Genomic DNA, 57671 nt, shown 5'->3' with positions numbered 1-57671 from the left:
GGCATTAATCTGGAGATTGAAACCCTGTCGGATAACGTACAGCCGAACACGGCTCTTCAGCATAAAGAGGTTGACGCGAACTTCTTCCAGCACGTTCCGTATATGAACGACTTCAACGCAACCAACAAGGCTAACCTGGTACCGGTTAAAGCGATCTACAATGCGGTATACGGCGGCTACTCGAAAAAGTATAAAAAAATCGAGGATCTGCCGGATGGAGCTACCATCGCGATTGCCAACGATCCGTCCAATATCGGACGCTCGCTTGTCATGATGGAGAACAACGGCCTGCTTAAGCTAAAAGAGGGAGTAGGGATTAAAGCCACGCAGGCGGATATCGTAGACAATCCGCATAAGTATAAATTCAAAGAAGTGGACCTGCTTATGCTGGCCCGCATCATCGATGACGTAGACATGGTGCTCATGACGCCGGCTTACGCAAAGCCGCTTGGTCTGACGCCTAAGAAGGACGCTTTGATCAAAGAAGGCAGCGAATCCGACTTCGTGATTACTTTGGTCGCACGCGAGGACAACGTAAACTCCCCGGCGATTCAAAAGCTGGCAGAGCGGATGACGGGCCCTGAAGTAAAGAAATTCCTCGAAGACAATTACAGCGATATCGCGCTTCCGGCGTTTTAATAGATACAAAAAGCAGCCCATGCGGGCTGCTTTTTTGTATATTGCCAATTACATTGCACTATTTACAGCATAAAAACGCTATTTAGCTTAATAGCCAACCTTATCCTGCACATTATGCAGGATAAGGAGGCAAAAACGATCTATGAAAGCTCAATTTAGCGAAAAATCCTGCACTTCGTGCAACATAAAGTTCCGTAACGGCTCATTTACGCGGAATATGCTGCACTTCGTGCAAGGTAGCAATTAGTCTTCCCGTTATGCCGATGCCGGAAGGGGCATATACCCACCCGGCTTTTTACGACTTCTTTCGGCCTGACCTCAAACGGCTTGAGACTCAACAGAATTGCGGGGATGGTAAGTTGGAGCTTTCCCCCTATGTCTAGTTATACTCGTTTCAAAAACTCCACGATGGTCAGCAGCCCTTTGTCGAAGTTCTCGAGGTTGAAATGCTCGTTGGGAGCATGAAGATTCTCGTCCGGCAGGCCAAAGCCCATCATGATAACGGGTGCCGACAGCTGGCGGGAGAAGGTCTCGACGATCGGGATCGAACCGCCGTCCTTGGTGAACAACGCGCGTGTGCCGTATACCGCTTCGTATGCGTCCGCTGCCGTTTGCAGAAGCGGGATCGACGGATCCATATCGAAGGCGCGCGCTTTTTCGCCCGGCTTCACGGTTAACTTCACGCCCTGCTGCACGTTCGAGTGAAGATGCGCGATGATCGCATCCAGAATGCGCTGCGGGTCCTGCTGGCCAACTAGGCGGCAGGTGATTTTCGCATGCGCCTCCTTCGGAATAACCGTCTTGGTGCCTTCGCCTTGGAAGCCGCCCCATACGCCGTTCAGCTCGAGCGTTGGACGGGCGCCGGTGCGCTCTACAAACGTATAGCCTTCTTCTCCGTACAAGCTGCCGAGTCCAAGCGTTTTCTTCAGCTGCTCTTCGTTGAATTTCTGTTTCTCGAACTCTTCGTGCATGGCTGCCGTCAGCTCGGGAACGCCTTCGTAGAAGCCTTCCACCGTAATGCGGCCTTGCTTGTCATGCAGAGATGCCAGCAATTCAACCATCGCATGGAGCGCATTTGGAACGCCGCCGCCGTATGTACCCGAGTGCAGGTCCGTGTTCGACGCGTTAATGGTCAACTCGAGCGAGCAAAGTCCGCGCAGACCCGTCGAGATGGCAGGTTTGCCTTTTTCAATAAGGGAAGTATCCGAGATCAGCACGGCATCGGTTGCGAGCAGCTCCTGCTTCTCGTTCAAGAAAGTCAGCAGGCTAGGGCTTGAAATCTCTTCTTCGCCTTCGATGCAGAACTTCACGTTAACCGGGAGCTGCTGTTCTTGTTTCAGCAAGGCCTCAACAGCTTTGATATGCAAGAATACCTGCCCTTTATCGTCCGTTGCCCCGCGCGCATACAGCTTGCTGTCACGTTCGGTTGGTTCAAACGGAGGCGTCTCCCACAAATGAAGCGGATCGACCGGCTGCACGTCATAATGGCCATAGACAAGGACCGTTGGTTTGCCCGGCGAATGAAGATGATCGGCATATACGATCGGATGTCCGGCCGTCTGATGAATCTTTACGTTCTCAAGGCCAGCTGCCTCAAGCTTGCCTGCCACCCATTCGGCCGCTTTAACCATGTCCTGCTTATGCTCAGACAGCGCCGAAATGCTTGGAATTCTCAAAAACTCTTTAAGCTCCTCCAGCTGCTGCTCTCTACGTTCCGAAAAATACGATTCATAACTCATTGTTTATGTACCTCCCAAAAAGAATGATCACACGAACAACCAGGATTAGACTGCTCGTGATGATTCTTACTTCGTAAGCTTATGCTCCATAACCGCTTTAGGCTAAAAAAGCCTAATCCAAGTATACGCTTCCGGGCAGTCAAAAAAAAGGCAGCCCCGCCCAAGGGGCAGAAGCTGCAGTCAAACGTTATTTATGAAGCATGTGGAAGACTTGCTCCACGTCTTTATCGCCGCGGCCGGACAGATTGATAATGATGATTTCGTCCTTGCTCATCGTTGGAGCGAGCTTTTTCGCGTGGGCAACCGCATGCGCGCTTTCAAGCGCAGGGATAATGCCCTCCGTACGGGACAGCTCCTGGAACGCTGCCAGAACTTCTTCGTTGCTTACGGTAACGTATTCCGCTCGGCCGCTGACTTTCAGATGGCTGTGCTCCGGCCCGATACCCGGATAATCGAGACCTGCGGCGATGGAGTACGTTTTTCTAGGATTGCCTTCCTCATCGAGCAGCACGAGGCATTTGAAGCCGTGGATGATGCTAGGCACGCCTTCGGTCAAGGTTGGCGCTTGATCAGGTTCAACGCCGATCAGGCGTACGGAAGGCTCGTCGATGTAGTGGGCGAAGGCGCCAATCGCATTGCTGCCGCCTCCTGCGCAGGCGATAACGGCATCCGGAAGACGGCCTTCCTTGGCCAGAATCTGACGCTTCGATTCTTCGCTGATGATCGATTGGAAGTGCTTGACCATCGTTGGGAACGGATGCGGGCCTACGGCCGAACCGAGGAGGTAGAACGTGTTTTTATAGTTGGCAACCAGATCGTTCAGCGCTTCGTCAACAGCATCCTTCAGGCGGCCTTGACCTTTGTCTACCGGCACAACGGTAGCGCCAAGCAGCTCCATCCGGAATACGTTCAGCGCCTGACGGCGCGTATCCTCTGCGCCCATATAGATGACGCAGTCCATATTAAACATAGCGCAGGCAGTTGCCGTTGCAACGCCGTGCTGGCCGGCGCCGGTCTCGGCAATGACGCGTTTGGCGCCCATCCGTTTGGCGAGCAGAATCTGGCCAACCACGTTATTGATTTTGTGAGCGCCGGTATGGTTCAAGTCCTCGCGCTTCAGATAGATTTTCGCGCCGCCCCAGGCGTTCGTCAGGTGCTCGGCGTAAGTCAGCGGATTTTCGCGGCCGACGTATTCCTTCAGATAATAATCCAATTCTTCCTTAAATTCCGGATCATCCTTGAACTTGTTGAATTGCGCGCTTAAGTAATCCAATACTTCCTTCAGCTCAGGCGGGACAAAGCTGCCGCCGAATTCTCCAAAATATCCTTCAGCTACTTGTTCTTGACTCATCTTCTGAAAGCGCCTCCAATACTAGAGTTAATCTACTTATTCAAACCTTATCGTAGCATATAATAGGTCAAATTTCTTGTTAAAAATAGGAAGGCGGAAGATTGGGATATTCCATTTTCGTTCACATTTATTTACAATTAGACGTTGCGCTTTAGAGTAATTATTATTACTATATAAAGTAAGGAGGTGCTAAAAAATGGAGGAAGAGCTACAGCTTAACGTTCCGCTATTGCGCCGTCGCGTACCCAATCTTACCTCCGCGGCACGGACAGCCGGTCTTCGGGCAGCAACCGTCTCCAATCTCTGTACGGGGAAAATACCCGTCGGCCGCGCGGAGGTCCGCACTTTGGTTGCTTTAGCCGCATTGGCAGGTTGCAGTCTTGATGAACTCATTATTCGAGGGAGCGGGATGAGGATGATCGAAACCGGAATTAAAGCGCTGGATTTGCTCGCACCTGTCGTGCGGGGCGGAACGGTTGGTTTTGTGGCCAGACCCAATATGGGGCAGCTTGTGTTGTTGGCCGAATTTATGCACCGGATGAACAAACGGGGTTATACGACGATTTTTTGGGATCCGGGTACCGAAGCTCCGGGCATTAGCCATGTCAAAGATCAATCCGAATACGTACTTGCAACAAGGGATGACATATACAAACAGATCGTTAAGCTTCGCGAAGAGAAGGATATTTTGCTGGGCGTTGACCGCAGCACCGTATTAAGCGGAGAGCTTTTCTCGCTCAAGGAAAGCTTGAAGGAAGCTGGTGCCAGACCAATCACGGTTGCGTTGGTCGATATGGCTTACGCGGTTGCGGACGATTCGGCTGCCGAAGCTTACGGGCCGCTCGATACGTTATGGCGATTCGATTCGGATTTGATCAGCCGCGGCATTTATCCGGCTATCGATCCTATTACTTCCACCTCGACGATCTCGGAAGGCAATTACTTGGATGCGGCGCATCTTGCGCTGCAGCAACGCGCCCGCAAGCTGCTTCGCCGTTATAGAGAGCTGCGATTGATTGTCACCACGCACGGGCTGGATAAAATAACGGATTCCGATTCGCAGCTGTATAGACGGGGAGAGAGATTGGAGTCTTATCTGGCTCAGCCGTTTTACGTCTCGGAGCCTTATACGAATAAGGCCGGCGAATGGCTGTCCCTGTATGAAACGTTGGAGGACGTGAAGCGGATCCTGGACGGCGAGCTGGATGAGACTGAAGTCTCCGAGCTGTTTTTCAAAGGGAAGCTTGTGGTTAGAACCTAGCATGTTAAAAAGACTGAACCCTAGGGTTAGCCTTTCTCCTTGTTATTATGCCGTCTGTTTATAGAACTGGTTAAACATTCTGTAGTAGATTACCGCGGACAACACGGCAAGCACGGTTAGAAGGGCAAACGTTCCGTCATAACCAATCCATTCGCTCAGCGGAATGGAGATCGGAGCCAGCGTTCGCCCAATCGTAAACCGCAGGCTGGAAGCCGCGAAATATTGCCCGCGCATATGCTCCGGCGCCAGCCGGGATACAAACGTCTGGTGCGGTCCGGCCGTCATCAGCTCCGCAAGCGTAAATACAACAATTGCCGCGGTCAAGCCCCAGAACGTGGACATTTGACCAAACATCGCAATTCCGGCCGCGTACAGCAGCGCGCTTCCGATGAATACAAAGCGGTCGCGAAATTGCAGCATCCATTTGGTTACGGCAACCGTAAACAAGGCGACAAACAATCCGTTCTCCGATACGATGAGTCCAAAAAGCTTCTCGCCGGACAATTGGAAGCTCCAATTCCCGTAAGCGAGTATCGTAGTCGAGTCAATCGTCTCTTTCAGAAAGACGGGGAAGAGCAAATCTAGCTGCATAAAGGTCTGGGCTAACAGAACACCGGCTATGATGAACAGCAGGAATACGCGGTCCGAGGCAATAACCTTATAATCCCGAAGCTGTGCCGCGACAGCTTTGTGCCACGGCTCGCTGCCGCTGCGCTTCTCTTTGAGCATGTCCGCCGAAAGCGTCTCTCTTGTAAAAGAGGCAAGCAATACGGCAACAAGCAGGCAGACTGCACACGCTGCAAACAGGATGATGGAAGGCGAATCCAGAAAGAAGGTTGCGCCGATCAACGGGCCGATGACAACAGCCATATTAACCGCCGTGTAAAAGACGGCGAAGACACCGGAACGGTGCTCCTCCGGTACAACATCCGCTACCATGGCCTGGCTGGCAGGCCAATACAAGGTGCCGCATAAGCTGGCGAGGCCGAAGCCGATAAACCCGGTAGCGGGGGCATCCAGCCAAGGAGTTGCGCTAAAGGCGAATATGCCGTAACCAACGGCTTGTCCGCTGGCTGCGAACACCATAACCTTTTTCCGCCCAAGCCGGTCCGCGAAATAACCTCCGAATAAGTTAACGAGTACGGATAAAGCCTGCGACAGGATGAGCAGGATACCGGTCCAGCTTTTGCCAAAGGATTGTGCGAAATAGATCGACAAATACGGGTAGAACACCCAAAAGATAACGTTAAAGCAGGTCTCTCCTAATAGCCGGATTTTTAAATTCCGGTCCCAATCTCTAATTCTCATGTTGTCCTGATCCTTCTAGTTGTGATAGTCAATCCTCCCATCATACTGTTCCTCTTATGCCGGAGCAAGTGGTGCAAAAAGGAATCGTTGCGGGCCCATAAAACGGGGACTATAATTGTATGAAAATAACATTTTGAAATAGGGGAGAGATGAGCCGATGAGTCAATCCGGTATAAATCCAATCCTGCTGACAATACCCGAAAGCTTTGAGAGCGCTCGGCTCCTTATTCGTGCTCCTTTATTTGGAGACGGTGCGGCCGTTAACGAGGCAGTAGTGGAAAGCATTGAGGAGCTGCGTCCATGGATGCCTTGGGCGAAACAAATTCCTACGATAGAAGAGTCTGAGATTGGGATCAGAAAGTCCCGGCTCGAATTTCTGGAACGGACGGATTTGCGGCTGCTTCTTATTCATAAAGAGAGTGGTCAATTAGTTGGCAGCAGCGGGCTTCACCGGATGGATTGGCAGGCACGGAATTTTGAGACCGGCTACTGGGTAAGGACATCTTGCGCTGGGCAGGGTTACATATCGGAAGCGGTAGAGGCGATTACGGAGTTCGCTATCCACCAATTAGAGGCTAACCGGATCGAGATCCGCTGTGATTCGCGCAACACGAAGAGTGCTAGAGTAGCCGAGCGGTCCGGGTTTACGCTTGAAGGAATTTTGCGCAGCGAAAAACGCGCCAACGACGGTTCGCTGCGGGATACGATGGTTTTCTCGAAGGTTCGGGGCGTGGAATATGGAGTACGAACATAGAGGGATGAAGATGACAGACAATCATAATAAGATTATCTATTTATTAGAGGAGCTACGGGCACGAGTTGAGTCTCCTTTAACAGATTTATTTTGGAGCTCTTACAATTCTGTTTCAGAAATCTTAGAAGAAATAGATAGTTATGTTATTCGATTATCGGCTATGGATATTGATGTAATGAAAGACATACAATTTTTTATCGCTCCAACAGGCTCCATGCAAGAGATCTCAATAAGTAATGGTTGGTCGGATGAATTTATTGTGATAACCGAAAAATTGGATCAATTAATTCAGATTAACAATCAGGGTGCAACAGATACATAAAAGAGCAAGAAGGCAGCGGCCCCAGACTTGTAGTTCAAGTCCGGGATCCGCTGCCTTTTTCATTTTATCATTTTGCCGGAGGAATGCTTTGAGGGTTGTTAAACACGTTTTGCGGGTCGTATTTGGCTTTTACTCTGCGCAGTCTCGCGAAGTTCTTGCCGTAATAGACGGGACCGGAGCATTTAATGCCTTGGTCCGGCACGTTGATATAGGACCCTACAATAAACGGTTGCAGCTTCTTCCTGGTGTTGCGAGCCAGGGCAATATTTTTAGCCGCATGCGACGGTTTCACCCATGAGCTGTTCCATTCCACGTAATATTGCGGATCGCGCCAATAGAAGGCGGTAGCCCTAGGCGCAATTTTTCTTATGGCTCCTCCCCAGTTGAGGAAATAGAAGCCGGCCGGAGTTCCGCCTTCGGCCTTTTCCAGGAACTCGCGCATATATTTAAACGCCTTATCCGGGAATGGACGTCTGCCGAAACCGCTGGAGAACTGGTTGCTGAATTTCTGTGGAAGGATGGGATCCGGTGCCAGCAGAAACTTGGTTGCTTGTAGCCAAGGAAGAGACTGGATGTCCCTCTTGGTCGTTGTTCCGACGCTTAAGATAGGCTGCAGGAATTTAAGGGCTTTCTTTTTGCAGCCCAGGTAGACACCCAGCATACTGACATTTCCGCCTTTTTTCGGACCGATGGATAATTCGCTGCCCAGCTTGGTGCTGGTGAAAGGCGCCCATCGCTGCCAAGCTTTGACGACTTCCTCGAACTGCTCCCACGGCCAAGTGATACTGAATACGGTCGCCCGAACCGGAGCGCGTCTCACTTTAAATTTGTATTTCGTATATACGCCAAAGTTACCGCCGCCGCCGCCCCGTGAAGCCCAGAGCAGATCGGAGTTGCGTTTCTTGCTTGCGCGAATGATTCTGCCTTTGGCATCAACCATTTCCAGAGCTAGCAGATTGTCGCTGATAAGCCCGGTCGTCCGTTGCAGCGGACCAATTCCTCCTCCGGGGGTGATGCCTCCGATGCCGACGGAAGGGCTATCGCCAAATGGCGCCATGTAACCCTGCCGCGCAAGCGTATCTACGATTCTTCCTACGCGGTTACCGGTCTCGACAACGGCGGTATTGCTTTTTTTATTCAACGTAATCTTCTTCAGTTCGCTTGTATCGATGACAAGTCCGCCGTTAACCTGAGACAGGTTAGTTTCCAACGCATGCCTGCCGCTTCTCGGGCGGATCGGCACCTTATGCTCCCGTGCCCATTTGATGGCGTTTGCTACATCACGCGTTTTTTTCGCAAAAACAAATACTTTCGGAAACCGGTCCGTATGAGGGTCCCAGTTCTTTCGAGCGGTCTCGTAACCGGGATCACCTTTGAAAATAACTCGCCCCGTAAGCTGTGTCTTGGCTTTCACGTATCCATCTCCCTATGAATGAATGGCTATACTTCGCATCTTAGTCATTTTTTTAGGCAGGTACGCTATAGCGTATGAGGACGGATTACAGCGGGTATAGGCTAACGCATATGGTAGAAGATTAAAAATTGTTTATTCGATAAATTACCCGGGAAATTGACACGGCTGTCCTTAGGGATGGCTATTTTTGTTGAAGCGTCAGGAAATTAGTTCCATACAATCATGCCTTTTCAAAGAAAAATATGGTAACATAGCTGGATAAACTTTGAAAGGATAGGAGTAGTATGACTTTTCGCACACGTATTCTCTCTGCAGCAGGCGGACTGTTTTTTGCGACGGTTTTGGCAGCTTCCTTTGCAAGTGCATGGAGCTTCTATGATTCGGCATTTAAAATGATCGCTGCGTTTATTGCGGCGGCAGTAGTAACCCTGCTTGTTATTCATTGGGCAATTACCGGTCTTAGCCGGAAAGCTTTCCTGATGGTGTTTCTCTTCCTTGGCTTGCTTTGCCGAGTGATCTGGGTCCTGTGGAATCCGGCGCTGCCGGAATCGGATTTTCTATTTATGTATAATGCGGCACAAGCGGCGGCTTCTGGGGACTTTGCTTTTAGTGATTCAGCTTACCATATCAGCTTTCCTTATCAGCTTGGGTTTACGATGTATGAGGCCGGAGTCATTAAGCTTTTTGGCGATCACTTCATTATTTTTAAGCTCTTGAATGTCTTGTTTAGCATAGGAACCGCTATTGTCCTTTATCTTTCCACTTCGAAAGTATTTCATGAAAGCTGCGGAAGAATCGCGGCTTTGGTGTACCTCTTCTATATTCCGAATATCCTGATGTGTTCGGTGCTGACGAACCAGCATATATCGGTGTTTTTATTTATAGGGGGTTGCTTTCTGTTTCTTAAAGGCAGGGAGCGGGTTATCTATTGGGTGCTTGCCGGATTAGCGATTGGCTTAGGGCATCTCATGCGTCCCATTGGAAGCGTCTATTTGGCTGGTGTTGTATTATTTGTTCTTCTAATCTTTTGGCAGCAATGGCGCGGCCCTATCAAAAGACAAGCGGTGAGTACGGCAGGCAAGCTTGGAGCCTTGATAGCCGTGTATTATTTGGTGCAGCTACTAGCCAGCATTTCGCTGACTTCGTCTCATGTTACCGAACATTCGTTATTTGGCGGAGAAAAATATTGGAAATTTATGGTGGGGCTTAACGCGCAGACAAACGGAAGCTGGAATAAGGAGGATGCTGACTATACGAACCAGTATTCTTTTGGCGAGGAGCGTCACCAGGCGGAGCTTGTAATCATAAAAGAACGTCTCCAAAATAAAAGCGAGCTTATCGCCTTATTTGGAAGAAAGCTTGTTTATATGTGGGGTTCGTCGGATTCTTCGCCTTATTGGAGCCTGCGGGGATTAGACAAATGGGAACTGGAGACCAGCCTTCACCAGTGGGAGAGGCCACTGTATGTGCTCATGAGCGCATTTGGCTTTGTAAGTATGGTTGCTTTATGGCGAACGGGTAAAGGGCATGACGCATTCTTCTATTTAATTCTTTTGCTGCTATATATCGGAGCGCATTTGCTGGTAGAAATTCAATCCCGGTATCGGCTAGACTTTATCCCTATACTGATTCTTTTGCAGAGCCATGGAGCCTATCAGGTGTATAAATGGTTTCAAGGAAAACAATCAGCGACGATGGACAAGCGTTGGGAGAGAGAACTTGGAGCTTAGAAATCATCTTAGTTCGGTTGTTTTATTGCGAATAAAGATTCCCTTCTACCTGAATTTACGGTAAAGTGTCAGTTAGAATCATGCAGGGGGATGAATAACATGGAGTATAACCGCGCGATCCAACCATAAATCAGGTGGTTGTACGTGGCAGCCACCAATTGATGAGATAAAGGTGGACATTTATTTATGGCAAATAAACAATACGAAATCATTAAGCGTCTTCCGACGGTGCAGGAACATAAAGCTTTATGGGAAGCTGTAGGTTGGGGGAGCATTCATATAGAAATGTCCGGACAATCTATTGCAGGCTCGCTTTATGGCGTGGTAGTCGAGCATGAAGGCGAGGTTGTCGGAATGGGACGGGTCGTTGGCGATGGGGCCATGTACTTTTACATCCAGGACGTAGCGATCGCGCCGGAGCACCAGAAAAAGGGTCTAGGAAAGCTTATCGTAGAACAACTGCTGGACTATATCAAAGAACGCCGCCATGAGAACGGGCTGGCTTTTGTCGGGCTGTTTGCCTCTCATGGCAATGATACATTTTACGAGCAGTTTGGGTTCAAGGATCATTCCCCGGGGATGACGGGGATGTTTACCGTGTTTGAATAGATAGTAGCGGGAAAAAGATGACTCTATTTGGGTCATCTTTTTTTTGGGGGATTTGTTTTCAATTAATATGACTGGTGCCCGTCTTTTTGTATAATATACCCATATAGGATGTCCTTCATTTGATAGCTCCTGGAGGGAAGCGGTCTGTTGAATACTAAAGCGATGAAGCGAATAAAGTACAAGTTTCTTTTCAGAAGAGCAGTAGAAGGAGAACTCTTTTATCTAGTCTTTATGTTAGCTGCCTATTTGTTGTTTCATAGAGAGTTCGACTACTACGACTGTTTTGCAGGAGCGGTAATGGGGATCATTTTTGGACAGATGAATTGGAAAGATAAACAGAAACGAGTTCATGCCGAGGTTGTCAGGTCAAACTTAGGAAATGTTCAATGTCCTTGCTGCGGTTACTTTACGATCTGCAGCGATGATGAAGTTTTAGCAGATATTTGTGAAGTTTGTTATTGGCAATATGATCTTATAGCGCACGAAAAGCCTCATATAAGCATTGGGGCAAACAAGCTGTCACTAAATGAAGCTATTAAAAATTATAAAAAGCATGGCGTTTGCAAAGTAATATTTAAGCACTTAGTTAGAGAGCCGATCGCAGAAGAATTGCCCGAGAATAATGTGGTGAGTGAATGAATGACGAGTATTATTGTAAGTTATTAAATCAGACAGTTGAATTAGGGATATGCATGGACATTAATTTTGAGAGAGAAAAATTGTTCATGGCGGATACTCTAATCAAATTAAACATTCAGAGGGATAAGGCAAATGCGGTATGTCCAACTTGTTCCTATTGTCTAATTGGGGAAGCTTTAACAAGGCCAAGGAAGGATTAAGAGATGGATACAGTAATTGTTTTCGCTTTTGTGCAAGATCGGCATAATTTAAGTGTAACAACTATCCTGATTTTGATTACAATCATATCGTTGCAGCCCTTAATATGGAGTACTCTGATAAGGTTGTCGGGTATTATAAACTCTTCTTTAACTTTGATGGCACAGTGGATGATGATATGTTTGTTATTTATTGATGGATTGAAAAACCGGTCGTCCCCTGGACGACCGGTTTCCTTTTACCCTACAACGCCTTCCCGCTTGCGGAAGAACGACTTCAGGGCGTTATACACTTCGCCTTTCTCGCGAATGACGTAGTACATGAAGTGCTGCATATTAATATGCTTATACGCGGACATTAGCGTACTCGAGCGGTTGTACTGGTTTACTTCGCCGTAGCCGAACAGGTTGGAGCGCTTGAGCAGCTCGCCGATCAGCTTGACGCAGCGCTCGTTGTCGCTCGTCAGGTTGTCGCCGTCGGAGAAGTGGAACGGGTAGATGTTGTACACGCTTGGCGAGAACCGGCTGTCGATAATCTCGAGCGCCTTGATATAGGCTGACGAGCAGATCGTACCGCCGCTTTCGCCGCGGGTGAAGAACTCTTCTTCGGTTACTTCCTTCGCTTCGGTGTGATGGGCAATGAATACGATTTCGACTTTCTCGTATTGATGCCGCAGGAAGCGGGTCATCCAGAAGAAGAACGAACGGGCTACGTATTTCTCGAAGGAGCCCATGGAGCCCGATGTATCCATCATGGCAAGGATAACCGCATTGGATTGCGGACGCACAATCTCTTCCCATGTCTTGTAGCGAAGATCATCCGGCGAGATGCCGTGAATGCCCGGCGTGCCGGAGGTAGCGTTGCGCCGCAGGTTTTCCATAATCGTCCGCTTCTTGTCGATGTTCGACATGATGCCTTTTTTCCGGATATCGTTAAATCGGATTTCCTTCGTCTCGAGCTGATCCTTATCCTTCTGGCGAAGGAACGGCAGCTCTAATTCCTCGAACAGCATGCTCTCCAGCTCAGCCAAGCTGATCTCTGCCTCGATAACATCCTCGCCGGGCTGATCGCCAGCGCCTTCGCCCTTGCCGGGACCTTTGGCCGCTTGCGGATCGACGCCTAGCACGTCGCCGACCTGGCTGTCGCCGTCTCCTTGACCTACATGTTTATTTTTATTGTAGTTATACACAAATCGGAATTCGTCAAGGCTCCGAATCGGCACTTTGATTACTTGCTTGCCGTCAGACATGACAATGCTTTCTTCAGACACGAGGTCGGGCAAATTTTGCTTAATGGCATCCCGGACCTTCTGCTGGTGCCTGGCTTGATCCTGGTAGCCTTTACGATGCAGCGACCAATCCTCCTGAGATACAACAAACAGTCTATCTTCTGCTGAACCCATTTCGGAGCACCTCCTTGCACAGTTTTTTTGGGTTTGTTATTCAATATATTCAAGTCCTCCCCGGATATGTGAAGCAAAAGTTGCCCGATTCTAGCAAACTTCCAAATAATCCGCCAAAATGTAACAAGGACAGCCCATTCAGAAAGGTGAGAAATGGGCTCGCTTTATCGGTTATAATGTACTTTACATATGTAAGTGCAGAACCATGCTTACGAAGTAAGAATTGACGCCAAAAGCATGCGGCAATTCTTTTGAGGAGGTACACCATGTCAAACTACTGCAGGCTGTTGATCGTGGATGACGAAGCTTTGATCCGGCAAGGGATCAAGCATTATATGAACTGGGAGCAGGAAGGCTTTCAGATCGTGGGCGAGGCTTCGAATGGGAAAGAAGCGCTTGAGATGATCGCGGAGCTGCAGCCTCATATCGTGCTGACGGATCTTGTCATGCCGATTATGGACGGCGAAGAGCTGACCCGGCAGATCAAGGTCAAATACCCTGATATTGAAGTTATTGTCCTTAGCAGCTTCGGAGATTTCGATTACGTACGCTCCACCTTTCAAAGCGGCGTACGCGACTATATATTAAAGCCCAAGCTCGACACAGGCCACATGCTGAACGTGCTGAAAGCCGTTGCCGATAAAATTCCGTCCCTGCAAGGGGAAGAGCCATCCGCGAATCAAGGTCCAACCATCGACACGGTGCTGGAGAAGCTGTTATCCGGTTACGAGATGGATGCCAAGCAGGTTGAAGCGGAGCTTGGCGACCATTTTCCGCATAGCGCCTTCTGCCTTCTGGGCGTGGACTTCCGAGGAATGAATGTAACGAAGGAGCAGGTGAATGCTATCCGGCAAACGATGGAAGGCGAGCTGGATAAACAGGCAGTCCATGCCGACCAGCTGGTCTACCACGTGCTAAAAGCCGAAGCGCCTATGATTCTGCTGCTCCTTAATCTGGATTATACGATGCTAAGCCTGCTTCCTTATTGGGGAAGAACGATGGCGAGCTCGATCAATCAGCTGAAGCTGGATGTGGCGGTTGTGGTAAGTGAGCCTTTCTCGGTGATTACCGAGCTGGAGCAGTCCTATAAGGCTAGTCTGCTGAAAATGATGGATTACGCCTTTTATTTCCCGGACAAGCATCTATTATTGTTCCATGAGTTCCCGGAAGCAGGGCAGGCGGCAGAGCCGTTTAACTTGAACAGCTTTACGGAATCCTTCAAGCGCGAGCGCTTTGATACGGCATTTGATTATTTGCTGGATCATCTCGAAGTGTTCAAAACAAACTATACGACGGATGTTTTTGAGTTCAAGTCGTTTCTGAGCAATGTTATTTTTAACATTACCGTGCTGCTCGGCAATATGAACTACAGCACGCAGCAGCTGGAGACGAAGAAATATTACTACTTCAAAGCTATTGAAGAGTCGCGGAACGCCAATGCGGCGGCAGAGCTGCTGACGGCGTTTATCGGGGAAGCGAAGCTGTGCATTGCCGAGAAAGCCGAGCAGTCCGGCAATGCCAACATGAAGCGGCTGCTTGATTATATTCACGAGCATTATGCCGAATCGCTCAATTTGACGGAGATGGCGAAGCATTTTCATTTTAACCCGTCTTATCTGTCGAGCTATTTCTCTACCCACCATAACGAGGGCTTTGTCGATTATTTGCATAGGGTGAGACTGGAGAAAGCGTCGGAGCTGCTGCGGGCAGGGGAAGCTTCGATCTCGGAGATCAGCGGGATGGTCGGCTATTCGGATCACAGCTATTTCTGCAAGGTGTTCAAGAAGCATACCGGACTGTCGCCAAGCCGCTACCGGCAACAAAACCTGAGATGAGTGAGTGATAGCTTTGAGTAAAATACTCGACCGATTCAAATATAACGGCCTCTTCGTGAAAATGTTCATCATTATGGTCGTGAGCATTGTGGCCGTATCGATTACGGCGACCTGGACAACGATGAACGTATCCAGCCGCGTATTTATGGAAACCTTCAGTATTACCAATTCGAAAATTATCACGCAGATCCGAAACGGTATGGATTCGTTTAATTATTCCATTGTGCTGACGGCGAACAAAATCTCGCAGAGCGGTACGATCAAGCAGTTTCTGACCGAAGGCAGCGGCGAATCGAACGTCATGGTGGGCAGTTATTTTCAGATGGGGCAGCAGATGAACAAGATTAAATCCAGCGTGGACGCCTATGAGGTAGGCATTACGGTAACAGGGGTGAACGGCCGTCGTTATTCGACGGACCGTTCCTATTGGCCGGTACCGGACGATGCTCTTGCGAACCATCCCATTACGAAGCGCTCGCTTGCGGAGCCTCGCAGGCTGATGTATTCCTATGACGACGCCGAAACCTCCGGTACGCCGGGCATCGAACCTACGATTGTAGCCTCCAAGGCTTTGGTCGATCGCAGCGGAACCGTCTATGGAATGGTTTATTTTGCCGTTCGCGAGCCTTATTTCGCCCGGTTTTATGACAGCAATACAAGTCTAGGAAATGATGTGGCGGTCATCGACAGCCGGGGAACGATTGTATCCTCCAACCGCAATGACTGGATCGGGCAGCGTTCGCCGGATCTTCTTCAGTATGCGAAAGAGATCGACGAGAAGAACCTGGATTACAAGAATGCCGACATTATGGGGAAAGACCATCTTCTTTTATCGGAGTATATTGCCGGACTAGACCTCTACATGGTGAACGTTATTGATAAGAAGCAGGTCCTGGGACAATTGACGGATACAAGGCAGATCACGCTTATCGTTATGGCGATTGTGGCCGCTGCGGTTATTATCGTGTTCCTCATTTCAAGACGGCTGACCAAATCGCTGACCCGGCTCGTGAAGCAGATTTCAACCATCTCGAAGTACGAATTCGACCGCCACGTGAAGGTGGACGGCAGCTATGAGACTCGCCAGCTTGGCCTTGCCTTTAATGCCATGATCGACGAGCTGAATGAATACGTAGACAAGCTGGTGGAGACGCAGAAGCAGCAGCGCAATGCGGAGCTGGAAGCGCTGCAGCAGCAGATCAATCCACATTTTCTATATAATACGCTCGCCTCGGTAAAGTTTATGGTCCAGCAGGGCAACAAGGAAAAAGCGGCCGAGACGATTAATGCTCTTATCTCGCTTCTGCAGAATGCCATCGGCAACGTCAGCGAGATGATTACGGTACAGCAAGAGCTCGACAATATGAAAAATTACGTCTTTATCAATCAGGTTCGTTACGGCGAGCGGATCCGCGTCAGTTACTTTATCGGTCCGGATTGCATGGATTACCGGATTCCGAAGCTGATGATTCAGCCCTTTATCGAGAACGCCTTTTTCCATGCTTTTAATGATAAATCCGAAGGCTACATCTACATTATGGTGGCGCAGGAAGGCTCCGCCCTGGTCTGCGAAGTGGTGGACAACGGCGACGGCATGAATATTAACGGAGGAATCCCGAGCCAGCAGAACAGACGCCAGCTGTTCAGCGGAATTGGCGTGCGCAATGTAAATGACCGGATCAAATTGTTGTTCGGCGAGGAATACGGAGTTACCATAACTAGCCAGATCGGGGAAGGGACCCGGGTAAAAATTCGCATTCCGCTGCTCCAATCCAATAATGATCCAAATTTCTAAAGATTGTCCTAGTACGAATAGACCACTTTCAAGCAACTCATAATAAAATGACAATTCGTTGTAAAGATCGTTCTAACGAGCGCCATGATGGGAATGCTATCATGGATTCGTAAGCCGGAAAACGCTTACAACACATATACAGATGCGGAGGTCTTGAAAGTGAAGAAATTAGTCACTGTACTTGCTCTTAGCGCGGTTGCATTGTCGGCTTGTTCGTCCAACTCGGACAACAACAAAAACACTGCGAATACGGGTGCGGAAAACGGCGGCAAAGCTGCAAGCAAAATTACGGTTTGGGCATGGGATCCTAACTTTAACATCAAAGCGATGAACCTTGCGAAAGACGCTTATGCGGCAACAAACAAGGATTTGACCGTTGATATTGTAGAAAACGCTCAGAACGATATCGTTCAAAAGCTGAATACGGGCATGAGCTCCGGCACGACGAAAGGTCTGCCTAACATTGTACTTATCGAGGACTATCGCGCGCAAAGCTTCCTGCAAGCTTACCCGGACATGTTCTACGACTTGAGCAGCGTGATCAACCCTAAAGACTTTGCTGATTACAAGCTTGGACCTACAAGCGTTGACGGCAAATACTACGGCGTTCCGTTTGACTCCGGCGTTGCTGGTCTTTATGTAAGAACGGATTACCTCGAGAAAGCCGGCTACACCATTAATGATCTTCAAGACATTACTTGGGACCAGTACATCGATATCGGTAAAAAAGTGAAAGAAGCAACAGGCAAGGACTGGATCTCCCTTGATCCGAACGATCTCGGTATCATCCGCATGATGATTCAATCCGCTGGTTCGTGGTACCTGAACGAAGACGGCAAAACGCCTAACATTGCGAACAACGAAGCAATGAAAGAAGCGTTCGAAGTATACAAAAAAATGATGGATGCCAACATCGTGAAAATCCACTCCGACTGGAGCCAATTCGTAGCGAACTACAACAACGGTGACGCTGCATCGGTACCAACGGGCAACTGGTTCACGCCTTCCATCACGGCGGAAGCTTCGCAGTCCGGCAAATGGGCGATTGCTCCAATGCCTAAGCTTGCGAAAACGCCTAACTCCGTACACGCAACTAACCTTGGCGGCAGCTCGTGGTACGTTCTGAACGTGCCAGGCAAAGAGCAAGCAGCTGAATTCTTGAAAGCAACTCTTGGCTCGAACGTTGACCTTTACCAAAAACTCGTAACTGACGTTGGCGCAATCGGTACTTACAAACCGGCTACAGCCGGCGAAGCTTACACAGCTCCTAACGAATTCTTCGGCGGTCAAAAAATCGTACAGGACTTCGCGAAATGGACGAACGAAATTCCAAGCGTGAACTACGGTATGCACACTTACGCAATCGAGGACATTCTGGTTGTGGAAATGCAGAACTACCTGAACGGCAAGAAGATTGACGATGTATTGAAGGACGCGCAAGCACAAGCAGACTCGTCTGTAAAATAAAGAGAGAAATTGACCTTGGAACATGGTCCTCCGCGTTCCGCCGCCATCTCTTAAGGGCGTGCCCCGCGGGGCATGCTCCAAGGTCTTTATTATGAATGCTCAAGATAGGAAGGAGCTGGCTGCCGCTGTGAGTAAAGCAAAAGCAATGAATATTAAGGCGAAAACGAATGCGATCGGCTGGTCGTTTATAGCGATAGCGGTCATTATGATTTGCGCCTTTTATTTCTACCCGATGATTAAGGCACTGATGTTATCGTTCCAGACCGGAACCGGCACGAACCTGCATTATGTTGGTGGAGACAACTATGCAAGGCTGTTTAAAGACCAGACTTTTATTACCGCACTGAAGAACACGTTTATATTTCTGATTATCCAAGTACCGATCATGATCGTGCTTGCCATGTTTATCTCGGTATTGCTTAATGATAGCAAGCTGAAGCTTAAAGGATTTTTCCGTACGGCGATCTTCTTGCCGGCTGTAACATCGCTTGTTGCTTATTCCGTTATTTTCAAATACCTGTTCGGTAATGACGGCTTGATTAACTCTTTGCTGACTAATCTTCATTTGATCAGCGCTCCCATTCAATGGATCACTGACCCGTTCTGGGCTAAAATTACGATTATTATCGCCATCACATGGCGTTGGACCGGATATAACATGATTTTCTATCTGTCTGCCCTGCAAAATATCGATAACTCGATTTATGAAGCGGCACGGATTGACGGTGCTTCGGCCTTCCGTCAATTCAGCCAGATTACGGTACCGCTGCTTAAGCCGATCATTTTGTTCACATCGATCACATCAACGATTGGTACCCTGCAGTTGTTCGATGAAGTTATGAACATTACGAAGGGCGGACCTGGCAACTCGACCATGACGCTGTCGCAGTATATTTACAACCTTTCGTTCAAATATACGCCTGACTTCGGTTATGCCGCGACTGTCTCGTACGGCGTTGTTATTCTTATTGTAATCTTCTCGATTCTTCAGTTTAAACTGGCAGGTGATAAAAATGGCTAAACGGATTTTCACCTATGTATTCCTTAGCATTGCGGCCATTGTATCGATCTTTCCATTCATATGGATGATCATAAGCGCAACGAACAAATCGGTTGACGTAACGAAGGGTACTTTGATGCCCGGCTCAAGTCTGGGTGCGAACTGGCACAAAATTTTGGATCAGGTTGATCTTGGGCAAGCCATGCTTAACTCGGCAAAAATCTCGATCTCGACAACGATCCTGGCCCTTCTTATTGCTTCTCTGGCCGGTTACGGCTTTGAAATTTTCCGCAGCAAAGCGAAGGACGTTGTTTTTAACATCCTGCTGCTGTCGATGATGATTCCGTTTGCTGCTCTGATGGTTCCGCTGTACCGTATGTTTGGTACAATTACGCAAAATATCCCGGCAATCGGGATCAATACGATGACGGCTGTCGTGCTGCCAACGGTAACGACCGCGTTCTTAATTTTCTTTTTCCGTCAAAGTACGAAGATGTTCCCGAAGGAAATGCTTGAAGCAGGTCGAATAGATGGATTAAACGAACTTGGCGTTTTCTTCCGCATTTACGTTCCAACCATGAAAACGACTTATGCGGCGGCTGCCATCATTACGTTTATGTCTAGCTGGAATAACTACTTGTGGCCGCTCGTTGTGCTGCAATCCCCGGAGAAACGGACGATTCCGCTCCTGATCTCGAATCTGGGCTCCAGCTACTCGCCGGACTACGGCGTGAACATGCTTGTTATTCTGATTGCGACGCTGCCAACAGCCATTGTCTTCTTCCTGATGCAAAAGCATTTTGTAGCGGGAATGACGGGATCGGTCAAATAGGCTCGCAAGTAATGAATCATCACAATGGCCCGTATAACGGGCTATTGTGGTGATCATTCATTAGCGTACGCTTTCGAAGTATGAATCATCACGATAACCCGTGTAACGGGCTATGTGGTGATAATTCATTTTAGGGAGGATTTTAGAAGAATGAAAGCAACAAGGGCAGACATCAATTGGCTCAGCGATCCGACCGTTTACCGCGTAAACCGTCTGGACGCGCACTCCGATCATCGGTATTACCGTTCGATGGAGGAAGCGGAGGGCAAAGCGCCAATGGCGATGCGCCAGGATTTGAACGGCGGTTGGAAATTCAGCTACGCCGTAAATGCGGCCAGCCGAATTGAAAACTTCTATAAACAAGACTTTGATTGCAGCGGTTGGGATGATATTCAAGTGCCGGGGCATATCCAGATGCAGGGCTACGGTCAGCTGCAATATGTAAATACGATGTACCCTTGGGACGGTCTGGACGCTGTTCGTCCTCCGGCTATCCCGGTAGTCAGCAATCCGGTAGGCAGCTACGTGAAGCATTTCCGCAAGCCGGAATCCATGAACGGACCTGTCTATATTTCGTTCCAAGGCGTCGAATCGGCTTTCTATGTATGGCTGAACGGCGAGTTTGTCGGCTATGCGGAAGACAGCTTTACGCCTTCGGAGTTTGATCTGACTCCGTTTATCAAGGAAGGCGATAATAAGCTTGCGGTGGAAGTGTACCAACGCAGCTCGGGCGCTTGGCTCGAGGATCAGGACTTCTGGCGTTTCTCGGGTATTTTCCGCGACGTATATCTGTATACGGTTCCGGAGATCCATGTTAGAGATATGTTTATCCATGCGGACCTCGACGACAGCTACAAGCAAGGTACGCTGAAGGTTGATCTGGAATTATTGGAGCAAGCCGGCAATGTGGGTGCTTCGGTGAAGCTTGAGCTGAAGGATGCGGAAGGCGTTGTTGCAGCTGCGGGCGAGGGTGCTTTTGCCGACGGCAAGCTGTCGGTAACGGTTGATGCGGGCGAAGTAAGGCTGTGGAGCGCGGAATCTCCGTATTTGTACAGCGTATGCTTGTCCGTCTTGAATGCACAGGGTCAGCTGGTTGAAGCCATTGTGCAAAAAGCCGGCTTCCGCCGCTTCGAAATGATCGATAAAGTGATGCACATCAACGGCAAACGTATCGTATTCAAAGGCGTTAACCGCCATGAATTCAACGTACGCCGCGGCCGCGCCATTACGGCTGAAGACATGATCTGGGATATTACCACGATCAAAGCGAATAACATGAACGCCGTTCGTACCTCGCATTATCCGAACCAGACGTTGTGGTACGAGCTGTGCGACGAATACGGCATTTATCTGATCGATGAGATGAATCTTGAATCCCACGGCTCGTGGCAGAAGATGGGCGCAGTCGAGCCGTCCTGGAACGTGCCGGGCAATCTGCCGGAATGGCAAGGCTCCGTGCTGGATCGTGCCGAGTCGATGCTCGAGCGCGACAAGAACCATCCTTCGATTCTAATCTGGTCTTGCGGTAACGAATCGTATGCGGGCGAAGTTATTCTCAACGCAACGAAGTACTTCCATGCGAAGGATCCAAGCCGTCTTGTCCATTACGAAGGCGTATTCCACAACCGGAAATACGACGCGACAAGCGATATGGAAAGCCGGATGTACGCCAAGCCTGCGGACATTATCGAATATCTGGAGTCCAATCCGTCCAAGCCGTACATCAGCTGCGAATACATGCATGCAATGGGCAACTCGGTTGGCGGCATGCATAAATACACGGAGCTTGAGCAAAAGTACCCAATGTACCAAGGCGGCTTCATTTGGGACTACATGGATCAATCCATTATGACCAAGGACCGTTATGGCAAAGAGTTCTTCGCTTACGGCGGCGACTTTAACGATCGTCCGACGGACTACAGCTTCTGCGGCAACGGCATCGTATTCGCAGACCGCAAGGTAACGCCGAAAATGCAGGAAGTGAAGTTCCTGTACCAGAACGTAAAGCTGGTTCCTTCGCGTACGGGCGTTAAAGTGATTAACGAGAACCTGTTCGTGAATACAAGCGAGTGGGATTTGACGGTCCGCGTATACCGCGATGGCGTGGAAGTGTTCGGCTGGAACGGTGAAAGGTCCGTTGAACCGGGAAGCGAAGACGTTGTGCCGCTTTCGCTGCCGGCGGAAGCAACAAAGATTGCCGGTGAATATGCGGTTCATGCCGCGCTTGTGCTCAAGCGGGATGAGCTCTGGGCAGAAGCCGGTCATGAAGTAGCCTTTGGCGAGTACGTATTCGAGGTTGCTGCCGAGGAAGCCGTACCAACAGGCTCGATTCGCGTTGTAGAAGGCGACGTGAACATCGGCGTGATGGGCGATGGCTTCACAATCCAGTTCTCCAAAGGCGTTGGCTCGCTGGCTTCCATCCGTTACGGCAGCCGCGAATTTATCGCAGCACCGCCGGTGCCGCAGTTCTGGCGCGCGCAGACGGATAACGATAAAGGTTACGCGCATGGCTATGATGCCGGTCTGTGGTATGCGGCAAGCTTGGCCCGCAAATGCCTGAAGGTTGAGCTGGACGTTGCCGCGTCGGGCGACCGCGCAACGGTTGCGTTCGAATACGGCTTCAGCATTAGCGCCGACCTGCGCGTACGCACGACTTATACGGTATTTGCTGACGGAAGCATTGAGGTGAAGACCGATTACAAAGGTGCGGCCGGGCTTCCGAATGTGCCGATTGTTGGCCTGACGTTCAAGCTGTCTGCGGACTATGATCAGACCGAGTGGTATGCCATGGGGCCGGAAGAGAATTATATCGACCGTGCTTTTGGCGCGCGTCTTGGTACATTCAGCCGTGCGGTGAAGGACCTTCCAACTCCGTATCTGGTACCGCAAGAGACGGGTAACCGTACCGGCGTACGCCAAGTGCGCATCACCGACAGCCAAGGCTTTGGCCTGCAGTTGAATGCTGCAGCATCGGCGCCGGTGGAATGCAACGTGTCGCCTTGGACGGCGTTCGAGCTTGAAAATGCCGCTCATTGGTATGAGCTGCCGCAGCCGCATTACACGGTTGTAACGGTTGCCGGCCGCCAAATGGGCGTAGGCGGCGACGACAGCTGGGGCGCTCCGGTTCATCCGGAATACCAAATCCCGGCGGATCAGGAGCTGAGCTTCACGTTTACGATTTCGGCGGTTGATCGCTCTACGAAATAGAAGGTTGCAGGATAGAGGTTGTCCCTTTGGGACAGCCTCTATTTTTTTGCAGGGCTGTATGTTTAATTGAAAGGCTGAAACTAGTCTATCAAGCCCAGAATGGTGCGTTCACGCCTGAGAGGCTGAGATCAGCCTAACAACTTGTGTAACCGCTCCTGTCCCCAGAGTGCAATCGAGACCATATCGAGACCATGCCAACCAACCTTTTCCCAGCCCGCCACCCTGTACGAAATGCAGTATAATGAGGCTCTACAGCCCAGTAATTTGTTTTACGTTGCACGTTATGCAGGATATTGCGGTGAATGAGCAGCGGAACGGACCGATGAGGCCCGATTTACTGCAATCTGTGCAATGTATTCCCCGAGGGAGAGCGTTTTACGTCCCTTATCCTGCACAATGTGCAACGTAGCGCCAACACTAACCCGACCCTTACATCGACTAACCGCCAACCAACCGCCTCTATACATAACGTCAAACGTTCACGCTATTTTGTAAAACAGTTTGTATAATGTAATCCAAATTACGTGTTATATAATATTACATAACAACACAAGCGGCGCGTAAAAGGATGACATAAACAATCTTCATCAAGAGCGAGGGGGTTGAGGGTTTGTCACAAGAGAGTCAGAAGGAAATTGAAATACGGATTGACGATGTGTCGATGATATTCGGACGGAAGGGCAGAGAGGTGACGGCGCTCTCGCAGGTCAGCTTTGATATCCATCGCAGCGAATTCGTCTCCCTGCTAGGGCCTTCGGGCTGCGGCAAATCTACATTGCTCCGGCTAATCGCGGATCTGCTGCAGCCGACAAGCGGACGGATTACGATCGGCGAAGAGGAGCCCCGCGAAGTCCGATTGAAGAGAAAGTTCGGGATTGTTTTTCAAAGCCCTACCTTATTCGAATGGCGCACGGTGAAGGATAATATCGAGCTGCCGATGGAAGTGCTTGGCCTTAAAAAGTCTGAATATTCAGCCATATCAAGCCGTCTGATCGACATGGTTGGCTTAGCAAAATTCAAGGATCACTATCCTTGGCAGCTAAGCGGCGGCATGCAGCAACGAGTGGCCATTGCCAGAGCATTGGCGCTTGATCCGCCGATTCTGTTGATGGATGAACCTTTCTCCGCATTGGATGAGTTTACGAAAGAGAAGCTTCAGCTTGACCTGCTCGACATCCAGAAGCAGACCAACAAAACGATCGTATTTGTTACTCACAGCATTCCGGAAGCGGTATTCCTGTCCGATCGGGTTATCGTCATGTCAGCGCATCCCGGGCGAGTCCATGCGATTCTGGACATCGAACGGGAGGAGGGCAGCTACGAGTTTATCCGTAATTCCGGACGTTTCCATGAGATGACGGCCAGAGTGAGAGCTTGCCTTTACAAGGAGCGTGATCCTCTTGATAAGCGGATGGCTTAGAAAAAGCGGCCAAGGAGGTATTCTCGCCATATGGGTGGCGGGAGCTCTGGCGCTATGGGAGGCAGCGGCTTGGTACATAGCCGATATTGCACATGTACTGGCACCGGCCTCCAAGCTCCCGTATCTTCATCTTGTCCTTCAAGCCCTTATCAAGCATTGGTCCACGATAGCCGAGCAAGGCGCGATCACCTTCGGGAACTCGATACTGGGATTTCTGATTGGAACGGCGGTAGGGGCTGCTCTTGCTATTATCATGAGCTTGTCCAGAACCATCGAGCTAACCTTATCTCCTTATATGATTGCTTCGCAGATGGTTCCAATCATTGGGCTTGCCCCAATCCTGTACGGCATTATCCATGATCCTGCGATGTCGAGGGTGCTGATGGCGGGATATGTAACCTTTTTTCCGGTAGCCATCCATATGCTGCGCGGCCTTCAGAGCATCAAGCCTGAGCAGGAGGAGCTGATGCGCTCGTACGCAGCCTCCGGATGGACGACGTACACCAAGCTGCGGCTGATGGCATCGCTTCCCGGTCTTTTTGCCGGACTTAAGCTGTCCGCCCCTCTCGCGATTACCGCTTCTATTATCGTTGAGCTGATGGGAGCGCCAAACGGCATCGGCGTATTAATGCTCAGCTCTCTCTACTACGGCAGCTCGCAAGTGTATATGTTCTGGTCCACGATCCTAATCAGCGTTGCCATCGGGTTGATCTGGTTTCTGCTGGTCACGCTGGCTGAACGGTTACTGACCCCGTGGCAGCCGGAATTCCGTCAGCAAGGGGGAGGGGAAGAATGATGACCGCCGTTAATACGGAGCAGTCCCCTGCGCCGACCCCGCAACCAAGAGCAGCTGCAGACCAATCAGCTGGACTGAACGCCAGGATTAATAGCTCAACTCCAAATTCCTTACGAAAACAATCCCGAAGCACGATATGGCTGCCAATCGGATTCGGCCTCCTCTTTTTGGTCATCTGGCAGCTTAAAGGGTTCCATAAGCTGTTCCGCCTGGAGCTTTATCAATTGCCGATTCCATCGGCAATCGTCAGAGCCATTCATTCCAATGGCGATCTTCTCTGGAACTACTCCCTCTATACCGGCGCGGAAATGATCGGGGGCTGCCTGATTGGCTCGGCTATTGGCCTTCTCGCTGCTATTGCGGCGTCCTTTATTCCGCAAGCAGGCAAAGGAGCCATCACTTTAGTAGCTGCTTTAAACGCCGTCCCAATCGTTGCGCTCGCGCCTGTTATGAACAACTGGTTTGGCGACGGTGTCGCCTCCAAGATGGCGATTGTCGCGATCATGACGATGGCTACGATGGCGGTTAGCGCCTATAAGGGACTGCGCTCAGTTGAGCCCGCCTATCTGGAGCTGATGCATGCTTACGCGGCAGGAAGGTTAACAATCTTTTTCAAGCTGAGGCTCAGACTTGCCCTGCCGGCTATTTTTACGGCACTTAAGATTAACATGGCAACCGGCATTATAGGAGCGATAGTTGGCGAGTTTTTTATCTCCTCCAGAGGGTTGGGGTTTCTGCTATCCGATCAGATCAAGCTGGGCAATATGCCTATCGCCTGGTCCTGCATTGTGATCGCTGCCGTGCTTGGCATCGCGCTCTATTACCTCATTCAGCTAATCGAGAGAATCGCGATTCCATGGCATGCCGCCAGGCGCAAACCGCAATAACTTCTTACGCATCAGGGGATGTCTTCATCTTTTAAATAGATAGCGATAGGGAGAGGATGGGGTAGATGAAAAGGAGAAACCGGGTCATGAAGGCCGTAACCTCGCTGACGATGGCAATGGCGCTGCTTATGGTCGCCGCCTGCGGCAATAACAGTCCATCGGAATCCTCGGCGAACGAAGGCAAGTCAAGCGAACCTCTGAAGAAGGTGAAAATTCAACTGAAATGGGTGCCTCAAGCCCAGTTCGCGGGGATTTTTGTCGCCAAGGAAAAAGGCTTCTACGAGCAGGAAGGGCTGGATGTCGAAATTGTGCCCGGCGGGCCGGATGTCGTTATCGAGCAGCAGGTGGTGAACGGCGCGGCGGATATCGGCGTAACAAGCTTCGACAGCTTGTTGGTGAACCGGGACAACGGATTGCCGCTTGTCTCTGTGGCGCAGATTTTGCAAAAGAGCTCGTACAGGTTTGTTGCCGACAAGGCTTCCGGTATTGATGCGCCAGCGAAGATGAAAGGCAAGAAGGTAGGCATGTGGACGGGAAGCCAGCAGTTCCAGGTGCTTGCTTTTATGGAGAAGAACGGCCTTGATCCGCAGAAGGATGTCGAGCTGGTGAAGCAGGGCTTTACGATGGACCAGTTTTTCAACAAGCAGCTGGATGTAGCGATTTCTACCATCTATAACGAGTACCATGTCGTGCTGGAGAGCGGCGTGAAGCCGGAGGATCTGTATGTATACGACTTTGAGGATGCGGGTGTCGGGATGCTCGAGGATACGCTGGTGGTAAAGGAGGATTGGCTGAAAAATAACCGGGATACCGCGGTCAAGGCCATCCGCGCCACGATGAAGGGCTGGAACTACGCCATTGCCAATCAGGGAGAGGCGGTCGATATCGTCATGAAGGCTGTCACGGAGGGCAGCACAACGAAGGAGCATCAGTCCACCATGCTGATGGAGATGGCGAAGCTTGTGAAGCCGGAAGGGTTCACGGATGCTCAGGTCGGCTCGTTCGTTGATGATGCCGTACAGCGGACGGTAGATATTTCCCTCAAATACGGATTAATCAAGGCGGCGCCGGATTTAAGCAAAGCCATAGACAAGACGATTCTGGCGGACGCGGAAAAAAGCTAGAGAGATGGGGGGGGAAGCTTAAGGTCCCTAAGGGATCTTAAGCTCGAGAAAACTACGGTTGGCATCGAAGTGGCAGTGGAAGCGGCCGGGATTGGAATATGCAGGGGTAATTTCGTTCAAACGGCTGCCCTCGCCTGAGGGCGGCTCTCTGACTAGCCGTATAAATTCAAATCTCGTACATACTTATATGTCATCGGAGACAAGGCGGGAGGGATCGGGACATGAGTGTGGAGCTCAACGCTATGATTAATGCGGAACGGCTGAACCGGCATATCGAGGAGCTGGCGCAGATCGGAAGGATTGGGGAGACCGGCGTATGCCGGCTAGCTTTGTCGAAGGAAGATAGAGCGGGCGTAGAGCAAGTGAAATGCTGGATGGAAGAAGCGGGAATGAGCGCAAGAATAGATCCTTTTGGCAATCTGATAGGCGTATTCAGAGGAAAACATCCGGAGCTTCCGGTCCTTATGCTTGGCTCCCATGTCGATTCCCAGCCCTACGGCGGTCGGTATGATGGGGCTATCGGCGTTCTAGGAGCGATTGAAGCGGTCCAGACGATGGCTGAAAAAGGCTTCAGACCCGAAATGGACATTGAGGTGGTTGCCTTTTGCGATGAAGAGGGCTGCCGCTTCAACAAAGGGTTATTTGGCGTCCGCGGCATGACGGGCAAGCTCGAGGAAGGGGAGCTCGACCGGAAGGACAAGAATGGCGTAACTCGCCGGGAAGCTCTGCTGGAATTCGGCTGCAACCCGGCAGAGTTTGAAGGATATACGTTTGAGGCGGGTAGGATTGGCGCTTTCCTGGAGCTTCATATTGAACAGGGGCCGGTGCTTGAATCGCTGGATTCGCCAATTGGCATTGTAACCGGTATTTCCGGTCCGCTCTGGTGGACGGTTGAGCTGAACGGCTTTGCCGGACATGCGGGCTCGGTGCCCATGCCGATGAGGAGGGACGCGCTGGTTGGCGCGGCCAAGGTGATCGTCGCTCTTAACGACCTCGCCCGTCTGGAAGACGGGGCCTCAACAGTGGGGACGGTAGGCTCGCTGTCGGTGTTCCCGGACTCCCGCAACATCATCCCGGAGAAGGTGACGTTTACGGTTGACCTCCGGGATATCGTTCTTTCCCGCCGGAATGAGCGTGAGCAGCAGCTTCTGGAAGCCATTCAGGACATCTGCGATGAGCATGACCTGCAGTATCTGATCCGGGAGGATACGAACAGCGAGCCGCGGTATTGCGCGGAATGGATGAAGAACATCTTGCGGAAGGAAGCGTCCGGCATGGGGATGAAGCTGCCCGAGCTGATGAGCGGGCCGTTCCATGATTCGCTGACGATGTCTTACGTGACGGATTACAGCATGATTTTTGTCCGGTGCAAGGACGGCATCAGCCATAACCCCAAGGAGTATTCGTCTCCGGAGGATATCGCGCTGGGAGCGGAGCTGCTGTACCGGTCGGCGGTACGTATAGCAAGCGGAACCGAAATCGGGAGGAGAAGCGATGAGTAAAGTAACGATCGGATTAATTCAGGCATCCCATGACGTACATGGCGATGAACCGGTAGAGGCGCATAAAAAGGCAGCGATTGAGAAGCATATCCGTCTTGTACGCGAAGCCGCTGCCAAAGGCGCTAAAATTATCTCGCTGCAGGAGATCTTCTACGGACCGTATTTCTGCGCGGAGCAGGTAACTAAATGGTATGGCGCCGCGGAGGAAATTCCGAACGGGCCAACTACACGGCTGTTCCGGGAGCTCGCCCGGGAGCTAGGCGTCGTTATTATTCTTCCGATTTACGAGCGCGAGGGCATTGCGAGCTACTATAATACCGCAGCGGTCATAGATGCGGACGGTGCTTACCTCGGCAAATACCGCAAGCATCATATTCCGCATGTGGCGGCAGGCGACGGGGGCTGCGGCTTTTGGGAGAAGTATTATTTTAAGCCGGGCAATCTGGGTTATCCGGTATTCGATACGGCTTACGCGAAGGTTGGCGTATACATCTGCTATGACCGGCATTTCCCGGAAGGGGCTCGCGCGCTTGGCCTGAACGGGGCAGAGATTGTGTTTAATCCGTCTGCGACGGTAGCGGGCACTTCGGAATACCTGTGGAAGCTGGAACAGCCGGCACATGCGGTGGCGAACGGCTATTACGTGGCGGCTATCAATCGGGTCGGATATGAGACGCCTTGGAATATGGGTGAGTTCTACGGTCAGTCGTATTTGGCGGATCCGCGAGGCTCGATCGTTGCCATTGGCAGCCGGGATCAGGATGAGGTTGTGATTGGCGTGATGGACAAAGAGCTGATTCGCGAGGTGCGAAATATTTGGCAGTTTTATCGGGATCGCAGGCCGGAAACGTACGACAGCATCATAAACCTATAATAAGTGCTAAGTGGAAAGGGGGATGAACGGATGGCTGCAACGTTTATATCCGCGGAATCTTTGCGGCGCAATTTTGCCGAGGTGAAAGCCGGAATGAAGCCCAAGGAAGCGATCGAGGAGTCGAACCGCTGCCTGTACTGCTATGATGCCCCGTGTATCCAGGCTTGTCCGACAGGCATCAACATTCCGTCCTTTATCAAAAAGATCGCCTCCGGCAACATGAAAGGCTCCGCCCGCACCATTATGGAGGCGAATCCGGTAGGCGCAAGCTGTTCGCGGGTTTGCCCGACTGAGGAGCTATGCGAAGGGGCCTGCGTGCTTAATCATTCGTCCAAGCCGATTATGATCGGGGATCTGCAGCGTTATGCGACCGATTGGGCAATCCACAATGAGCAGGTTTTCTTCAAGGCAGGAAGCAGCAACGGGAAAAAAGCCGCCGTTATCGGAGGTGGTCCCGCAGGCTTGTCGGCGGCCAGGGAGCTGGCCCGGTTCGGCTTTGCGGTCACGGTGTTCGAAGCGAAGGAGCAGGCAGGCGGCCTTGATACGTATGGCATTGTCTCGTTCCGGCTGCCGCAGGAAATCTCGCTGTGGGAAGTCGAGCAGGTCCGGCAGCTTGGCGTTGAGATCCGTACGGGCGTGAAGGTTGGCATCGATATAAGCGTCGAGGAAATAAAGCAGCAGTATGATGCGATTGTCCTCGCTATCGGCATGTCCAAGGTGCCGAAGCTCGGCATCGAGGGCGAAGGTCTCCGGGGCGTCTATGACGCGATCGAGTTCGTAGAATCAACGAAATCGTCCATTCGGACGGATATTGCGGGGAAAAAGGTTGCCGTTATCGGTGCCGGCAATACCGCTATCGACGCGGCGACCTGCTCGGTTCGGCTTGGAGCGGACGAGGTGACGATAGTCTACCGGCGGACTTCCGCGGAGATGACGGCTTACGATTTCGAGTTCGACTTTGCGAAGCAGGATGGCGTTATGTTCAAATGGCTGACCGCGCCAAAGCGGATTATTGGGGATTCCGCGGGTAATGTAACGGCGCTTGAATGCACGTTGATGAAGCTGGAAGAGAGCGCTGGCCAGATCCGGCCGGTGCCGGTGGAAAGCTCGGAGTTTTTTATGGATGTGGATGCGGTTGTTCTGGCCATTGGTCAAACGCGCCATATCGGACTGGTCGAGCAGCTTGGTCTATCGCATAAACGCGGAATCGTAGCGATTGATCCGGTTACGTTCCAAACGTCCGATCCGCAGGTGTATGCGGCTGGCGATGTTATTTTTGGCGACGGGCAAGGGGAAGCGATGGTTGTATCGGCGGCGCAGCAGGGCAAGAAAGCGGCGTATGCCATCTATCGGCAGCTGGTGAAGGAGCAGGAGGAAACGGCGTAACGATCTTTGGAGGAGGGGAAAACGATGGCTGATTTGCGTATCAATCTGGCGGGCATATCCTCGCCGAATCCGTTCTGGTTAGCGTCGGCGCCGCCTACGAATACGGGCTACCAGGTGCAGCGGGCTTTCGAGGCGGGCTGGGGCGGAGCGGTATGGAAGACGCTTGGCGATCCGATTATCAATACGTCGTCAAGGTTTGCGGCCGTGCATTTTAACGGACAGCGCGTGGCGGGCTTTAACAATATCGAGCTGATTACGGACCGGCCGCTTGAAGTGAATCTGAAGGAGATTTACGAGACGAAGAAAAGGTTTCCGAATCATGCCGTTGTGGTGTCCCTCATGGTGGAGCCGAAGCGGGAGAAGTGGCATGAGATTGTCAAAAAGGTCGAGGCCGTAGGCGTCGACGGGCTGGAGCTGAACTTCGGCTGTCCGCATGGCATGGCGGAGCGCGGCATGGGCTCGGCATCCGGCCAGCAGCCGGATCTCGTTGAAGCGCAAACGATGTGGGCGAAGGAAGCAGCGAAAACCCCGGTCATCGTGAAGCTGACCCCTAATATTACGGATATTACGGCTACCGCCAGAGCGGCCGTTCGCGGCGGTGCGGATGCGATCTCGCTGATTAATACGATTAACTCATTGGCTGGCGTGGATCTGGACACCTGGAACACAATCCCTCATGTTGGCGGCAAAGGCGCTCATGGCGGGTATTGCGGACCGGCGGTAAAACCGATCGCTCTAAATATGGTGGCGGAGTGCGCGCGCAACGCTCAGGTGAACGTACCCATCTCCGGAATTGGAGGCGTCTCCAATTGGCGCGATGCGGTCGAGTTTATGCTTATGGGAGCAACGGGGGTACAGGTGTGCACAGCGGCCATGCATCACGGCTTCAGCATCGTGGAGGATATGATCGACGGCTTGAACAACTATCTGGACGACAAAGGCCTATCCTCCGTTAACGAGCTGATTGGCAAATCCGTTTCCCGTTACTCGGATTGGGGCGATCTTGATCTGAACTATCAGGTCGTTGCCCGGATTCACGAGGAGAATTGCATCGTCTGCAACAAATGCCATATTGCCTGCGAGGATACGTCGCATCAATGCATTGAGCGCCTGACAACGGACGACGGCCGTGCTTATTTGAAAGTGCGGGAAGAGGATTGCGTAGGCTGCAATCTTTGTTCGATCGTTTGTCCGGTGGAAGGCGCCATTTCCATGGTGGAGATTCCTTCCGGCGAGCTGCCGATGTCCTGGAATGAACGCCAGAAAGCGGTAGCTTCGGTTGGCGATTCCAATCCAGCGCCAGGCGGCGCGAGCAAGGAGGCGGTATAAGGATGGCTGCGAAAATCATACGTAACGGTACGATCGTAACCGCTGCGGATACGTATCGGGCGGATGTTCTGATCGAGGACGGCGTTATCAAGCAGATTGGTCATGGCCTTTCGGCTGAGGGTGCCGAGATCGTTGATGCTGCTGGAAAATACGTGTTTCCTGGCGGCGTAGACCCGCATACCCATCTGGATATGCCGTTTGGCGGGACGGTGACCGCCGATGATTTCGAGACGGGTACAAGAGCGGCGGCCTTTGGCGGGACGACCACGGTTATCGATTTTTGTCTGACGGACAAGGGAAAGCCTTTAAGCGAGTCGCTTAAGAAATGGCATGCTAAAGCGGCTGGTAAAGCCGTTATCGATTACAGCTTCCATCTGATGATCAGCGAGATCAATGACGCCGTGCTGGCGGAGCTGCCTTCCATCGTGAAGGACGAAGGAATCACTTCGTTTAAGGTGTTTATGGCGTACAAAAACGTGTTTCAGGCCGACGACGGCACGTTGTACCGGACCATGTTATCGGCTAAGGAGCTTGGCGCCATGGTGATGGTGCATGCCGAGAACGGCGATGTCATCGAATTTTTGGTGGAGAAGGCGCTTGCCGAGGGGAATACGGACCCGATCTACCATGCACTCACACGTCCGTCCGCTATCGAAGGCGAAGCAACGGCACGAGCGGCGGCTCTTGCCGAGCTCACGGGAGCAAGGCTGTTTGTCGTTCATGTCACCTGCGCGGAAGCGGTGAAGGCGATTCGCGAGGCGAGAACCCGCGGAGTAGACGTGTGGGGCGAGACCTGCCCGCAATATCTGGTGCTCGATCAGTCGTACCTCGCGCTGCCGGATTTTGAAGGGGCCAAGTACGTCTGGTCTCCGCCTCTCCGCGAGAAGAGTCATCAAGAGGTGCTCTGGAATGCGCTTATTACGGGTTCCTTGCAAACGCTTGGCTCTGATCAGTGCTCCTTCAACTTCAAGGGGCAGAAGGATTTGGGGAAGGGCGATTTCAGTAAAATTCCGAACGGGGGTCCGGTCATTGAGGATCGGTTCTCGATCCTGTACTCGGAGGGAGTTACCAAGGGCAGGCTGACCCTTAACCAATTCGTAGAGATTGTCTCGACCCGCAACGCGAAGCTGTTTGGCTTATTCCCGCGCAAAGGGACGATTGCCGTTGGCAGCGACGCGGATATCGTTATTTTTGACCCAACAGCGGAAAGAACGATCTCGGCGGAGACTCATCATATGAATGTCGATTACAACCCGTTTGAAGGGCTTCGCGTGAGCGGCGTGCCGGAAAGCGTATTGTCGCGAGGCGAGTTTGTCATTCGGAATCAAGCTTTTGTAGGGGAAGCGGGCACGGGGGAATTCCTGAAGCGCGCGACATACAAGCAGGCAAATTCAGGCGCCAAGGAACAAGTTGAACAGCTGTAAGCAGGGATAAGGATGCAGGCGGGAAGACCATTCAACGGAGGTGCTTACTTATGTCCGCTTACCGGGAGTTTTTGGAAGAGAAACAAAAGCTGGATGCTTATATCGGCAGGCAGTTCAGAATTCATAGCGTAGTGGAGAATTTGAGCGGTGCAACGATTGAGCTTGTCCATCCCGGCGGGGAGAGCGCGGTGCTGCAGCTGCTCTCCGCGGATGCCCGGAAATATATGTCCAACCTGGTGGTGAAGCAGCTGGCTTCCTCCGGATGGAACGATGCGGGGTAATGACGAACTACTGGATCGCTCCATAGGTGTATTCGTAAGCATTTAATGCAAGCTCAATAGCAAGCCTTTTGTCTGCAATCAGGTAGTCTTCGCCTAGCAGCGATGCTATTTTCTCGAGCCGGTGATATAGCGTCTGCCGAACGATAAACAGCTCTTTGGCCGTATCCTGCTTGGAGCCGGACAGAGAGAGGAACACCTTCAGCGTCTTGAGCAGCTGCCCGTTTTTCTCCTGATCGTACCGCGCCAGCGGGCCGATATATTCCTCGATGAGGGCGGGCAGCATTCCGGTCTTTTTGAGACCCGAGATGATCCGGTACGTGTGCAGGTCATTGAAAAAAGGCGAGCTTAGCGGTCCGATATCCGTCTGGATTGCAACCGTCTCCCGTGCGGACTCGTAGCTTTCCTTGGCTCGGGACAGATCGGTCATATATTTGCCGATGCCCAACGTTCCGGCGAATAGGGCCGAATCCGGGTTGTGCTCGGTTTTTCTTAGACGGTCAATGGCGCGGAGGAGGCGGTCCTTCCACTTAAGCTGCTTCATTTGGTCAATTAGAACAAAGACGATATGATCATGCAAAATAGCGGGGAGAAGGAAGTAGCCTTCGCCTTCGAAGATGGCGCGGGCGACCATGTTTTTCTGAATGAGCAGCTCCTCGCCTTCCTTCCATTCCGCCATCTTCAGGTTCAAGCGGAATACGCAAACGGTTAGGCCGTACAGCTTGGCGGCGGGCTTAATCGAGCTGATATACTCCCGGACTTCCTTCTCGGCATGCTTGCCGCTCAGCCAATCCGTCACCCACATTTCATCTTTGTAGCGCCGTCTCTCCTCCATATATTTGGTGCGCATCATTTCTTGGGCGATAGCGGTAGCGCAGCGGTCGAGAGCTAGAATCTGAAATTCGCTAAGCTCCTGCTCCGACTGCAGCAGCAAATCGGCAAACAGATGGTCAAGGGCAAGAATCGGCCGGTGCGCAAGTCCGCGCTTCAGGTCAGGAGTGGCAAACATTTCGCCGTAAATCCATTGCTCGTAGAAGCTGTCTGCCTTGGCTTTGGGCATATGCGGAACGAACTCGGCTTCGGCATTTAGCGGAAAAAAAGCGACTTGGGTGCCGGTCGTGTGGTGGAGAAGCTTAAGCAGCGGCATAATGCCTTTGCCGGAGAGCAGCAGCTGGTTCAGCTTGGTGGAGAGTGCTTCAAGTTCATAGACCATGCGGTGATGCTGATGGATGAAGTAGGCGTGAAGATCTTGGGTAATGTCGATATAACGAACCTCCTCGTGGAAAAAAAGGAGAGGAAAGTTCTCGCGTTTAGCCAGCTCGATCATGGCATCGGATGGCTTTTTGGTATAGGTGCCCAGCTCGATACAGAGGCCGGAGGCTCCGGAATCGATAAGCTGCCGGAGGAACGATAGGCTTAGCTCCTCGTCGTCATGCCAGCCGATGCCGGTGGACAGGATCAGCTCATTGCCGCTTAGAAGCTTGCCAATCTGGGTAACTTCCATAATGTGGACCCATCGTACGGTGCGATTCAGCGCTTCTTCGCTTGCGATCGTCTCCGCCTTCTGAAACAGCGGGCGCTGCAGGATGTCTCTAACGGTTAGCTGCATCAACGTTTCAACCATGGACATTCACCGCCCTAGCGTGGAATAGTGGGGGAATCTGAATCTAGTTTTTTCTCCCCATTATACAAGAGGATAGAATTCGCAGGCAACGTAACGCATAGTGGCAGGTGGACAGGAGAAAAGGGAGGGAGCGTATATGGAAATTGGCGTTCCAAAAGAGAGAAAAAGCTCGGAGCATCGCGTTGCTCTAACGCCCGGCGGCGTTTATGAATTAGTAAAGCATGGACATCGCGTGTTTGTGGAGACGGAAGCGGGAGCATCCTCCGGATTCCCGGATGAACAGTATCTAGCAGCTGGAGCCATAGTTGTAGCGACTGCGGATGAAGCTTGGTCAAAGGATATGGTCGTGAAGGTGAAGGAGCCGCTGAAGGAAGAGTACCGGCAATTCCGTGAAGGGCTGGTGCTGTTTACGTATTTGCATCTGGCTGCGGAGCGGGAGCTGACAGAGGCTTTGGCGCAGCATAAGGTGACGGCGATCGCTTACGAGACCGTTCAACTGGCAAACGGCCAGCTGCCGCTGCTCACTCCGATGAGCGATATTGCCGGAAGGATGGCGGCCCAAGTCGGAGCACAATTTCTGGAGAAGGTACATGGTGGCAGAGGAATTCTGCTAGGCGGTGTTCCCGGCGTGCGGAAAGGCCGAGTCGCCATTATCGGCGGCGGCGTAGTTGGGACAGGCGCTGCGCAAATCGCGCTTGGTCTTGGCGCCGACGTATCCATTATTGACCGCGATGCCGATAGGCTGCGGGCGCTGGAGGACCGGTTCGGCGGTAGGGTGCAGACGCTCGCCTCGCATTCCCGGCAAATCGCCGAGGCAGTGGCTGAATCGGATCTCGTGATTGGAGCCGTGCTTATTCCGGGTGCCCGTGCGCCAAAGCTTGTGACGGAGGACATGGTGCGTGCCATGCCGCCTGGCTCAGTCATCGTGGATGTCGCCATCGATCAGGGCGGCAGCGTGGAGACCATCGACCGGATTACGACGCATGCCGATCCGGTATTCGAGCGATTTGGCGTCCTTCATTACGCGGTCGCCAACATGCCGGGCGCCGTGCCATATACGGCAACTGCGGCACTAACGAACGCCACGCTGCCGTATATGCTGCAGCTGGCCGACCGCGGCGTCCGCGATACGCTTGCCGGCAGCGAGCCGATCCGGCGCGGCGTAAACGCCATGGACGGCTTCGTCACCCATGAAGCCGTCGCCGCCGCGCATCAAATGAACTATACCAATGTGCGTGATCTATTAAGCTCTTCGATCGCGTAAGGGAACCCCCGCAAGGCTGGATGCCAGCCTGCGGGGGTTCTTTTCTACTATTTTCCTCAATCTCAATAATTTCTTTAATTATCATTTACGTTCTTCAAACACTTCAAAACTATAATCGCTAAGTATGTCCGCATTCGATAGATAGAGAGCAGCAGGAAGCCAAGCAATAGGGAGAAAGGAGACACAAGTGAAACTACACAAAAAAGCTGGGGTAGTACTGGCCGCTTTATGGGTGCTTATGACCGTAATGGGCGGAACGGCCGAGGCACATTTCAGCTCGACGGGGTTCTCGGATATTACCGTTAAGGACAAGAGCCTGGAGTACAACTTGTTCTTGCTGGAGAGGGAGCTGCTCGAAGCTATGCCTCAGCTTGATGGCAATGGTGACGGCAGGCTTTCCGAAGACGAGCTGTCCAGTGAAAATGATGAGCTTACGGCACTCGTTCACGACAGGCTTATCGTTACGGGCAATAACAAGGTTGGCACGGGAGTTGTACTCGCCGCCAAACAGACGGAAAAAGCAAAAGTGCCGATGATCGAGATCGACATCAACTATGATTTTGGCGAGCCTGTCGACCGGTACATGGTTCAATATAACTTTTATGACGGAACGAACCCCGACCACCGCAGCTATGCAACGATCCGGATGGGGAAGCAATCCATCGTGCAAGTGATTAACAGCTCGAATAACATTTTGCAGATGGAAGGCTACCATGGAACGGATGCGGAAAGCTCTGATGCGGGCACGGCCCAAGGGGATGCCGGTTCGAAGTCATTGACCACTTCATCCTCGTGGACAAGCGTGCTGAAAGATTTCTTGACGATGGGGATGGAACATATCTGGTCGGGCGCCGATCATATGCTGTTCCTCTGCGGGCTAATCCTTGCGTCGGGCACAAGCGGTTGGACGATGCTGAAGCTGGTCTCGGCCTTTACGGTTGGACACAGCATCACGCTGGTCCTGTCCGCGATGGATCTGGCGTCGTTGTCGCCGCTTATCGTGGAGCCTCTTATTGCGCTGAGTATCGTGTTTGTAGCTTTTGAGACGATGTTCCGCAAAAGGTTCCCGCAGCTGCAAGGCAAGCAGATTGCCGTCACGGTGATGTTCGGGATGGTGCATGGCTTTGGCTTTGCGGAGATCCTGCACGGAACGATGTCGGGCAACATAGCCCTGCCGCTTTTCTCCTTCAATCTTGGCGTTGAGATTGGCCAGCTTGTTGTACTGGCGATCGTCATTCCAATCCTTTGGTTGATCCGGAAGCTGATCGCAAGCACAAGCAACCGTCAGATGTGGTGGACGTATGCGACCTCCTCGGTGGTTGGTTTGATGGGACTTTATTGGCTGATCGAACGCCTGATCTCAGACTTCACGATGTAACAAGCTACATACTAATCAGAAGGAAGTGTTTCCTATTATGGTAAGCAAGAGATACAAGAAATGGATCTCTAGCGTTCTACTGGCAAGCATGATGATGGGCTTGTTATCCTCTGTAGGCGTTGTTGCGGCTGCAGACGAAAATACCGTACCGGAGCTGTTTGTCTCCGAGATTCATCCCGACGTAGCGGGTACGGATGATTACGAGTTTTTCGAAGTATACAATAACTCGAACAAAACCATTCGTTTGAACGATTATACCTTCCTGTACCGTTATCCGGACCCAACGGCTTCTCCGGATGCAACGTTCAGCTTTGGCGAGAAGACGTTGGATCCAGAGCAGGTCATGGTGTTCTGGTACAATCCCAAAAACTTTGTTCTCACCGATTTTAATGCTAAATACGGCGTAAGCTTGACGGACAGCCAGATCGTCCAGGTTACGGGCTTCAATGGCTTCTCTAATACGGCTGACCGCGGGGTTGTCATTAAAAACAGCCAAGGAACCGAAATTTCGAGTTCCAGCTATACCGCCTCCACCGATGTTGGCGCCGGTCTCGGCGACCACTATATGCTTCCAGCAGCAGGCGGCGTGCAAACCGACAAATTTGCAGTGAAGTCTGCACCAACTCCAGGCATGTTGGCACAGGGACAAATTCCGACGGTTCACTACCAATTCCCCGAAGGCCCGGTTAACCAGGCTCCGGTCATTACCCATACACCGGTGACGGAAGGAAGCAGTGAACAGGACCTTACTATTACGGCGCAAATTACGGATGCCGATGATACGGCTACGGCGGCGGTCTTTTACAAGAACTCGTCTGACGCTACGTTTACCTCGGTACCGATGACCAATACGGGAGGCTCGGATTTTTCCGCGGTTATTCCGAAGGCTTCTCTTACGGGAACCGAGCTGCAGTACTATATTGAAGCTGCGGACGCGGTTAACCATGTAAAATCGTCCACTTATACGGTTGCCATCGAGCAGCATAACTTCGACTACTCGAAAGTGCCTCCTCTGCTTATTACGGAGCTTGTACCGGACAGCACCAACGTGACGGGAGTCAGCTCCGATGCTTATGAGTTCGTAGAGGTGTATAACAATACGACACGTCCAATCTCGATGAGCGAATTTAAGCTGATCTATCGTTACACGAACTCCGCGACAGCGGACGCTGCATGGGAGCTGCCAAGCACGGCTGTTATTCCTCCGCTTGGCAATGTAGTGTTCTGGATAATGAACGGCGTCAACAATGAGCTGAAAGCGGATGATTTCAACGCCAACTATCATACAGCTCTTGTGGAGAATACGAATCTGTTCCGCATCGATGGCGGCGGCGGTATGGCTAACGGCGGCCAGCGAAAGATCGTCATCGCGTCGAAGACCGGCAAGGAAATGGCCGAAGCGTTCTACGAGAACGATGCGCAGACGGTAGCGGACAAAGGGATTTTCTATCAATACCCGGTTGACGGCACAAACCAGATGAAGCTGTTCAGCGCGGGCGTTACTGCTGCGACTCCTGGCACGGTAGAAGTGGCATTGCTTCCGGAGCAGCCGGCTCCTGCCGTTAATAAGCTGCCGGTTATCGAGCATACGGCACCTGCTTCGGGCAGCATCGATAATGATCTGACGGTGCAAGCAACCATTGCTGACCCGGACAGCGACACCGTAACAGCATCGTTGTTCTACAAAGTAGGCGATGCAGCGGATTACGCGTCCTTGCCAATGACGGCGGGAGAGAACAACGTGTTCTCGGCGAACATTCCGAAGGAGGCTTTTACCGATTCCCAGCTGCAATACTATATTCAAGCGAACGACGGAATCGATACGGTCAAATCGAATACTTACACGGTAACGATTGAGCTTGGAGACGTAGATTTCTCGAAGCTTCCTCCTCTGATGGTGACGGAGATTGTTCCGGACTCCACAAACGTAGGTACGGCGGATGGCTACGAGTTTGTCGAGATCTACAACAATACGGATAAAACCGTTAACTTTAAAGATTACAAAATTCAATACCGTTATACGGCTTCAGGACCGGATGCGGATGTGGTCTGGCCAACGGATTCGGAGGACCTGCTTATTCCTTCGAAAAAGACGCTCGTATTCTGGGTCATCAACAGCCAGAACAAGCAAAAAACCGTTGCCGATTTCAACGCTAACTACGGCACGAACCTTACGGAAGGCACGGATATCGTCAAGATGTACAGCGACGGCATGGCTAACGGCGGCGGACGCGGCATCGTTATCGCGACGAATACGAAGACGGAAATTTCGGCCGTTTATTACGATACGGACGCAGAGACTGTTGCGAACAAAGGGATTTTCTATAAATATTCGCAGGCCGGCAGCACGCAGATGATCAAATACAGCGCCGGTACGGAAGCGGCAACGCCAGGTACCGTAGCTCCGGTTCAGGTGCCGATTATTACGGTTAAGACACCGGTTGATACAACAAGTCCTACTTATAAGGATTTGACGAATACGCCGGAAATCGACAAATCGAAAAACCTCTCGATCGTTGCGGAAGCAAAAGACGAGAATAAGGTTAAATCCGTAGCTCTCTATTACAAGAGCAACCTGGATACGCAATATACAAAGCGTTACCTGGCGGAAAGCTTTGACGATACGTTGTATCACTACACGATCTACTCGCCGGAGCTGATCGGCCGTGATTACATCGAGTACTATTACGTTATCTCGGACGGCCAGAACGAAGTAACATCGGAGAAGTACCGTACGAGCGTGACCGGCAATACGGATCATTCGGATCTGCGTCTTAACGTGAAGGACGGCGATTTCCTTGCCGGAACGAAGGTTCTGAAGGCAACGGCGGAGAACGCACCGGCTTCCGAGCTTCATTTGTCCATTGACCAGAACGAAGCGACGGAAGGAACGTACAGCGCGGTTGAGCAGGATGCATACTTCGCTTTCGAAGCGAATGGCGTTAACTACTATTTTAAGAACGGCGTTACAATGGGAGACGAAATTCTGTCGATCTTCCTGGATCCGATCAACACCTATACAACGCTGACGGTGCCAATCGCGGCGGAACGCCTGAAGGGCGGAAGCAACGTTATCTCTATCCGCGCGGGTACGAAGGCATCGCCGTTTGACGACCGCCCGGAAGAGAACAAGGACGATTTCACCGTTCGTAATGTAAGACTTGTATTCGCGGACGGAACTGAAATTTTCGACGAGCGTTACAAAAATCGTGACACCGTTATCCCGATGGGCGACAGTGCCGGTAAATTCCCGGTTATGGACTTCAACTTTGTTATTCCGGATGAGCTGCTTGCATCGAAGGCTTACGCTCTGGATACAACAAAGCTGACGGACGGCGATCATACCGTAAAAGTAAGCCATTCCGAGTACGGAGAAAAGGCTGCGGTTGTGAAAGTGGATAATACCGCGCCAGCCGTTACAACAACGATTCAAGACGGAAAAGAATACCGCGGCGCCTTCACCATTGACGCTGCCGCTCAAGATGCTTTGTCCGGCGTGGACAAAGTGCAAGCGTGGCTCGACGAGACGCCAATCACCATCCCGTATGCAACGGCATCCAAGGATCTTACGGGCGGAGAGCATGTATTCAAGGTTCAAGCAACCGATAAAGTGGGCAACGTAGCCGTTAAGGAAATTAAATTCTCCGTGCCGGATGAGAATCCGCTTAAGCCGGAGCTGGTATCTCCTGCTAATGGCGCTTCCGGTACAGGCAGCAATCCGGTTCTGGCTGTCAAGGTTAAGGATCCTACAAATGACAAGATGGATGTTTCCTTCTATCGCGGCTTTAAGTATGACGGGGCCAATAAGGACGGCTTCCAGGGCTTCCGCAATGCAGCGGATGTCGAGCCTCCGAAGGAAGTAGCTCCTGCCGGCGAGAAAGCAATGAGCGAGGAAGATTATTCGCTGATCAGCGCAGCTGACGGTAAATATTTGACCGATGATTCCACGGATCAGTTCCCTTATCAGCGCTTCCAGGTACAGCTTGATCCTTCCGTGAAGGATACGGATAAGATTGAACTGAGCTGGAAAGGCAAATCGCTCGAAGGCCGTAAAGTCAGCATGTATGTATGGAGCCCGTCCAAACAGCAATGGACTAGCGTAGATTACAAAGTAGCTGGCGCAACAGACTTTACGCTTGGCGCATGGGTTACAGCCGGGGAATACGCGGATAATCATACGCTTCAGGTTATGGTGCAGGACGAGCTGCCGGTATCGCAGGAAAACTATGATTTCTCGTTTGCCTGGATGTCCGATACGCAGTATTACTCGGAAAGCTATCCGCACATTTACGAGGATGTCGTAAATTGGATTGCCGACAATAAAGAGAAGAACAAAATCAAATACGTGATCCATACCGGCGATATTGTCGACGATGCGGATCAAGAAATTCAATGGAAGCGTGCTTCCGCCGACATGAAAGTTCTGGAGGACGCCAACGTTCCTTATGGCGTGCTTGCCGGTAACCATGACGTTGACCATCAGCTTGGCGCTTACGATTACTATTGGAACTACTTCGGGGAAGACCGGTTCAAGGATCAGCCGACTTACGGCGGTTCCCTGGATAACAACCGCGGTCACTATGACCTTGTATCCTCGAACGGCAATGATTTTATTATGGTATACATGGGCTGGGGGATCCGCGATTCGGATATCGACTGGATGAATGAGGTGCTGGCGAAATACCCGGACCGCAAAGCGATTCTGAATTTCCATGAATTCCTGCTTGTATCCGGCAACCGGGCTCCGATTGCGGATAAGATTTTTGAAGAAGTCGTTCAAAAGAACAAAAACGTATTTGCCGTCCTTTCCGGCCATTACCATGACTCCAAGCTTCTTGTAAGCGAATTGGATGACAATGGCGACGGCAAGACAGATCGCAAGGTTTATCAAATGCTGTCCGACTACCAAGGAGGTCCGGAAGGCGGTCAAGGCTATATCAAGCTGCTGCAGTTCGATATCGCGAATAGCAAGATGTACGTGAAAACGTACTCGCCGTACATGGACGACTATAACTTCTACGATCCAAGCGATGCGACTAAACAAGAAGAATTTACGCTTGATGTGGATTTAAAGCCGCAGGTAAAAGAGGTTTCGACCGACTACATGGGCGTTAACGTCTACTCCGATCAGCCGATCGGCAAGGTAGATCAGGTAACAAGCGGAGAGCAGGCATCCGTGAAATGGAGCGGTCTGAAGGCGAATGCCAAATACCAATGGTATACGGCAGCCGAGGATGCTTTCTCCGGCAAGACGTTGTCCGACATTTGGAGCTTTAACACAGGTACCAATGGCGATACAGGTACAACCCCGCCGCCTGTGGAAGTGCCTGGCGGATCCGGTAACGGTGGGAAGAAGCCGGAGCAAACAGAAAACGGAGTCAGCATTGACGGCACAACAGCCGGTCAAACGTTAACCGTATCGGCTAAGTCGTTGAACGAAGCGATCAAAATGATTGCGGGTCAAAAAGGCCAGACGGTAACGATTAAGGCAGATTCCAAGCAAGCCGTAAGCGCGGAGCTGCCGGCAGGAGTGCTGCTGGACGCGCTTAAGCAAGCTCCGAATCTGACGATTTCGGTTATCATGGGCAACGCAAGCTATGATCTGCCGATTCGCGCTCTGAACCTGCCAACGACAATCGGCACTGACGCTACGATCGTAATCAAGATTAATGAAGCGGACAGCACATTGTTGGGCACGATGAAGGACAAGGCAGCCAAAGCCGGCGTTAAGCTGATTGGTACTCCGGTTGAGTTCAGCGTCATCCTTCAAGCCAATGGCAATACAAAAGAAATTCATGATTTCGGCAAGACGTACGTATCCCGTACGCTCGACATTAATCAGACTCTGGATGCTTCGCATTCCACAGCCGTGATGTATAACGAGGCGACTGGCGCGTTTACATTCGTACCGGCAACCTTTAAGAAAGTAAACGGGCATACGATTGTAACCATTCAACGCAACGGCAACAGTATTTATGGAGTTGTGCAGCTGAGCAAGACCTTCAGCGATCTGAGCAAGCATTGGGCGAAAACGGATATCGAGCTGATGGCCTCCAAGCTCATTGTCAAAGGCACCAGCAATACGAAGTTTGCTCCTAATGCCGTTGTAACGCGTGCTGAATTTGCGGCTATGGTCGTCCGTGCGCTTGGTATCTCCGAAGATCAAGCAGCTGCATCCTTCAAGGATGTAAGCAGCAAAAATTGGTTCGCGGGTGCGGTAGGTGCAGCGGTGAAAGCGGGTATTGTAAAAGGCTACGATAGCAATAGCTTCAAGCCGAATGCTTCGATCACCCGCGAAGAGATGGCGGTTATGATCTCCCGTGCCCTCGCTTTTGCAGGCAAACAACCAGCCGGCGCTGCATCACAGCTGAACGCCTTCAAGGATAAAGCTTCTATCGAAGCTTGGGCGAAGCAGGCAGTCGCGCAAGCGGTTGAAGCGAAGATTATCGAAGGCAAGACGGGCGGCAATTTTGCTCCAGGCAGCAAAGCGACCCGCGCGGAAGCAACCGTTATGCTGAAGCGACTGCTCGAGTACGTAGATTTTATGTAAAGTAATAAGCGTGTGAAAAATAGGTCAGCCAGACTTTTCTGGCTGGCTTATTTTTTTCTCCTATTGGTGACCGGGCAATATGAGGAAGTCCATGAGTAACGACGAATAGGCGGAAAGTATGATATACTTTCTTAACCTAACGATTGTTGAAGGGAAGACGGCTCCGTGAATCATTCGGTTCAAATAAAAGCGTTAAAACACGGTGATCTCCTGCATTACGAATGGAACACCGAGCTGCTGGAGGAAGGGGACGGCTATGTATTTGTCCTTGGCCGTTACGGCAGGAAGCTTCAGCATCATACGAAAAAATCCGTATTTACCGTGAACAACTGGTCGATCGAGTTTTTCTCGAGCAAGCATTGGTTTACCGTCAGCGCGGCCGTTGTAGACGGCCGGATTAATGAATATTACTGCAATATTAATCAGCCTGCTATTATTAATGGCAGCGAAATATCCTTTGTTGATTACGATCTGGACCTTGTCCAGCGTGGCGGCGAATGGATGGTTATAGATGAGGACGAATTTGCCGACAATGCGATTAAGTTCGGATATTCGGAGCAGCTGATGAAGCAGGTCAGGGAAGAGCTGGCCGGGCTGCAGGCCCGTGTCGCAGAGCGGCAGTTTCCTTTTGACGGAACCATTGAACGGTTGATGGCCCGGATTCCGGATCAGCAAGCAAATGTTACAAATCCGACTGTATAAGAAGGAATTTAGCGCGAGATGTAGAAGTACTCTAGAAATTATTCCACTACTACTATGGACGTTAAGGATGAAGAACGATGCTTAAGGATAAAATTTTGAACAGACAGGCGGGCATTATTACTTACGGCATGACTCCGCCCAAATCAAGCCATACCCCGGAGAAGCTGGCCGAAATATCGGAAAAGCAATACGAGCGGCTGAAAAATCTCGATATTGACGGCCTGATCCTGTACGACGTTCAGGATGAAGCGGACCGGACGGATGAGGAGAGACCTTTCCCGTACCTTGAAGCGCTCGATCCAACCTCCTACAGTAAGAACTACTTGAACTACTGGAAGGTTCCCAAAATTATTTACCGCGTAGTTGGCAACAACTCGGAAGAAAGCTTCGCGGAATGGCTGAAGCAGGATGCCGAAGAGGACCGGTTCTCGGTCTTTGTTGGTACTTCCTCGAGCAAGCAGCAGACTACGATGAAGCTGCCGGAAGCCTACGAGCTCAGCAAAAAGCTCAACGACCGCTTAACGCTGGGCGGCGTCGTTATTCCCGAGCGCCATATGAAGAAGAACGACGAGCATCTCCGCATCAGGGATAAAGTAGACGGCGGATGCAAGTTCTTTATTTCGCAGGCGACCTTTAATGTGGAAGCATCCAAAAATATGTTGTCCGACTACTACTATTATTGCCAAGAGCAGGGCATTGAGACCGTGCCGATTCTGTTCAATTTAGCGCCATGCGGTTCGCAGAAAACGCTCGAGTTCATGAAGTGGCTGGGCATCAGCATTCCGAAGTGGCTGGAGAACGACCTGATCAAGTCCACCGATATTTTGGACAAGTCGGTTGCGCTGTCGCTCAAAATCTTCGAAGAGCTGTTTGAGTTCGGCATCGAGAAGGGCATCCCGATTGGCTGCAGTATCGAAAGCGTGTCGACGCGTAAAGTCGAGATTGAAGCTTCGGTGCAGCTGGTGAAAGACATTAAAAATATGATTGACCGTAAACTTGGCGTTCACGCTATCGTATAAACAAATGGCCGCTGTTTGAGCGGGAGCTTGTTAAAGCCCCGCTTGAACAGCGGCTTTTTTCCTCTTATATCCTCCTTTTTCAATGAAAACCTATCCCCTTTATGCCTGTCATCTAGTAGGAAATATCCCATTTTATAGGGTGATTTATAGATGGAATGTTTAAATACCAAGACTATACCTATCCCAATAAGTCGTATCTTCAACACAAAAGCAAACAATGCACATTTTACACTAGTAATAGTTATAAAATTCATAAATAAAAATTACTGCCCAGAATTATATGAAATATATAATATAAACGATTATCAAATAAATAATTTAGAATATTTAATCGAAATAATCGATGAAAATATCTTGCATTTACTATTTCTTTAAAAGTTTTTTACATTCGCAAAATTATTCTACTCTATTATGATGCAGAAGCATTAGGTAGAGTAGGAGGAATCGGGAGTGAAGAGAAGTTATAAGCTGACAAACCGTTTGTTGGCCGTCGTGACGCTGTGGACATCCGTTGCCGCGTCCGGCGGTTATTTCATGGTGCAGCAGGCTAATGCCGGAACATCCGCCGAAAACGTGTTTGCAAGAGCGGGAGTTACCGCAACCGCAAACGGTTATGTATCGGATGCTTTTGCGCCTTCCTTGGCCATTGACGGACACAGAGAGAGCGGTGAATGGGTATTCCAAGGCAACGACGGTCTGCCAACGGCGGACAATCCGTATTGGCTGGAGGTGGATGCCGGCTCGGAGGTCAGCGTAGAGAAGTTTATCGTTGGACATGCCGGAGCAGGCGGCCAAGAGGAGCCGTACAACACGAAGGATTTTACCATTGAGACAAGCGATGACAATGTCAATTGGACTCCTGTCGTAACGGTAGCCGGCAATACCGAGGACACAACGACGCATGAGCTGGACACGCCGGTGACGGCAAGATACTTCAAGCTTAACATTACGAATCCGGGAGATGTGGATGCCGATACCGGCTTTTACGCCGCACGGATTTACGAATTTGAAGCGATTGGCTTCGATCGAAGCGATGCAGCTCCGGAAACGCCTGACCATACGAATCGAGAGGCAACCTCTGATTTGGCCGCAACAGCTTCCGAAGCGCAGGGCTTGCTCGGCGAATATTATTTGAACTCAGGCTCGGGCAACAACTTTGCTTATGGCGATTATAAAGCGACAACGGTAGATCCGCTTATTAATTTCACAGATTTGAACCCGGTATTAAAGGGATGGACAGGCGTCGAGGACAACGCCAACGTGCGCTGGACCGGCCAGATCATGCCGCCGGCATCCGGTGACTACACCTTCTACATGATGGGCGACAACGGCTTCCGGGTATGGATTGACAACAAACTTGTGATCGACCATTGGGTGAACGATTGGGATAAAGAGCAGACAAGCACCCCGGTTACGCTCGAAGGCAACCGCAAGTACGATATCAAGATCGAATATTTCGAGGACTTTGGCGGTTCCAACCTGTTTCTGCGCTGGTCCACGCCAACGCTCGCCAAGGAGATCATTCCGGGCAACGCCTTCTATCTTCCGGCAGAGTATACAGGTCCTAAGGCGGCAAACGTTGCCGCGGATGGAAAAACCGTATCGCTTAGCATGCTCTCCGGGCTTGGCGAACTGCCGGCTGATCTGAATAATCACCTTACGGTCATGGCGAATGGCCAACCGGTCTCCGCTTCGCAGATTGCATCCGGCGAGGATTCCGCAAGCTTGACGGTTAGCCTGGCGAAGATCGTTCTGCCTGGTCAAACGGTCTCCCTTGCTTACGACGGTCAAGGCAATCTGAACTATGCGGATGGAACAGCCGTTAAAGCTTTTGCGTTTAGTCCTTCCAACTTCTCCGAGGTAACGGACTACTCGCCAATCGCAATCGCGATGTCGCTCTACGGCAGCGCGAAGACGAACCGTTCTTTTGCCTGGTATACCCCTTACGACCGTCCGCAAAGCGTACCAACGAACATAAAGGACAGTATCGTGGAGATCGTGCCTGCGGCGGAAGGATTTGATTCGCCGAATAAAATCCGCGTAACGGGCAAGCCGGAGGATACGCGGGTTCTCACGAATTTGAAGATTACAAGCAGCACGACAGGCTCGTTCATCAGCCATAAAGTGCTGGTTGAAGGACTGACCCCGGGCACGGCATACAAGTACCGCCTTGGCGCTGACGGCTATTGGAGCGAGACGGGTTCTTTCACAACGGAAAGCGATAACGAGAACAACTTTAACTTCCTGTATCTGACCGACTCGCAAGGCTCCAATTCGCAGGACTACGATGTTTGGGGCAACACGATGCAGCAAGCCATCACGAAGTTTCCGGATGCGAAGTTTCTGCTTATGACCGGCGACCAGGTTGATGCGGGCGCACTCGAATCGCAGTGGCTGGATTACTTCAAGAAGCCGCAGTCGATTCTGATGAACCTGCCGCTGATGGCTGCTGTCGGCAATCATGAAGGCCCGTATAACGACAACTATTACTACCATTTCAACTATCCCAACGATTCGATCAAGAACCCGCTGCCGCCGGGCAGCGTGTACGCGTATGACTACGGCGACGCGCATATCATGGTCCTTAACACGATGGATATCGGCTGGGACGATGCGCAGAAGGAATCCTTCGAGCAGGAGATTGAATGGCTGAAGCACGAGGTTGCGGAGACGGACAAGAAGTGGAAGATCGTAGCGTTCCACAAAGCAATCTATTCCGTGGGCAACCATGCGCTCGACAGCGATATTCTGGCCCTGCGTCAAAAGATGTATCCGATCTTTGACGAGCTCGGAATCGACGTTGTCCTGCAAGGCCATGACCATACGTTTATGCGTTCATACCAAATGTACGATAACAAGCCGGTCCAGAACGTAGAGACGGATGCGCAAGGCAGGGCCCTTAATCCCGACGGTACGCTCTACATGATCAACAACTCGGCTGCAACGAAGTTCTATGATGTCAAAGACGGTGTTGACCGCTTCTACGCCGCAGTGTTCAAGCAGCCGAAGAAGGCGATTTTCTCCGGCGTCAGCATGACGGATAGCAGCTTCACCATCGATTCCTTTATGACGGGTGAGACGGATCCGTTCGATACGTACACGATTGTACGAGAAGACGAGAAGCCTAAGCCGGTTGAGCAATTGGAAGTAAGCAAATCGGAGGACGGCAAACGGACCATCACCTGGAACAAGCCGGAGGATGACGGGGTCAGAGGCTTCCGTATTTACGAGAAGAACGACAAGCTAGGCATGAACTGGAATGCGTACATACCAACGGTTGCAGGCCAAGACAGCTACCAGTACGTGGTAGACAAAACAAACCTTGACCAGTCCTACCAATTCGTTGTGAAGGCTGTCAACAAACGCGATAACTCGGAAGCGAAAATCGCGACAAGCGTGGGCAACCAACCAGCTGCTCCTACAGCTCCGGTCGTGGACGATGCGCATAACACCTTTGGCTGGACTAACGTAAAAGGTTACGATGCCGTAACCAACTACGAATACAGCGTAGACAACGGCAAAACCTGGAGCCCGGTTACGGCTAACCCTCAGCCAATTGTCGATGGCGACTTTGCTGCCGGAGCGGTGCAGGTTCGCGTCGCGGCGAATGAATCGCTTGGCATTATGGCCGGTACGCCTCTCGTATCGACGAAAGCGTTCACGAAGAATGATACCCGGGATACCTTCCTGCTTACGGGTGAAATGGACCGCGGCCAGCAGCTGAAGGTCAGCGTGAATGTCGAGCAGCTTAAGGACTACGAGGAGGATGCCTATGTGGTGTTCCAGCTGATGAAGGGAAAGAGTCCGCAGCCGATTCTCGTCAGCGCCGTACCGCTCAAGAAGACTAAGCTTGCCATCACGCAGTACTTTAACGAAACCGGTGAAGATTACAAGGTGAAGGTATTCGTCGTGAACAAGTTCGACAGCAAGAACGAGACTCCGGTTCAATTGGCAAGACCGATGCTGTTCCAATAACGGCTGGAAAGAGAGGATCATGTGCAGTGAAAAAAGTTTTGGCAGCCCTACTGGCGTTGTGTATTGTTGTCCTGCCGGCAACCGGCTACGCGGCTGCAGCAGCCTTCGCGCTTAATATAAGCGCGAAGGAAGTGCTGCGCGGCGGAGAGATTACGTTCTCCGGAACGGCAGAGGACGATGTAGTCCTGAAGATCATCCGTCCGAATCAGACAACTTTCTATATGGATGTTATCGAGCCAACTAACGGCACTTATACAGCAACCATTACCATTCCCGAGACGCAGGATTTTGCTCCATGGGGCGTGTATAACGTTGCGGCAACCAGCGGCTCTTCTACGGTGAACAAGACCTTCTCCGTTGTTGAGAAGCTGGGCGAAGGCGGCACGGGTCCGGAGGAGCCTTCCAATCCGGGTAACGGTAACGGAGGTGCGGGTACAACGCCTCCCGCAGCAACCATTCCTGCTGATGCCGGCGACTCGACTGGCTCTACGATCAAGCCGGAGCTTGGCAAAGACGGCTATATGTTCGGCAGCGGCACTTTAGCTTCCGCCATTAGCAGCGCGCAGGGCTCTAGCTCTATTACGGTAGAATTGCCTGCAGCGACCGGCGATGCGGGGAGCGCGTTGAACTTCCCGACAGAGACCTTGAAGACGCTGAAGGACAAGAATCTGGACCTGATTGTGACTTCGGGCAGCTCGACCCTTCGATTCCCTGCAGGTTCAATCGGGACATCCGATACATCGGCGAGCTCGCAGGTTCGCATTGTCGTCAATACGGTTCTGACAAGCGATGCCAAGAACGCCGTTAACCAAGCGCTTCAATCGAACCCGGACTACGCTTCCACGGGCGTTGTGCTTACGGCAACGATTCAAGTGATCAATGGCAGCAGCGTTACGGAGATTCATAATCTGGACAAGCCTGCGGAAGTAACGTTTAAGTTGACGGACGACCAAGCGAAGCAGCTCCATTCCGGTCTGGCTGGCGTTTATTACGTGAACGGCAAGCAGCTTGACTATGTCGGCGGCAAGCTTGAAGGCAATACGTTCAAGTTTAATGCCCGTCATTTCTCGACGTATACCATTCTGGAATATAGCAAGACCTTCGTGGACGTACCAGCTGGCCATTGGGCGGAAGCAGCCGTAAAATCCCTGAGCGCGAAGCATATCGTATCCGGCGTGGACCAGCAGCATTATGCGCCTAACCGCAACATTACGCGCTCGGAGTTCGCGACTATGATGATGCGCGCCGTGGATTACACAGGTAAAGAGGCAGACGCGGCGGCAGCCAATCCGTTCAAGGATGTACCGGCTGGCCAATATTACACCGATGCGGTAACGCGCGCGGCTTCGCTTGGCATTATGTCGGGCTACGGCGGTTCGTTTAGACCAAACGATCCGATTACCCGTGAAGAGGCTGTCGTTACGCTTGTACGGACCGTTAAGTACTTTGAAGTAAAAGATACCGGCAAAGGTGCGCCGGCATTCGCGGATATGAAACAAATCTCGGCTTGGGCAAGCGCCGCCGTCGATCAAGCTTGGAAGCTTGGCTTAATCGAAGGCGACGGCAAGCAGTTCCATCCGAAAGCTGCTCTGACACGCGCGGAAATCGCCGTTATGATTAACCGGCTGATGCCGTAAGGAAGACGAAAGAGGGAGGACCCGGCAAATGTTTAAAAAGCTTTTTGCGGTGGCGATGACCGTTATGTGCTTGACCGGCATTCTGGTGCCTGTCGGATCAAATGCCGCATTTGCGGCTGCGGCCGAAGGAATTACGACCAGGAACGTGGCCATTAACGCGGCAGCAACGGCTTCCGGCCAGTGCAACGCGAACGAAAGTGCCAGCAACGCCGTGGACGGAAAAACCGATACGAAATGGTGCGATAACACTTCCGCCCAGAAGAAATGGCTCAAGCTTGATTTGGGCAAGGAATATTTGGTGAACGAATGGGTGCTGCAGAACGCGGCGATTAACGAGTCCGGCAACAGCCCGTTCTGGAATACGAAAAACTTCAGACTTCAAAAAAGCGATGACGGCGAGACATGGACGGACGTTGACGTCGTGACGAACAACGCCCAGACGATTGTTGACCGTTTTGTTACCCCGTTCACTACGCGGTATCTCCGTCTCTATATCGACAAAGCGGCGTATGACAGCAACATCGCCCGAATCTATGAGCTGGAAGTATACGGGGTTGAAGCCGACCAAATTCCGGCCGAACCGGAGACGAATCTGTCGCCAATCGATTACGTAGATCCTTTCATTAATACGCTGGGCGATAACGGTCAGACCAACCCTGGCCCTACAACGCCGTTTGGTCTGGTATCGCTTGGTCCGGACAGCGACGGCGGAGCATTCAGCGGGTATTACTACGAGAACAAAAATCTGAAGGGCTTCTCCCATCTTCGCTTCAGCGGCGTAGGCTGCAGCGGCGGAGGCGGCAACATCCTGATGATGCCGGAGACGCGCGATTTTACGAAGAACGTTGCGGAATACAAGCAGAAGTATGACAAGAGCAGCGAGCAGGCATCCGCAGGCTTTTACGGCGTAACGCTTGCCTCCGGCATTAACGTGCAGCTGACTTCCTCCGATAACGTAGGATTCCACAAGTATACGTTCCCGGATGCGGCCAATACCGGTTCCGTTCTGGTCGATCTGTCGAACTCCTACGCGGGTATGGTGGATGCGAACCTGAAAGTAACGGGCAGCAACGAAATTACGGGGATGATCAAATCCCAGAACGTCTGCGGCCATGGCTACTACACGATCTATTACTCGATTCAATTCGATCATGACTTTGATTCCTACAGCTCGTGGCAAGGCGATTCCGTAGGCGCTGTAGCTCAGCGCAGCGGCTCGAACAGCGGCGTATGGCTGAACTTTAACACCGCAGGCAGCAAGACGGTTCAAGCGAAGGTAGGTCTGTCCACGATTAGCGTGGAGCAGGCGCAAGCGGAACGCGGCTTGTACTCGGACTGGAATTTCGACGCCAGACACGAGGAAGCAAGAGCAGCTTGGAGCAATGTGCTGAACAAGGTTGAAATCACGGATGCGGATGAGCAGAACAAGCGCGTATTTTATACGCAAATGTACCATTCTTATCTTAGCCCGAAAAACGTAACAAGTTCGGCCGGCACGTTCAAAGCAGGCAGAGACGAGAATACGATTCGCCAGGCTTCCGAGCTGGGCAATGACTTCGAGTATTACAACGGCTGGACGACATGGGACGACTTCCGAAAATACGCGATGTTCTCCTTGTTCGAGCCGCAGCGCTACAACAACATGGTGAAGTCGCTTGTGGATCTGTACAGCACCCGCGGCACGTATACCCAATGGGGCGACGGTTATTGGCCAAGCCCAACGGTTCGGAACGAATTCAACGGACAAGTTATTCTTGATGCGTACGCGAAAGGCTTCCAGGACTTCGACGTCTATAAGGCGTTAAAAGGAATGGCGGTTGACGCGGACAACTTCTCCATCAGCGACGGAGAGATCTCCGGCAAGCTGGAGAAAGCGAACAGTGCATCGTTCCCGATGAAGCTAGCCCAGCTGATCGGAGACAAAGCAACATTCGAGAAGTACAAAGAGCTAGCTCTTTCTTACAAAAAGCTGTGGAACAAGGCGCAAGTAGATGAAAAAGGCATCCCAACCGGCTTCTTTACGCCAAACGGAACAACGGTTGGAGCAGGCGACATTCAAGCGGTTGACCGTTATGCTTATCAGGGCAACCTGTGGCAATACCGCTGGTCCGCGCCGCAGGATATCAACGGCCTTGCCGAGCTGATGGGCGGCAAGACGGAGATGGCGAAGCAGCTGAAGCACTTCTTCGAGATTGACGAGTATATGGCGATCAACGAAGAAGATATCTCGGCGCCGTATTTGTTCAACTATCTGGGTTATCCATACCTGACGCAATACTATTCAAGAGAGTTTACGACGGAAGTCGTGACGCAGAAATACCATAACCACGGGGCTTACGCTTATCCGCTTAAATCCCGCGTATACCGCGACGATCCGGAAGGCTACCTGTCTTCGATGGACGATGACGCGGGCGGCATGTCCTCCTGGTACGTCTTCAGCGCGCTTGGCTTATTCCCTGGCAACCCGGGTGAAGGTTACTTCCTGATCGGCTCGCCGATCTTCTCGGAAGTGAAACTGCACATGGGCAGCGGGAAGACGCTTGTGATTAAGGCGGATAACGTCTCGAGCGAGAACCGCTTTATCCAATCGGCAAAGCTGAACGGCAAAGACTTCAATCAGTCCTGGATCAAGTACGATGATCTGATGGCTGGCGGCACGCTTGAGTTCCAAATGAGCAGCACGCCGAACATGAGCTGGGGCGCGAAAGCCAGCGCTGCTCCTCCAACGGTTGATTACAATGCGGACATGGACAATGATTTCAACCATGAGCAGCTGATCCCTGAGAAATCGACTTGGAAATATGACGACAAAGGCAAGGAAGCCGGCGAAGGCTGGACGCAAGTAGATTTCGACGACAGCAGCTGGAGCTCCGGGAAAGCGATGCTGGGTTATGACAGCTACGGCAAACCGGCAACGACGGTCAGCTACGGACCTAATGCCAACAATAAGTATGTAACCACGTATTTCCGCAAAACCTTCGACGCGAAGGATCTGGACGGCATCCTTGAACTGGACGGCAGCCTGATCCGCGACGACGGCGCAATCGTATACTTGAACGGACATGAGATTTTCCGTACGAATATGCCTTCCGGCGCCGTAAACTACAGCACGTTTGCCAATGCGACGGTTGGCGATGAGCGGGATAAGAATGGCTTCATTATCGATCCTTCTTACCTCGTTGAAGGCACCAACGTGTTGACGGCGGAAGTGCATCAGGTGAACGCAACCAGCTCGGATATCGCGTTCGAATTTAGTCTAGAAGCGGTACGCAAGCTGAACATTCCGGCTGCTCCAACCCATCCGGTTGTTGATGACAAAGCCAATACGATTGGCTGGACGCCTGTAGAAGGCATCGGCAACGCATCGGATTACGAGTTCAGCACGGATGGCGGCAAGTCTTGGAAGCAAGCGAAGGCGAATCCGCAAACCGTTGGACCGCTGAACTATGCCCCAGGTATTGTTCAAGTTAGAGTTATGGCGAACGCGGCGGCCAATCGCGCAGCAGGCGAAGCCCTTCTGTCTACCGAGGCTTATACCTCGGACGTGAAGTGGGATGTGTATGACCTGGATGCCGATATTCACCAGGACGGCAACATGGTGGTGGATGTTACCGGTACGCTTAAAGGCGACTATACCGATTCGGCGGTTGTTGTCTTCCAGCTGATGGATGGCAAAGAACACGCTTGGGTATCCAGCGCGGTGCCGGTGCAGACCGGAAGCTTCGACATCTCGCAAATCTATAACGTAGACGCTAGCAAATACAAGGTTAACGTATACCTTGTCAACGAATTTAACGGAGATATCTACGAATCGCCGCTCTGGCTGGCCGATCCAATCGTGCAGCAGTCGGAGCCGGGATCGCTTCCGGATCCGGAGGGGCCGCCAGTAACCGAGGAGCCGCTGCCGGAACCAATTCCGCTGCCGGATCCGAAGCCGGATGAGCCGGAAGAACCGGAAGTGCCGGAGACGGGAATGAAGATTCAATTCGAGGACCGTGCGGAATGGACTTCCGCTGCGCATCCGAACGGTGGCGGCGGTCTGTCTACGGAAGCAGGCAACGGCGGAACGGTTGTTGCCCATACGTTTGGCGGGGCATGGCTTGCTTACAACGTTGATTTTGGCACTACAGGCTACAATAACGTGACCGTCCAATACGATGCTCCAACGGATAAGGTGCCGGCTGGCTCCAAGCTGGAGTTCCGACTCGGCAGCGTGACTGGCGAGTTCGTGGGCACGGTTAATATGGAAGACAAGAATGCGGGCTGGGGAAGCTATATAACCACCAAAGCGAACCTGACGAGAACCCTTACCGGACAGCAGAAGCTGTATGTGGTGATGGTGGCGGGCACGCCTAACAATCTTCCGTACATCGGCAACTTCGACTGGTTCAAGTTCGATTATGAGAAGATTAGAACGGATTACGCCAAGCTTGAGCTTGAGAGCTATGACGAGTGGACAACGGATGTAAACACAGGCAATAACAATACGCCGCTGAAGACGGAAGCGGGCAAGGGCGGGGTTGGCCAGCAGGTAGCCAATACGTTTAACGGTGCATGGGTTGCTTACAAGCGTATGGACTTTGGAAGTGATGGCGTGGACAAATTCTCGATCGAATACGCGGGCAACACGACCAACACCTTTAACAACTCGGCAGTAGAGGTTCGTCTTGGCAGTCCGACAGGCACTCTTGTTGGAACGGTAGCAACACCGCCAACCGCGGCTGCTTGGGGAACGTATGCTACGGTAAGCGGCAGCTTGACGCAGAAGCTGACCGGTCTTCAAGATTTTTATCTGGTATTTACCGGATCAGCAGCAAACGGAGAGACCGGCAAGAAATATATCGGCAACTTCGATAATGCTTCCTTCTCCTTGAGCGTGCAGGAGCCGGAAGAACCGGAACAACCGCAGCAGCCGGAGCAAGAGCAAATTACCGTTCAATTCGAGAACAAGACCGAATGGAATACCGCTCTGAACACGTTTAACAATCAAGCTATGAAGA

The 57671-nt window shown here is 51.5% G+C and carries 37 protein-coding genes (2 of these 37 cut by a window edge); 31 read left to right on the top strand and 6 right to left on the bottom strand.

Going from position 1 to position 57671, the window contains the following annotated elements:
• Positions 1-639 carry the 3' portion of a MetQ/NlpA family ABC transporter substrate-binding protein gene (locus tag PGL01S_RS07350; protein ID WP_127493190.1) on the top strand. The gene continues 180 nt to the left of window position 1, outside the view, so only the last 639 of its 819 coding nucleotides appear in the window; its start codon lies beyond the left edge, outside the window; the stop codon is at positions 637-639.
• 383 nt (positions 640-1022) lie between these two features.
• Here PGL01S_RS07350 and PGL01S_RS07345 read toward each other — a convergent pair whose 3' ends face one another.
• Both PGL01S_RS07345 and trpB read right to left on the bottom strand, forming a co-directional pair.
• A complete protein-coding gene (locus tag PGL01S_RS07345) occupies positions 1023-2378 on the bottom strand; it encodes a dipeptidase (RefSeq protein WP_127492992.1) in 1356 nt (451 codons plus the stop codon).
• Positions 2379-2565: 187 nt separating this feature from the next.
• A complete protein-coding gene (gene trpB, locus PGL01S_RS07340; protein ID WP_127492990.1) occupies positions 2566-3729 on the bottom strand; it encodes a tryptophan synthase subunit beta in 1164 nt (387 codons plus the stop codon).
• Positions 3730-3925: 196 nt separating this feature from the next.
• Between trpB and PGL01S_RS07335 the strand changes: the two genes are divergently transcribed.
• The gene (locus PGL01S_RS07335; protein WP_127492987.1) at positions 3926-4990 is read left to right on the top strand and encodes an ATP synthase beta subunit C-terminal domain-containing protein; all 1065 of its coding nucleotides are present in this window, start codon (positions 3926-3928) and stop codon (positions 4988-4990) included.
• 45 nt (positions 4991-5035) lie between these two features.
• On the opposite strand, the gene PGL01S_RS07330 is transcribed toward PGL01S_RS07335, so the two are convergent.
• On the bottom strand, positions 5036-6298 hold the full coding sequence (locus PGL01S_RS07330; RefSeq protein WP_127492985.1) for an MDR family MFS transporter: 1263 nt from the start codon (positions 6296-6298) through the stop codon (positions 5036-5038).
• A 157-nt stretch (positions 6299-6455) separates the two neighbouring features.
• Between PGL01S_RS07330 and PGL01S_RS07325 the strand changes: the two genes are divergently transcribed.
• The gene (locus PGL01S_RS07325) at positions 6456-7052 is read left to right on the top strand and encodes a GNAT family N-acetyltransferase (RefSeq protein ID WP_127492983.1); all 597 of its coding nucleotides are present in this window, start codon (positions 6456-6458) and stop codon (positions 7050-7052) included.
• 10 nt (positions 7053-7062) lie between these two features.
• Entirely contained in the window at positions 7063-7374 is a 312-nt protein-coding gene (locus tag PGL01S_RS07320) for a hypothetical protein (RefSeq protein WP_127492981.1), read from the top strand.
• Positions 7375-7441: 67 nt separating this feature from the next.
• On the opposite strand, the gene PGL01S_RS07315 is transcribed toward PGL01S_RS07320, so the two are convergent.
• Positions 7442-8788 (bottom strand): FAD-binding oxidoreductase, encoded by a 1347-nt coding sequence (locus tag PGL01S_RS07315; protein ID WP_127492979.1) that lies wholly within the window; start codon positions 8786-8788, stop codon positions 7442-7444.
• Between the two features lie 284 nt (positions 8789-9072).
• Between PGL01S_RS07315 and PGL01S_RS07310 the strand changes: the two genes are divergently transcribed.
• From PGL01S_RS07310 to PGL01S_RS07300, 3 genes are all read left to right on the top strand, one after another.
• Positions 9073-10518, top strand: coding sequence for a glycosyltransferase family 39 protein (locus PGL01S_RS07310; protein ID WP_127492977.1), 1446 nt, complete (start codon positions 9073-9075; stop codon positions 10516-10518).
• 186 nt (positions 10519-10704) lie between these two features.
• Entirely contained in the window at positions 10705-11127 is a 423-nt protein-coding gene (locus tag PGL01S_RS07305; RefSeq protein WP_127492975.1) for a GNAT family N-acetyltransferase, read from the top strand.
• Positions 11128-11274: 147 nt separating this feature from the next.
• A complete protein-coding gene (locus PGL01S_RS07300; RefSeq protein ID WP_244935538.1) occupies positions 11275-11766 on the top strand; it encodes a CPCC family cysteine-rich protein in 492 nt (163 codons plus the stop codon).
• Positions 11767-12202: 436 nt separating this feature from the next.
• Here the strand turns inward: PGL01S_RS07300 and yhbH are convergent, their stop codons facing one another.
• Positions 12203-13366 (bottom strand): sporulation protein YhbH, encoded by a 1164-nt coding sequence (gene yhbH / locus PGL01S_RS07295; protein WP_127492973.1) that lies wholly within the window; start codon positions 13364-13366, stop codon positions 12203-12205.
• Between the two features lie 266 nt (positions 13367-13632).
• On the opposite strand from yhbH, the gene PGL01S_RS07290 reads away from it, so the two are divergent.
• The 16 genes from PGL01S_RS07290 (at position 13633) to PGL01S_RS07215 (ending at position 34525) form a co-directional block, all read left to right on the top strand.
• On the top strand, positions 13633-15201 hold the full coding sequence (locus PGL01S_RS07290) for a response regulator transcription factor (RefSeq protein ID WP_127492971.1): 1569 nt from the start codon (positions 13633-13635) through the stop codon (positions 15199-15201).
• Positions 15202-15214: 13 nt separating this feature from the next.
• Positions 15215-16996 (top strand): sensor histidine kinase, encoded by a 1782-nt coding sequence (locus PGL01S_RS07285; RefSeq protein ID WP_127492969.1) that lies wholly within the window; start codon positions 15215-15217, stop codon positions 16994-16996.
• A 159-nt stretch (positions 16997-17155) separates the two neighbouring features.
• Positions 17156-18463, top strand: a complete 1308-nt coding sequence (locus tag PGL01S_RS07280; protein ID WP_127492967.1) for an ABC transporter substrate-binding protein — start codon at positions 17156-17158, stop codon at positions 18461-18463.
• 145 nt (positions 18464-18608) lie between these two features.
• Positions 18609-19484 (top strand): carbohydrate ABC transporter permease, encoded by an 876-nt coding sequence (locus PGL01S_RS07275; RefSeq protein ID WP_127493186.1) that lies wholly within the window; start codon positions 18609-18611, stop codon positions 19482-19484.
• Positions 19477-20295 carry a carbohydrate ABC transporter permease gene (locus PGL01S_RS07270; protein ID WP_127492964.1) on the top strand — a complete coding sequence of 273 codons (819 nt, stop codon included), beginning with the start codon at positions 19477-19479 and terminating at the stop codon, positions 20293-20295. The genes PGL01S_RS07275 and PGL01S_RS07270 overlap by 8 nt, the downstream gene beginning before the upstream one ends.
• A gap of 150 nt (positions 20296-20445) precedes the next feature.
• Complete coding sequence (gene lacZ, locus PGL01S_RS07265) at positions 20446-23502, top strand: beta-galactosidase, LacZ type (protein ID WP_127492962.1); 3057 nt, start codon at positions 20446-20448, stop codon at positions 23500-23502.
• A 610-nt stretch (positions 23503-24112) separates the two neighbouring features.
• On the top strand, positions 24113-24922 hold the full coding sequence (locus PGL01S_RS07260) for an ABC transporter ATP-binding protein (protein WP_174806534.1): 810 nt from the start codon (positions 24113-24115) through the stop codon (positions 24920-24922).
• Positions 24903-25718: an ABC transporter permease gene (locus PGL01S_RS07255; protein WP_127492960.1), complete on the top strand. Its 816-nt coding sequence runs from the start codon at positions 24903-24905 to the stop codon at positions 25716-25718. Before PGL01S_RS07260 ends, PGL01S_RS07255 begins: the two co-directional genes overlap by 20 nt.
• The gene (locus PGL01S_RS07250; RefSeq protein ID WP_127492958.1) at positions 25715-26605 is read left to right on the top strand and encodes an ABC transporter permease; all 891 of its coding nucleotides are present in this window, start codon (positions 25715-25717) and stop codon (positions 26603-26605) included. The genes PGL01S_RS07255 and PGL01S_RS07250 overlap by 4 nt, the downstream gene beginning before the upstream one ends.
• Positions 26606-26691: 86 nt before the next feature.
• Positions 26692-27729: an ABC transporter substrate-binding protein gene (locus PGL01S_RS07245; protein ID WP_244935537.1), complete on the top strand. Its 1038-nt coding sequence runs from the start codon at positions 26692-26694 to the stop codon at positions 27727-27729.
• Positions 27730-27950: 221 nt separating this feature from the next.
• Positions 27951-29231: a M20 family metallo-hydrolase gene (locus tag PGL01S_RS07240; RefSeq protein ID WP_127492954.1), complete on the top strand. Its 1281-nt coding sequence runs from the start codon at positions 27951-27953 to the stop codon at positions 29229-29231.
• Complete coding sequence (locus tag PGL01S_RS07235) at positions 29224-30105, top strand: nitrilase-related carbon-nitrogen hydrolase (protein WP_127492952.1); 882 nt, start codon at positions 29224-29226, stop codon at positions 30103-30105. Before PGL01S_RS07240 ends, PGL01S_RS07235 begins: the two co-directional genes overlap by 8 nt.
• 30 nt (positions 30106-30135) lie before the next feature.
• Positions 30136-31491 (top strand): NAD(P)-dependent oxidoreductase, encoded by a 1356-nt coding sequence (locus PGL01S_RS07230; RefSeq protein WP_127492950.1) that lies wholly within the window; start codon positions 30136-30138, stop codon positions 31489-31491.
• Positions 31492-31515: 24 nt separating this feature from the next.
• Positions 31516-32820: an NAD-dependent dihydropyrimidine dehydrogenase subunit PreA gene (gene preA, locus PGL01S_RS07225; RefSeq protein WP_127492948.1), complete on the top strand. Its 1305-nt coding sequence runs from the start codon at positions 31516-31518 to the stop codon at positions 32818-32820.
• Positions 32821-32822: 2 nt separating this feature from the next.
• Positions 32823-34244 (top strand): dihydropyrimidinase, encoded by a 1422-nt coding sequence (gene hydA / locus PGL01S_RS07220; RefSeq protein ID WP_127492946.1) that lies wholly within the window; start codon positions 32823-32825, stop codon positions 34242-34244.
• A gap of 50 nt (positions 34245-34294) precedes the next feature.
• The gene (locus PGL01S_RS07215; RefSeq protein ID WP_127492944.1) at positions 34295-34525 is read left to right on the top strand and encodes a hypothetical protein; all 231 of its coding nucleotides are present in this window, start codon (positions 34295-34297) and stop codon (positions 34523-34525) included.
• A gap of 7 nt (positions 34526-34532) precedes the next feature.
• Here the strand turns inward: PGL01S_RS07215 and PGL01S_RS07210 are convergent, their stop codons facing one another.
• On the bottom strand, positions 34533-36146 hold the full coding sequence (locus tag PGL01S_RS07210; protein ID WP_127492942.1) for a PucR family transcriptional regulator: 1614 nt from the start codon (positions 36144-36146) through the stop codon (positions 34533-34535).
• Positions 36147-36282: 136 nt separating this feature from the next.
• Here PGL01S_RS07210 and ald point away from each other — a divergent pair, with 136 nt between their 5' ends.
• The 8 genes from ald to PGL01S_RS07170 form a co-directional block, all read left to right on the top strand.
• On the top strand, positions 36283-37410 hold the full coding sequence (ald, locus tag PGL01S_RS07205) for an alanine dehydrogenase (protein ID WP_127492940.1): 1128 nt from the start codon (positions 36283-36285) through the stop codon (positions 37408-37410).
• Positions 37411-37597: 187 nt separating this feature from the next.
• Positions 37598-38788: a HupE/UreJ family protein gene (locus PGL01S_RS07200; protein WP_127492938.1), complete on the top strand. Its 1191-nt coding sequence runs from the start codon at positions 37598-37600 to the stop codon at positions 38786-38788.
• Positions 38789-38825: 37 nt separating this feature from the next.
• Entirely contained in the window at positions 38826-45338 is a 6513-nt protein-coding gene (locus PGL01S_RS07195) for an S-layer homology domain-containing protein (protein WP_127492936.1), read from the top strand.
• A gap of 165 nt (positions 45339-45503) precedes the next feature.
• A complete protein-coding gene (locus tag PGL01S_RS07190; protein WP_127492934.1) occupies positions 45504-46040 on the top strand; it encodes a DUF402 domain-containing protein in 537 nt (178 codons plus the stop codon).
• Between the two features lie 77 nt (positions 46041-46117).
• Positions 46118-47059 (top strand): methylenetetrahydrofolate reductase, encoded by a 942-nt coding sequence (locus PGL01S_RS07185; RefSeq protein WP_015846231.1) that lies wholly within the window; start codon positions 46118-46120, stop codon positions 47057-47059.
• Between the two features lie 450 nt (positions 47060-47509).
• Entirely contained in the window at positions 47510-51034 is a 3525-nt protein-coding gene (locus PGL01S_RS07180) for a PA14 domain-containing protein (RefSeq protein ID WP_127492932.1), read from the top strand.
• Between the two features lie 26 nt (positions 51035-51060).
• The gene (locus PGL01S_RS07175; protein ID WP_127492930.1) at positions 51061-52671 is read left to right on the top strand and encodes an S-layer homology domain-containing protein; all 1611 of its coding nucleotides are present in this window, start codon (positions 51061-51063) and stop codon (positions 52669-52671) included.
• Positions 52672-52699: 28 nt separating this feature from the next.
• A protein-coding gene (locus PGL01S_RS07170; protein ID WP_127492928.1) for a glycoside hydrolase domain-containing protein crosses the window boundary here: on the top strand, positions 52700-57671 show its 5' portion. It continues 842 nt past the right edge of the window; only the first 4972 of its 5814 coding nucleotides appear in the window; its start codon is at positions 52700-52702; the stop codon falls past the right edge of the window.

Source organism: Paenibacillus glycanilyticus NBRC 16618 (genome assembly GCF_004000805.1).
Classification (GTDB): domain Bacteria; phylum Bacillota; class Bacilli; order Paenibacillales; family Paenibacillaceae; genus Pristimantibacillus; species Pristimantibacillus glycanilyticus.
This window is presented reverse-complemented; position numbering and strand designations above follow the sequence as displayed.

Excerpts from the sequence above, each read along its gene's own strand:
- PGL01S_RS07345 (WP_127492992.1), bottom strand. The coding sequence starts at position 2,378 with ATGAGTTATGAATCGTATTTTTCGGAACGTAGAGAGCAGCAGCTGGAG.
- trpB (WP_127492990.1), bottom strand. The coding sequence starts at position 3,729 with ATGAGTCAAGAACAAGTAGCTGAAGGATATTTTGGAGAATTCGGCGGC.
- PGL01S_RS07335 (WP_127492987.1), top strand. The coding sequence starts at position 3,926 with ATGGAGGAAGAGCTACAGCTTAACGTTCCGCTATTGCGCCGTCGCGTA.
- PGL01S_RS07330 (WP_127492985.1), bottom strand. The coding sequence starts at position 6,298 with ATGAGAATTAGAGATTGGGACCGGAATTTAAAAATCCGGCTATTAGGA.
- PGL01S_RS07325 (WP_127492983.1), top strand. The coding sequence starts at position 6,456 with ATGAGTCAATCCGGTATAAATCCAATCCTGCTGACAATACCCGAAAGC.
- PGL01S_RS07320 (WP_127492981.1), top strand. The coding sequence starts at position 7,063 with ATGACAGACAATCATAATAAGATTATCTATTTATTAGAGGAGCTACGG.
- PGL01S_RS07310 (WP_127492977.1), top strand. The coding sequence starts at position 9,073 with ATGACTTTTCGCACACGTATTCTCTCTGCAGCAGGCGGACTGTTTTTT.
- PGL01S_RS07305 (WP_127492975.1), top strand. The coding sequence starts at position 10,705 with ATGGCAAATAAACAATACGAAATCATTAAGCGTCTTCCGACGGTGCAG.
- yhbH (WP_127492973.1), bottom strand. The coding sequence starts at position 13,366 with ATGGGTTCAGCAGAAGATAGACTGTTTGTTGTATCTCAGGAGGATTGG.
- PGL01S_RS07290 (WP_127492971.1), top strand. The coding sequence starts at position 13,633 with ATGTCAAACTACTGCAGGCTGTTGATCGTGGATGACGAAGCTTTGATC.
- PGL01S_RS07275 (WP_127493186.1), top strand. The coding sequence starts at position 18,609 with ATGAATATTAAGGCGAAAACGAATGCGATCGGCTGGTCGTTTATAGCG.
- PGL01S_RS07270 (WP_127492964.1), top strand. The coding sequence starts at position 19,477 with ATGGCTAAACGGATTTTCACCTATGTATTCCTTAGCATTGCGGCCATT.
- lacZ (WP_127492962.1), top strand. The coding sequence starts at position 20,446 with ATGAAAGCAACAAGGGCAGACATCAATTGGCTCAGCGATCCGACCGTT.
- PGL01S_RS07250 (WP_127492958.1), top strand. The coding sequence starts at position 25,715 with ATGATGACCGCCGTTAATACGGAGCAGTCCCCTGCGCCGACCCCGCAA.
- PGL01S_RS07245 (WP_244935537.1), top strand. The coding sequence starts at position 26,692 with ATGAAGGCCGTAACCTCGCTGACGATGGCAATGGCGCTGCTTATGGTC.
- PGL01S_RS07240 (WP_127492954.1), top strand. The coding sequence starts at position 27,951 with ATGAGTGTGGAGCTCAACGCTATGATTAATGCGGAACGGCTGAACCGG.
- PGL01S_RS07235 (WP_127492952.1), top strand. The coding sequence starts at position 29,224 with ATGAGTAAAGTAACGATCGGATTAATTCAGGCATCCCATGACGTACAT.
- PGL01S_RS07230 (WP_127492950.1), top strand. The coding sequence starts at position 30,136 with ATGGCTGCAACGTTTATATCCGCGGAATCTTTGCGGCGCAATTTTGCC.
- preA (WP_127492948.1), top strand. The coding sequence starts at position 31,516 with ATGGCTGATTTGCGTATCAATCTGGCGGGCATATCCTCGCCGAATCCG.
- hydA (WP_127492946.1), top strand. The coding sequence starts at position 32,823 with ATGGCTGCGAAAATCATACGTAACGGTACGATCGTAACCGCTGCGGAT.
- PGL01S_RS07215 (WP_127492944.1), top strand. The coding sequence starts at position 34,295 with ATGTCCGCTTACCGGGAGTTTTTGGAAGAGAAACAAAAGCTGGATGCT.
- PGL01S_RS07210 (WP_127492942.1), bottom strand. The coding sequence starts at position 36,146 with ATGGTTGAAACGTTGATGCAGCTAACCGTTAGAGACATCCTGCAGCGC.
- ald (WP_127492940.1), top strand. The coding sequence starts at position 36,283 with ATGGAAATTGGCGTTCCAAAAGAGAGAAAAAGCTCGGAGCATCGCGTT.
- PGL01S_RS07195 (WP_127492936.1), top strand. The coding sequence starts at position 38,826 with ATGGTAAGCAAGAGATACAAGAAATGGATCTCTAGCGTTCTACTGGCA.
- PGL01S_RS07185 (WP_015846231.1), top strand. The coding sequence starts at position 46,118 with ATGCTTAAGGATAAAATTTTGAACAGACAGGCGGGCATTATTACTTAC.